This is a genomic window from Shewanella zhuhaiensis, from assembly GCF_022484835.1.
GTDB classification, from domain to species: Bacteria; Pseudomonadota; Gammaproteobacteria; order Enterobacterales; family Shewanellaceae; genus Shewanella; species Shewanella khirikhana.
In genome coordinates this window covers 1-57,671 of record NZ_JAKUDL010000005.1, presented here as the reverse complement: position 1 = coordinate 57,671, position 57,671 = coordinate 1, and the positions used below count along the sequence as shown (strand labels likewise).

General features: G+C 54.6%; 45 protein-coding genes and 1 other RNA gene (1 of these 46 running past the window's edge). 25 read left to right on the top strand and 21 right to left on the bottom strand.

All coding sequences use genetic code 11. The features are described 5' to 3' along the window. From katG to MJ923_RS14210, 4 genes are all read left to right on the top strand, one after another. A protein-coding gene (gene katG, locus MJ923_RS14225; RefSeq protein ID WP_240591670.1) for a catalase/peroxidase HPI crosses the window boundary here: on the top strand, window positions 1-787 show its end. Its footprint begins 1,460 nt before the window's first position; the window shows 787 of its 2,247 coding nt (coding positions 1,461-2,247); its start codon lies off the left edge, out of view; it ends in the stop codon at window positions 785-787. Window positions 788-1,121: 334 nt separating this feature from the next. Continuing rightward, window positions 1,122-1,652: a YbhB/YbcL family Raf kinase inhibitor-like protein gene (locus tag MJ923_RS14220; protein ID WP_240591669.1), complete on the top strand. Its 531-nt coding sequence runs from the start codon at window positions 1,122-1,124 to the stop codon at window positions 1,650-1,652. A gap of 12 nt (window positions 1,653-1,664) precedes the next feature. Then, on the top strand, window positions 1,665-2,435 hold the full coding sequence (locus MJ923_RS14215; RefSeq protein WP_240591668.1) for a helix-turn-helix domain-containing protein: 771 nt from the start codon (window positions 1,665-1,667) through the stop codon (window positions 2,433-2,435). Window positions 2,436-2,615: 180 nt separating this feature from the next. Next, window positions 2,616-2,864 carry a DUF3297 family protein gene (locus tag MJ923_RS14210; RefSeq protein WP_240591667.1) on the top strand — a complete coding sequence of 83 codons (249 nt, stop codon included), beginning with the start codon at window positions 2,616-2,618 and terminating at the stop codon, window positions 2,862-2,864. 104 nt (window positions 2,865-2,968) lie between these two features. Here MJ923_RS14210 and MJ923_RS14205 read toward each other — a convergent pair whose 3' ends face one another. The 11 genes from MJ923_RS14205 to smpB all read right to left on the bottom strand — a co-directional run bounded on the left by MJ923_RS14205 (window position 2,969) and on the right by smpB (window position 15,803). Further along, window positions 2,969-3,595, bottom strand: coding sequence for a hypothetical protein (locus MJ923_RS14205; protein ID WP_240591666.1), 627 nt, complete (start codon window positions 3,593-3,595; stop codon window positions 2,969-2,971). A 472-nt stretch (window positions 3,596-4,067) separates the two neighbouring features. Further along, complete coding sequence (locus tag MJ923_RS14200; RefSeq protein WP_240591665.1) at window positions 4,068-5,879, bottom strand: IucA/IucC family protein; 1,812 nt, start codon at window positions 5,877-5,879, stop codon at window positions 4,068-4,070. Window positions 5,880-5,881: 2 nt separating this feature from the next. After that, complete coding sequence (locus MJ923_RS14195; protein ID WP_240591664.1) at window positions 5,882-6,409, bottom strand: GNAT family N-acetyltransferase; 528 nt, start codon at window positions 6,407-6,409, stop codon at window positions 5,882-5,884. 64 nt (window positions 6,410-6,473) lie between these two features. After that, window positions 6,474-7,664 carry an MFS transporter gene (locus MJ923_RS14190; RefSeq protein ID WP_240591663.1) on the bottom strand — a complete coding sequence of 397 codons (1,191 nt, stop codon included), beginning with the start codon at window positions 7,662-7,664 and terminating at the stop codon, window positions 6,474-6,476. Beyond that, on the bottom strand, window positions 7,655-9,001 hold the full coding sequence (locus MJ923_RS14185; protein WP_240591662.1) for a lysine N(6)-hydroxylase/L-ornithine N(5)-oxygenase family protein: 1,347 nt from the start codon (window positions 8,999-9,001) through the stop codon (window positions 7,655-7,657). Before MJ923_RS14185 ends, MJ923_RS14190 begins: the two co-directional genes overlap by 10 nt. A gap of 353 nt (window positions 9,002-9,354) precedes the next feature. Then, window positions 9,355-9,516 (bottom strand): (2Fe-2S)-binding protein, encoded by a 162-nt coding sequence (locus MJ923_RS20895; RefSeq protein WP_420854491.1) that lies wholly within the window; start codon window positions 9,514-9,516, stop codon window positions 9,355-9,357. A gap of 638 nt (window positions 9,517-10,154) precedes the next feature. Further along, window positions 10,155-12,275 carry a TonB-dependent siderophore receptor gene (locus tag MJ923_RS14180; RefSeq protein WP_240591661.1) on the bottom strand — a complete coding sequence of 707 codons (2,121 nt, stop codon included), beginning with the start codon at window positions 12,273-12,275 and terminating at the stop codon, window positions 10,155-10,157. A gap of 510 nt (window positions 12,276-12,785) precedes the next feature. Further along, window positions 12,786-13,250: a hypothetical protein gene (locus MJ923_RS14175; protein WP_240591660.1), complete on the bottom strand. Its 465-nt coding sequence runs from the start codon at window positions 13,248-13,250 to the stop codon at window positions 12,786-12,788. Continuing rightward, window positions 13,240-14,376, bottom strand: coding sequence for a PepSY-associated TM helix domain-containing protein (locus tag MJ923_RS14170; protein WP_240591659.1), 1,137 nt, complete (start codon window positions 14,374-14,376; stop codon window positions 13,240-13,242). Before MJ923_RS14170 ends, MJ923_RS14175 begins: the two co-directional genes overlap by 11 nt. Window positions 14,377-14,869: 493 nt before the next feature. Beyond that, window positions 14,870-15,225: a transfer-messenger RNA gene (gene ssrA, locus MJ923_RS14165) on the bottom strand. Window positions 15,226-15,320: 95 nt separating this feature from the next. Then, window positions 15,321-15,803: an SsrA-binding protein SmpB gene (smpB, locus tag MJ923_RS14160; protein ID WP_011760500.1), complete on the bottom strand. Its 483-nt coding sequence runs from the start codon at window positions 15,801-15,803 to the stop codon at window positions 15,321-15,323. A gap of 181 nt (window positions 15,804-15,984) precedes the next feature. Between smpB and MJ923_RS14155 the strand changes: the two genes are divergently transcribed. Next, window positions 15,985-16,419, top strand: a complete 435-nt coding sequence (locus tag MJ923_RS14155) for an SRPBCC family protein (RefSeq protein ID WP_240591658.1) — start codon at window positions 15,985-15,987, stop codon at window positions 16,417-16,419. After that, a complete protein-coding gene (locus MJ923_RS14150; RefSeq protein ID WP_240591657.1) occupies window positions 16,409-16,741 on the top strand; it encodes an RnfH family protein in 333 nt (110 codons plus the stop codon). The genes MJ923_RS14155 and MJ923_RS14150 overlap by 11 nt, the downstream gene beginning before the upstream one ends. 72 nt (window positions 16,742-16,813) lie before the next feature. Here MJ923_RS14150 and MJ923_RS14145 read toward each other — a convergent pair whose 3' ends face one another. Beyond that, complete coding sequence (locus MJ923_RS14145) at window positions 16,814-17,302, bottom strand: outer membrane protein assembly factor BamE (RefSeq protein WP_240591656.1); 489 nt, start codon at window positions 17,300-17,302, stop codon at window positions 16,814-16,816. A gap of 336 nt (window positions 17,303-17,638) precedes the next feature. Between MJ923_RS14145 and MJ923_RS14140 the strand changes: the two genes are divergently transcribed. The 6 genes from MJ923_RS14140 (at window position 17,639) to MJ923_RS14115 (ending at window position 26,947) form a co-directional block, all read left to right on the top strand. Further along, a complete protein-coding gene (locus MJ923_RS14140) occupies window positions 17,639-18,430 on the top strand; it encodes an SAM-dependent methyltransferase (protein WP_240591655.1) in 792 nt (263 codons plus the stop codon). A gap of 160 nt (window positions 18,431-18,590) precedes the next feature. Beyond that, entirely contained in the window at window positions 18,591-18,806 is a 216-nt protein-coding gene (locus tag MJ923_RS14135) for a hypothetical protein (protein ID WP_126167548.1), read from the top strand. Window positions 18,807-18,875: 69 nt separating this feature from the next. Beyond that, the gene (locus tag MJ923_RS14130) at window positions 18,876-20,729 is read left to right on the top strand and encodes a tetratricopeptide repeat-containing diguanylate cyclase (RefSeq protein WP_240591654.1); all 1,854 of its coding nucleotides are present in this window, start codon (window positions 18,876-18,878) and stop codon (window positions 20,727-20,729) included. 1,444 nt (window positions 20,730-22,173) lie between these two features. Then, on the top strand, window positions 22,174-23,805 hold the full coding sequence (gene aceB, locus MJ923_RS14125) for a malate synthase A (RefSeq protein WP_240591653.1): 1,632 nt from the start codon (window positions 22,174-22,176) through the stop codon (window positions 23,803-23,805). Between the two features lie 78 nt (window positions 23,806-23,883). Then, the gene (gene aceA / locus MJ923_RS14120; RefSeq protein ID WP_126167545.1) at window positions 23,884-25,203 is read left to right on the top strand and encodes an isocitrate lyase; all 1,320 of its coding nucleotides are present in this window, start codon (window positions 23,884-23,886) and stop codon (window positions 25,201-25,203) included. Between the two features lie 277 nt (window positions 25,204-25,480). Continuing rightward, window positions 25,481-26,947, top strand: coding sequence for an HDOD domain-containing protein (locus tag MJ923_RS14115; RefSeq protein WP_126167544.1), 1,467 nt, complete (start codon window positions 25,481-25,483; stop codon window positions 26,945-26,947). A gap of 66 nt (window positions 26,948-27,013) precedes the next feature. Here the strand turns inward: MJ923_RS14115 and MJ923_RS14110 are convergent, their stop codons facing one another. The 6 genes from MJ923_RS14110 to MJ923_RS14085 all read right to left on the bottom strand — a co-directional run bounded on the left by MJ923_RS14110 (window position 27,014) and on the right by MJ923_RS14085 (window position 33,012). Next, a complete protein-coding gene (locus tag MJ923_RS14110; protein WP_240591652.1) occupies window positions 27,014-27,478 on the bottom strand; it encodes a nuclear transport factor 2 family protein in 465 nt (154 codons plus the stop codon). Between the two features lie 38 nt (window positions 27,479-27,516). After that, on the bottom strand, window positions 27,517-28,341 hold the full coding sequence (locus MJ923_RS14105) for a M90 family metallopeptidase (protein ID WP_240591651.1): 825 nt from the start codon (window positions 28,339-28,341) through the stop codon (window positions 27,517-27,519). Window positions 28,342-28,419: 78 nt separating this feature from the next. Then, window positions 28,420-30,174, bottom strand: coding sequence for a GGDEF domain-containing protein (locus MJ923_RS14100; RefSeq protein WP_240591650.1), 1,755 nt, complete (start codon window positions 30,172-30,174; stop codon window positions 28,420-28,422). Then, window positions 30,174-31,613: an ABC transporter substrate-binding protein gene (locus tag MJ923_RS14095; RefSeq protein ID WP_240591649.1), complete on the bottom strand. Its 1,440-nt coding sequence runs from the start codon at window positions 31,611-31,613 to the stop codon at window positions 30,174-30,176. Before MJ923_RS14095 ends, MJ923_RS14100 begins: the two co-directional genes overlap by 1 nt. Before the next feature lie 324 nt (window positions 31,614-31,937). Then, a complete protein-coding gene (locus tag MJ923_RS14090) occupies window positions 31,938-32,249 on the bottom strand; it encodes a CopG family transcriptional regulator (RefSeq protein WP_240591648.1) in 312 nt (103 codons plus the stop codon). Between the two features lie 19 nt (window positions 32,250-32,268). Beyond that, entirely contained in the window at window positions 32,269-33,012 is a 744-nt protein-coding gene (locus MJ923_RS14085; RefSeq protein ID WP_126167538.1) for an AAA family ATPase, read from the bottom strand. Window positions 33,013-33,450: 438 nt separating this feature from the next. On the opposite strand from MJ923_RS14085, the gene MJ923_RS14080 reads away from it, so the two are divergent. Continuing rightward, on the top strand, window positions 33,451-33,663 hold the full coding sequence (locus tag MJ923_RS14080) for a DUF3820 family protein (RefSeq protein ID WP_240591647.1): 213 nt from the start codon (window positions 33,451-33,453) through the stop codon (window positions 33,661-33,663). An 89-nt stretch (window positions 33,664-33,752) separates the two neighbouring features. Further along, window positions 33,753-34,757 (top strand): GNAT family N-acetyltransferase, encoded by a 1,005-nt coding sequence (locus MJ923_RS14075; RefSeq protein ID WP_240591646.1) that lies wholly within the window; start codon window positions 33,753-33,755, stop codon window positions 34,755-34,757. Here MJ923_RS14075 and MJ923_RS14070 read toward each other — a convergent pair. Continuing rightward, window positions 34,754-36,475: a bifunctional metallophosphatase/5'-nucleotidase gene (locus tag MJ923_RS14070; RefSeq protein WP_240591645.1), complete on the bottom strand. Its 1,722-nt coding sequence runs from the start codon at window positions 36,473-36,475 to the stop codon at window positions 34,754-34,756. The genes MJ923_RS14075 and MJ923_RS14070 overlap by 4 nt on opposite strands. A gap of 47 nt (window positions 36,476-36,522) precedes the next feature. Further along, complete coding sequence (locus tag MJ923_RS14065) at window positions 36,523-37,587, bottom strand: CNNM domain-containing protein (protein WP_126169490.1); 1,065 nt, start codon at window positions 37,585-37,587, stop codon at window positions 36,523-36,525. 149 nt (window positions 37,588-37,736) lie between these two features. On the opposite strand from MJ923_RS14065, the gene rlmN reads away from it, so the two are divergent. The 8 genes from rlmN (at window position 37,737) to der (ending at window position 46,682) form a co-directional block, all read left to right on the top strand. Next, entirely contained in the window at window positions 37,737-38,858 is a 1,122-nt protein-coding gene (gene rlmN / locus MJ923_RS14060) for a dual-specificity RNA methyltransferase RlmN (RefSeq protein WP_240591644.1), read from the top strand. A gap of 32 nt (window positions 38,859-38,890) precedes the next feature. Continuing rightward, window positions 38,891-39,679: a type IV pilus biogenesis/stability protein PilW gene (gene pilW, locus MJ923_RS14055; RefSeq protein WP_126167533.1), complete on the top strand. Its 789-nt coding sequence runs from the start codon at window positions 38,891-38,893 to the stop codon at window positions 39,677-39,679. Beyond that, complete coding sequence (locus MJ923_RS14050) at window positions 39,676-40,719, top strand: RodZ domain-containing protein (protein WP_240591643.1); 1,044 nt, start codon at window positions 39,676-39,678, stop codon at window positions 40,717-40,719. Before pilW ends, MJ923_RS14050 begins: the two co-directional genes overlap by 4 nt. A 26-nt stretch (window positions 40,720-40,745) precedes the next feature. Then, window positions 40,746-41,864, top strand: a complete 1,119-nt coding sequence (gene ispG, locus MJ923_RS14045; protein ID WP_240591642.1) for a flavodoxin-dependent (E)-4-hydroxy-3-methylbut-2-enyl-diphosphate synthase — start codon at window positions 40,746-40,748, stop codon at window positions 41,862-41,864. A gap of 139 nt (window positions 41,865-42,003) precedes the next feature. After that, window positions 42,004-43,278 (top strand): histidine--tRNA ligase, encoded by a 1,275-nt coding sequence (gene hisS / locus MJ923_RS14040; RefSeq protein ID WP_240591641.1) that lies wholly within the window; start codon window positions 42,004-42,006, stop codon window positions 43,276-43,278. Window positions 43,279-43,315: 37 nt separating this feature from the next. After that, on the top strand, window positions 43,316-43,936 hold the full coding sequence (locus MJ923_RS14035) for a tetratricopeptide repeat protein (protein ID WP_240591640.1): 621 nt from the start codon (window positions 43,316-43,318) through the stop codon (window positions 43,934-43,936). A gap of 11 nt (window positions 43,937-43,947) precedes the next feature. After that, the gene (bamB, locus tag MJ923_RS14030) at window positions 43,948-45,135 is read left to right on the top strand and encodes an outer membrane protein assembly factor BamB (protein WP_240591639.1); all 1,188 of its coding nucleotides are present in this window, start codon (window positions 43,948-43,950) and stop codon (window positions 45,133-45,135) included. A gap of 80 nt (window positions 45,136-45,215) precedes the next feature. Further along, the gene (gene der / locus MJ923_RS14025; protein WP_240591638.1) at window positions 45,216-46,682 is read left to right on the top strand and encodes a ribosome biogenesis GTPase Der; all 1,467 of its coding nucleotides are present in this window, start codon (window positions 45,216-45,218) and stop codon (window positions 46,680-46,682) included. Window positions 46,683-46,755: 73 nt separating this feature from the next. On the opposite strand, the gene xseA is transcribed toward der, so the two are convergent. Next, on the bottom strand, window positions 46,756-48,099 hold the full coding sequence (gene xseA, locus MJ923_RS14020; RefSeq protein ID WP_240591637.1) for an exodeoxyribonuclease VII large subunit: 1,344 nt from the start codon (window positions 48,097-48,099) through the stop codon (window positions 46,756-46,758). Window positions 48,100-48,219: 120 nt separating this feature from the next. On the opposite strand from xseA, the gene guaB reads away from it, so the two are divergent. The 3 genes from guaB to MJ923_RS14005 all read left to right on the top strand — a co-directional run. Continuing rightward, window positions 48,220-49,686 carry an IMP dehydrogenase gene (gene guaB, locus MJ923_RS14015; RefSeq protein ID WP_126167525.1) on the top strand — a complete coding sequence of 489 codons (1,467 nt, stop codon included), beginning with the start codon at window positions 48,220-48,222 and terminating at the stop codon, window positions 49,684-49,686. 96 nt (window positions 49,687-49,782) lie between these two features. Beyond that, entirely contained in the window at window positions 49,783-51,360 is a 1,578-nt protein-coding gene (gene guaA / locus MJ923_RS14010) for a glutamine-hydrolyzing GMP synthase (RefSeq protein WP_240591636.1), read from the top strand. 777 nt (window positions 51,361-52,137) lie between these two features. Beyond that, window positions 52,138-57,671: Calx-beta domain-containing protein (locus MJ923_RS14005; protein ID WP_240591635.1), on the top strand; the 5,534-nt coding region annotated here is incomplete at its 3' end.

The following is a 57,671-nucleotide window of genomic DNA, read 5'->3' as shown; positions in this document are numbered from 1 at the left end:
GGCTGCGTCGTCTTATCGTGGTACCGACATGCGCGGTGGTGCCAACGGCGCCCGTATTGCACTTAAACCTCAAAGCGACTGGGCGGCGAACGATCCCAAAGCTCTGGCGAAAGTGATTGGCAAACTTGAGAAAATCCAAAATGATTTCAACAAGAAAGCCAAGGGCGGCAAGAAGGTTTCACTGGCAGATGTGATAGTGCTTGGCGGCAGCGCGGCGGTTGAGAAAGCCGCGGCCGATGCGGGCGTGAAGGTAAATGTTGGCTTCCGCCCGGGTCGTATGGATGCTTCTCAGGCCCAGACCGATGTGAACTCCTTCGCTGTGCTTGAGCCGAAAGCCGATGGTTTCAGAAACTATTTCAGCGATGAAAGCGCCGCGTCTCCTGCTGAAGCGCTGGTGGAAAAGGCCAACTTCCTGACCTTGAGCGTGCCTGAAATGACTGTGCTGGTCGGCGGTCTGCGGGTACTGGATGCCAACAGTGCGGGCAGCAAGCACGGCGTGTTTACTCAGGCTCCCGGCAAGCTCAGCAATGACTTCTTTGTGAACCTGCTGGATATGTCCACCCGTTGGGAAAAGGGTGCCGAGCCTGGGCTGTATCAGGGCTTTGATCGCAAGTCGGGCAAACTGAAGTGGACTGCGACCCCGGTTGATCTGGTGTTTGGCTCCCACTCTGAGCTCAGAGCCGTGGCAGAGGTGTACGCCGCCGACGATGGCAAGGCCCGCTTCGTGCAGGACTTTGCCAAGGCCTGGACCAAGGTGATGGAACTTGACCGCTTCGACTTGAACTGAGCGGACGATAAGCTTATCGCGCCTTGAGCTGTTGAGTAGCTGCGGCGGTTACTTTGAGCAGCAAGCTGGCTCAGGCAGGCACCTCGCTCAGGCAGGAATCACGCTGAGGCAGGAATCTCGCTCAGGCAGAATGCCGCAGTGCGATGCAGGCCATATGGCTCAGGGCATACTGATAAGCTTTGAACACTCACGCTGAAACGGCGGCAAGACAATCTTGCTGCCGTTTTTATGTCTCGACATTTCGCTTAAATCCGTTTTATTTGATACTTAATGATCTGCTAAGGTTTGCCGTCTCCAATAGGCTATAAGCTCACGCCAACCAAGGAGTTCAACGATGAAATTATTCCCGCTTATCGGCAGCCTGTTAGTTGCCGCCAGTGTACATTCTCAGGCAATGGAGCTTTCAAGCCCGGATATCAAAGAAGGGCACTTTATGGCCAAAACGTTTGAATATCAGGGCTTTGGTTGCAGTGGTGACAACCTGTCACCCGCCCTCAGCTGGTCAGATATTCCCGAAGGCACCAAGAGCTTTGCCATTACTGTGTTCGATCCTGATGCGCCCACCGGCAGTGGTTGGTGGCATTGGGCGGTGGTGGATATTCCACTGAAAGTCACGGCCATCGCCCGTGGCCAGAAAATGGATGCCCTGGGCGCCAAAACCCTTGGCAACGATTATGGCGAGCCCCGATTTGGCGGCGCGTGTCCACCACCAGGCCATGGGATGCACAGATACCAGTTTACAGTGTGGGCCTTGCCGGTAGAGACGCTGCAACTGCCAGCGGACCCCAGCCTGGCGTTGCTTGGCTACCAGCTGGGTGCTCAGGCGCTTGGCAAGGCGACCATCACGGCAACATATTCACGCTGAGGGGAATTGGCCATGCAGCACGCGTTTCAAATCGAGTACTTTCGGGGCGCCAAACCTCAACGGCTCAGTAATGTGGTGCTGTTTTCCCCTTCGCTGCTGCTCATTGAACGTGGCTCAAAAGGGCTGTATTGGCAGGGGCAGCGGGTAGATTTGGGGGCAAAATTGCTGCTGGCTGGCCACAGTCGTCAGCAGCTGACCTTCGAAAACATGCCGCTGGCTCAGGGATTTAAGTCCCAGATGTTGCTCTTTTTCGTTCATCCTGAACCTGAGTTGTTGGCACTGAGCCGGGCGTCAGCAAGCCTGACGCCCTGGTTTGGGCAAACCAAGGGCCTTAAAGCCAGCCTGAGTTTCCTCACCAGCATGGATAAGCAGGCCTTCAGTCTTGATGCTCAGCAGCAGTTTGTATTTGGGCTTTACCAACAGCTGGCAGAGCTTGGGGTGCTGCACTGGATGTTTCCTTCGGGGGAGGTGACAGTGGCGCAGCGGGTGGCCGAGCTTGCGGCCCAGCAGCCTGCCCACAATGCTCTTTTTGCGCTTTGCTGCCAGCGACTTGGTATGAGCCGTGCCACTCTGCTTCGGCATCTTAAAGCAGACCAGCTGCGCTTTCGCGATATAGTCGCCCAAGTGCGGATGAACCATGCGATTTCGCTGATGCAGCGCGGCGAGCGGCAGCTTGAGCACTTAAGCGATGCCTGCGGTTATCAGTCGTTGCCACGTTTTCAGGCTCGCTTTGAAGGCCAATTCGGATTGTCGGTGTCTGAGTACCTGGCGACCTTGTCGTAACGGGCGGCTTTGCCATCGCGAGTCGTCCAGTCATCATTGGTTGTCACAGGCTTGATGCTGAGTACGTTTATCCTCCAGCGCATCTGGTCAAAGCAGCACTAAACAGGTAGCTGATACTATTGAGCCAAACCCGGTGATTGCCTACAATGGCACAGGTTTTATTTACCCAAGATGACGATTATGACCGATACCAAAGTACCGCCAGCCCTGCCAGACCGCCTGTCCATCAACCCACGCAGCCCGCACCATGTAGCTGAAGTGTTTGAGTTTGATGTGGGCATTCGCATCAACGGCAAAGAGCGCAATGACGTTGAAGAATACTGCATCAGCGAAGGCTGGATTAAAGTGGCTTCTCACAAGGCTCTCGACCGCCGCGGCCAGCCACTGCTGATGACCATCAAAGGCGAAGTAGAAGCTTTCTACAAGTAATCTTGCGGCTTTCGCAGACATAAAAACAGGGCAAAGCCCTGTTTTTTTTCATTCTTTAACGTGCGGCAGGACCCAATAGCCAGGAATTGATACCACGGAATTTTCTAACCGAGATACTTGGAAAGATTTTGAGCAAGGTAGTGTTTGAAACGATTATGTACAGCTACAAACCCAGGTATATCAACGGAGTCCGTGTCTTTATTGTCAAAGATCTGGTTACGGATTTTATCATGGGCAGCTCTTACGTGCGCCGCTTCAATTGATAGTGCTTGTTGAAGTTTTTTTACGTCGACATATTCGTTTGTACTCAGCATGGGGGCATGCTTGTCAATCAACTGCTGCATCTCGTATGAAGAAGAGTGAAATGCTTTGCGTTGGTTATCCCAATCCTCTGCAACATCCTTATATCCCGCTTCTGTAAATTGTAGGTAATGCGATAAGCATGTTGTCCTGTTGCGTAAATTTAGATAGCAGCTATAGAATTCAGCTAATTGATGAGAAAAGGCATTCCAGACTTTGAACTTTTCAGTGTAGATATGCTGGCGTTTGTACGTGTTAAGTCCTTCATTGGCTATATACACTGCAATCCCAGCGAATAGCATAGCAATGATATCTTTAAATAAGCCCCATATATCGATACTGAACCCACTTGAACTACCAATCATTTCGCCTACAAAATATGCAACACTGATCATGATGCCAAACGCAAAGTAAGATAAAAATCTGCCCATGTATGCCCCCCTAAGTGATTGAATCTCCATTTTATCATACGTTAGCTTGTAACCACCCCAAGCCAATAGCGGCATCTATGCACAGCAATAGTTTACCGCTTCCACGTTAACTACAGACCACGGAGAGCACTACCACACGGCGCCCTCGCAACGAAAACCGCATTTTTCCTCCCCAGCCTGCGCGGTTTGAATTTTTAGTTTTGAAGTTATGCAGTTTTCCTAGCTGAACAGGTTGTATCATCTTGAAAAATTGGATTATTCTTCATAGTTAATATTTGTCTCAATAGCGAAACCGCGAAGGTGTGACTTTACTGGACTAGCTTATCGGTTTTTTAAGATCTTGACTGGGGGCGGGTGGCCCTTTGTTTATAGAGGCAAATAAAAAGACGTCCGAAGACGTCTTTTGCGCTTTGATGGGGTGTTTACGGGAACGGTTAGGAAGCCGAATAAGAGTGGGGAAGGTCAGCCGACCCTAAAGACAATCTTCAGCGCGTTTCCATTTGGCGAGTGGATTCGCGATGGTTCCGGCCATTTGCAGGCCACTGGCGGGATCTTCAAGATTGAGCATATGCTGGTTATTGGCCATCTGCAGGCGATTCAGACAGGAATGCTCGAATTCATCGGCGAAGAGATCATAGCGGGCAAACTGAGGTGCCAGCTCGGGATGCTGCTGCTGATACCTGTGGCTGCAACGGGCGACTGCCTGCCAGAAGTCCTGGCTTGTCATGCCACAATGGCTGTGAAGTACCGCCGCAACATGGCGGAAAAAGCCATCGAATACATCCACAAACAAGCACAGGGTTTTCATATGATCCGGAATATGGGTTGACACCCGCTGCATAATTTTCGGCAGTTCAACTTCAGGATTCAGTATGCCCACCTCCTCGGCGATATCCTTCATTAATACCCGTGCCGGACGATATCCATCGAGCACCATAATGAGATTTTCACCATGGGGCATGAAAATCATGTCGTGACGATAAAAACAATGCAGGATCGGGGCAAAAAACGCCTCCAGATAGCCGTCAATCCATTCTCGGGCGCTGACTCCTGAACGCTCAATCAAGGCAGCCAGCAGGCTGTTACCCTCATTGTCCAAATGCACCAGAGCTGTCATGGTCATCAGCCGCTCACCCCGAGTGAGTTTGTCCAGTGGGCACTCACGCCAAAGAGCAGAAAACATCTTCTTAAAGCCGTTGTTCTCCTTGATGGCACTTTCATAATAGGGCTGACGATAACCAAGGGCTGCCACTTCTTTCAGTATGGTAAAGCCCCGGGCCTGCAACTCGCTATCGCCATGAACCAAATCCGCCACCCAATCGTTAATGGCTGGGGTGGCTTCCATATAATAGGGCGACAAACCGCGCATAAAGCCCATGTTGAGGATTGAAAGGGCTGTTTTTACGTAGCGTTTTTGCGGTGAGCTGATATTGAACATGGTGCGAATGGATTGCTGGGCCAGATATTCATCCTCACTGCTGCCCAAAAGCACCATTTTACGGGTGGCGATTTCAGCGGCAAATGCCATGCTCAGCTTGTTCTGCCACTGCCAGGGATGGGCTGGCATAAACCAATAGTCGGCTTCATCGAGCCCGAGTTCGGTTAACCTTACTCTGAACTGCCCATAGAGGGCTTCACCCAGCTCCTCCTGAATAAGCTGCTGATATTCCAGCTCTCTGGATATCGACAGTGCAGCCCTGCTCTTATGCACGGCAAGCCACACCAGCGCGAAAGGCGAGGCCACTTCCGGAGCATAATTGAGGTAATCGTCGGCCCCAAAGCCGATGCGGCCGTTGTTGGCGACAAAGCAGGGGTGCCCCTCTGTCATGGCGCCCTCAAGGGTTTGGAAGTCGGCATCGGCAAGTTGCAATGCCGAGGGGGCTTCGCGGTCGTGCTTAAAGGCGCTGCCATAGAGAGTACTGCTGATCTCATCCAGATATATCGGCAAAACCGAATCCTTAAGCTTAAGCGCCGTCTTGAACTCCAACATAAAACCAAGGGCATCCAAAGGCAGTTGCTCACCAGCTTGTTCTTTTACAATGGAGTCCGCATCGATTTGCCAGTGTTCGAGCTCCAACACCTGCGCCTTAAAGCGGTAGCAAATTTCACCGTTATCGCTGAGCACCCGATACTCGCCGTCCCCCAGGGGCTCTGGTGTCAGCAGCCTTTCATGGGAAAATTCTGCCAGCGCCTTTCGTACCAGCAAACGGTTGACCTTTTGCCAGACTTCTGGGCTTAGATGGTCGCACTGGCTGATGGCTGGCAAGGTTTTTGAAATCGTCATTGTTACTTCTCCAGGGTAAAAAATGTACTGCGGTCGCAAAATGCCAACGCCGCAGTTTTGTATGAAAGAGATACAGTGCCGTGATAGACAAAGCCTGCGTCACGGTTAATGGGATGGATTTTTTGATTGTTTACATCGGGTTCCACCACGATGCGTTTATTGGCGGGGGCAGTGAATAAAAACGCCTGAATACACTTCATCACCGCACGGGTAAAGCCACTCAGAGGCGCCCCCTGTGCAGGCCCCACAAGGAAGTGCATTCCCACATCGCCCTCCTGCACCTGATATTGGCTGCCAAGCTCATCATGAGCGGGATCGTAGGTTTCCAGCAGGAAGCTGGGCCGCCCCTCAAATAACCCCATGAAAGGCGCACTGTGGCGTGAATCCAGTTGCTGCTGATAGGTGTCCTGCACCTGCTGCAAAGTGCATGTCTGCATGCCCCAAAAGCTGGCTCTGGGTGCTGTAAGCCACTGATGTAACTGGGCAACATCCTGATCCAGGGACAAGGGGCGAATACTGAAGCTTCCCATTCCCGGGGCTTGATGCTTGAAATGCCTCTTTGCTCCGGTCGGGACAAATGAATGTGACAACACATCAGGAAGTGGCATCTATGGCTCTCCTTTGTTGATTGTCGACAAACAAGGGATAACAAATCAGGGTTAGCAGCAAACCGCCTGCGGCCACTATAAAGGGGAACGCCAATCCTTTAATCGCGACGAAAACCCCTGCACCGTAGTAAGAAAGAAGCACTCCAACATTCTGAAAAATATTAATTTTCGCGTAGTCAGCGGCATAGGCTTCCGGGGCGCTTGATGCAAATAGCAAGGCATCGAGCTTGACCGTTAGCTGAAATGAAGCCCAGCCAAACATCAGCCTGCCCATGATGACCCAGGATGGCTCACCACTTGCCTGCAACAGGAGGCCTCCAATCGCCAGCGGCAGGCAAAAATACACATGGCTGCCCCATTCCCCGTAAAGGCGGTTGGTTACCAGTGCCACCAGTGCCACAAAGGCAGGAATGGCGTAGATAAACGAAGCCAATTGCAGGTTGTCGCCGGTCTCAAGTTGCTGCCAATACTCCACAAAAAAGGGCACCACCTGATATTCGCTGAAATAAAACAGCAGCATCAAAACGCCCAATCCATAGATGCGCCTGCTGCCGGTGCTAACCCTTGATATGGGCTCTGGTTGCTCACTTTGGGCCTCATGATGGCTTACTGTGGCCGCCGCCCCCTTATCCAGGCCAGCCCACAGCAGGTAGGCACACACCAGTATTTGCAGCAGATCCCCAATAGCCATCAGCAAAAAGGCATATTTAAGCGGCCAATACACCAGCGCCATGCCGCCGAGCAAGGCGCCGGCGATATGGCCAAAGTGCACCACAATAGAAAGCACACCTATGGTGTGGGCATGCTCGGCCTCGGTTACCCGCTCCATCAAGAAGGGATAAACCAGTAAGTAGCTGGCCTTGAACACAATCATCACCAGGGACAACAGCCAGAACAGCCAAAGTTGCTGAGCCCACACGGTGGCCACACAAAAGGTCATGGCACCCAGTTGAGTCCAGATAAGCAATTGCAGGGTGCCTTGTCGGCGCGCCAGTTTGGCCCACAGTGGCAGTGCCAGCATAGCCACCAGACATATTGCCGCCGTATAGCTGCCAACATGCTCAGGGCTGTCGATGCCGAAGCGCTCGGCAAAGTACTGGGGATAAAAAGGCAGCAGCATGCTGTCGGCCACCACGGCTACCGCTGTAATGCCAATCAGGTAGAACTTCAGGCCCATAACTTCTCCTGCACCGCAGCAGGGAATGGCTGCAGTTGAGAATGGGACACAGAGGGGGCGCACTCCGGCGAAGGTCCAAAGGTCTGGAAGGCGATTTTCTCCTCTACCGGATAGGGCGCATAACCAAGAATTTCCCGTAAAATAATGGAGTTGCGGTAACAGGCCATGGTCAGATCCGGCGCAGCCAGACCGTGGGTATGCAGCTCGGCATTCTGCACATAGATATGTTGGTCTTTATCAATGCTGTAGTTGCGGGCAACCGCGAGTCGGCCCGCAGCGTCCCGCAATAATCTGTGCTGCAGTGGCTTAAGGAACCCGGGTTCCTGATAGCCATAGCCGCTGGCAATCACAAGTCCCTGAGTTAACTGCTGCCAACTCTCGCCACTCTCATTGTGCTTGAGCGACAGTCGGTAACCTTGTCCCTGAGTACTGACCGCGACCAGACTGGTGTTGGTCACTAATTGTGACGGCACTTCACCTTCCAGCCCCTGACGGTATAACTCATCATAGATATGGTTGATCTGACTTCGGTTTATCCCCTTGTATAGACACCTTTGCTGTTGCAGCAGCTTGTCACGCTCCGCCATTGGCAGGGCATGAAAATAGTCCACATAATCCGGGGAGGTCATTTCCAGGGTCAGTTTGGTGTATTCCAGCGGGAAAAAGCGCTCGCTGCGGGTGATCCAATCCACCCGGTTACCGCTGTCTGCAGCATGTTTCAGCAGGTCGAAATAGATTTCAGCCGCACTCTGACCACTGCCAATCAGGGTGACATGCTTCATGGCTCTGAGCCTGTCTCTGTGCTGTAAATACTGGCTGCTGTGCAGTACAGACACATCTTTGCAGCATGCTGGCAGCACCGGCTGGGTACCCGTTCCCAATACCAGTTTACGGCACAGGTAATCACGCTCTTTACCGCAGGCGCTGACAGTGGCAACTCGGTAGAGTCGCTGCTCCTCCAGGTAAGTCACTTCACTCACTCGCTCATTAAACCTTAGATTACTCAATTGGTTAGCCACCCACTGGCAGTAGAGGTTGTATTCCTTTCGCAGCAGGAAGAAATCTTCCTTGATGTAAAAGGCATACAGGCGGCCCATGGCTTTGGCATAGCTCAAAAAACTGTATGGACTGGTGGGATCGGCCAGGGTGACCAGGTCGGCGATAAAAGAAGTTTGCATGGTGGCACCTTCCAACATCATGCCGGGGTGCCAGTCAAAACCTGCTGCCTGATCGATAAACAGGCTGTCGACCCCTTCCAGGGGTTCGCTGAGGGCCGCAAGGCCCAGATTGAAAGGGCCGAGACCAATGCCAATCAGGTCATAGATTCGGGTACTCATAAATAGCTCCTGCTCAGGGTGAACGTAAAATTTGGCGACCTCAGGGTCGTCCTTTTGTTATGAAAGCCATTTCAAGTTAATGATAATAGTTATCATTACAAGCTAATTTACAATTGGCTTTTTCAGACCCTACTGACAAACAGGTACAGATTTTGATGCTTTAAGTTTTTGTTTTTACAGGTATTGATATTTGTGGGGCCCTGCACATCAACAGAGCCGCACAGCCGTGGACGCTGGCAGGCACACCCTGTTTTAAGCCAAGGAGAGTTGGCCGTATCGGGAAAGCTGGTGGGTAAAAAATGACAGGAACGACCCAAGGGCAAACCTGGGTCGATTTAAGCCTGTGTCAGTGACTAAGGAAGGCGCGGATTGGGCTCGGGCGAGGGCTCTTGCCCACAGCTGGGGCGTGGGGATGAAAGCAGCGGACATGAAGCGCATTTGGCTGCGCCATGCAAACGGTATTCAAGGCAACAGCTTTGGCGTCTTAACGCCAGATCACCTTCGGGGGTTGCCACCAGGCTAATCTGTCCGGGCCAATCGAGGGCGCGGAGCCATGACTGGAGTGCCTGATTGACAGTAGGCCCTGGGTCAAAATCAGGGCTGCAACCCTGCGGGGATTGATGGTACTGTCGCAGTAGTGCGGTGGCCAGATTGTCGGCAGCAAGCCGCTGCGCCAAAGAGGCGCGAATACCAAAAACCTGAGACGCCTGAGAGTAAAGCAAATAAATACTCTCTTTCAGCCAGCCAACAAGCGCAGCATCCGGGCCCACAGGCCCAGACCTTTGCAAACAAGATATCGGGATCCTGGGCAGCTTAACGGGTTGGCTCAAACCAAACCCCCACTCCTGAGGCGGCGCTGCAAACCAGAGCCCCTGCAAATCATCAATGCCTCGAAAATCCCGGGCAAGAACCAGTGTCAGATAAATGGGCTGCCAGCAGAGCAAGTCCCAACTGCGGGCCAGCCAGAAGGCGGCCGGCGCAGCGGGATACGTTTGCTTGACCCAAAGGTGCAGGGCTTCAATGGCCTGCCGATTGTCGGCATCGGGATACACAGCCCCGCAAGGCGGTGTATCCCGGCCATTAAGAGTGGAATGAAACTGCAGGGCCGCAGCATATATACCCGGCCTTAAATCCAGTGGCGCAGGGGCTGTGCTCAGAGGTCAACCTCAAGACCCAGCTCGATACTGCGCTCGGCACCCATCCAGCAGTTGTTTTCGCCACTGCATGCGCCCACATAGCGCTCGTCGGCAAGGTTGCTGACTGTGAGCCCCAAACGGTAGCTGTCGCCCAGACGCCAGGAGGCGGCGACATCCACCAGGGTATAGCCGGGCACTGTGCCGGTATTATGGTCATCCAGCATACTGTCACCCACATGGCGAACGCCTGCGCTCAGATCCAGACTATCTGTGACATAAAAAGTGGCCCACAGCGACGCCTGCTTGTCGGCGACCCACTCGGGTGTCATACCGACCAGAGAAGGATCCAGCTGATTTTCTGTAAACTCAACATCCTGCTGGTTGTAGCTGCCGTCCAGCGACATAAAGTCACCAATACGGGTACGGAATGCAAACTCAAAGCCACGGGAGTTCAGCTCGCCAGCCTGGGTGTATTGCATCCAATCGGGGGTATTAACCACCAGATCCTGCTGGGTGATATCGAACAGTGCCAGGGTCATCTGGGTGTTGCCATCATCGCTGGCGTACTTAAGGCCGGTTTCCCACTGGCTGGCGGTGGTGGGTTTGAATACCTCGCCGCTGATGCTGTCCAGACCTGTGGTTGGCTCATAGGACTCGGCATAACTCACATAGGGTGAAATACCATTGTTGAAGCGGTAGATAGCGGCAATTCGGCCGGTCAGCTCATTTTGATCTGTCTTGGCTTCTTCATAGCCGCCTTCGCCCAAATACAGCTTGGTGGCAGCATCTGTGCTGTCATAGCTGTCGTGACGCAGGTTGGCCAGTATGGTCAGCGAGCCCCAGCTGATTTCGTCCTGCACATAAAAACCGAGCTGACGCTGCTTGATATCATGGCGTTCGGTATAGGTACTTACAGGCAACAATGCCGGGTTCATCAGATGGTGATCCGGTGCGCCCAAATCAATGGCAGGGGTATCGGCTCCCAGAGTGTCGCCATAGTCAATATCGGAATCCTGATATTGATAGTCGATACCAAACAACAGCTTATGCTCCAGCGCACCTGTGCTGACTGTCCAGGCCAGCTGGTTGTCCACTGCCAGGCCCTCGATGGCTTCATCGGTGAAATAGGCATTGCGTGCCAGCAGGCGATCGCCATCGGTCAGCCCGGTATTATAGGTATTGCGCTGCAATCCCTCGCCCTTGGTATAGCGCAGGTTCTGCAGGAAGCTGAGGTTGTCGGAAAACTCGTGGTTGAATTTATAACCCGCCAGCAGCATATCTCTGTCCATCTTGCCCCAGCTGCGGTCGCCGGCGTAGGCATCGGCATCCAGCTTGCCGTAACTGGCATCAACCAGGGTGCCCACAGAGGGCAGCGGCGTGGATGGGATCATCGAAGGATCTTGCTGATAATACAGATTCAGATTCAAGCTGGTGCGCTCGGCCAGACGCCAGGTGACCGACGGCGCCACAAACCAGCGCTGTTCTTCGGTGGTTTCCATCTGGCCATCGCGCTGACGGCCGAGGGCAACAATACGGTAGTCGACATTGTCGGAAGCCACGCCATTATGGTCTACGCCAAGTTCCAGTAGCTGGTTGGTGCCCACCCGGGTACGCAGTTGTGTCTGTTGGCTGCCAAGCGGCTGTTTGGCCACCTGGTTCACCATACCGCCCGGAGGTGCTGAGCCATACAGCACCGAAGTGGGGCCTTTAAGCACTTCAATGCTGTCGGTGGCAAAGGCGTCTACCTGGGGCACCAGGTTCCACAGACCGTTATATTGCAATGGCAGGCCATCGTAATAGTTACGATAGCTCTGGAAACCACGAATGGTGTATTGATCAAAAATGGTGGTGGTAGGACGGCTTTCCGGTGTAACACCGGCCACATAGCGCAGCGCCTCGTTGACGCTGTCGGCCTGGCGCAGTTTCAGCAAATCAGCGTCATAGACTTCATAACTCATGGGTGACTCAATAGGACTTAAGCGGGATTTACTGCCCGTGGTTCTGTATCCCTGTGAGTAAATCACCAGCCGCTCAATATCAGCCTGAGCTGTATCCGGAGTTTGCTCCGCGTAAACGGTACCCGAGGTGAAAAGGGCCAGCGATATTGCCGACCAAAGTAAACTCTGTGTTCCTTTCATTGCAGCTCCAATGTTTTATCTCCCAATAAACGAGAGCGGTAAAAACTGGCTGCATACTAAATGATAACGCTTATCATTTAAATAATTTGGAATGTAAAGATTGGAACAAGTCCTGAAATGGACCGGGAGGCGCCAGGTTCAAAGCGATCAACCGGATTTATCGCCGGATGCTGGCATTCCAGATACTCCAATCTTTTGGAGCCAAGCTTGGGAAGGTGCGAACAAGTTATCGCACAGCTCTGGCGATGACAGCGACGACAGTTCAAGGCATTCAACTGAAGGCATGGCTGGGCGCCCCCGCCGTCATGGTGAAGTTGAATAACGCCGACATGATGTTGCTGTCAAAGCCTCGTAGGGCGTGGCTTACAGCAGTATCTGCCGCGTTACCTGCTTTTGAAATCAAAGAGGTGCGAAGGACTAAGGCCATTCACTGCGATCTGTACCTTGCATCTATCCGTTGTAAACTCACGCAGAGCAAGCTGGGGGCTTATGCGCACCTTCCCTGGGGCTTTATTCAAGCAAAGTATCTGGCAGAGACCAACTGGTCGAGAAAACCTGGTTATGCCATGTTTGCACTGAAATCCAGACTCTATCTTCTTTGGTTAATGTTTTCGGTGACAATGCGTGAACGTGAAGTCCATGTCTGCTGCCGTGCAAAATGCCGAGCTCATGCTGCTGGAATTCGGCAAGTGTCAGCGGTTGCGGCCCAATGTTGACAAATGCCTGACGGATATCCCGAACATCGCCTTTGCTGAGTGTAAAGAAAAAATCCTTCACATAATCGCCGTGATGTACGTAGGGTCTATCCAAATCCAATGGCATGGGGATGAGGGTAAATTCGCCTGCTTGGCGGGCATCCCAGGAGGGCGGAAAAGATGGCGTCAATGATTGATACAGAAACCAGCCTGGCAGAACCAGCAGCAGACCATTTAGTTTGTATTTATACCTGTGCCATAGGGAGCGTTTAGTTTGCATAAATTGCCTCCGTTGACTCTGGTTTTCTGACTGATTTAACGACACGGCTTCCCCACATCATAAAGCCGGTAATTGACATGCCGCAGATCAACAACCCGAAAACAAACCAGATAATTTTGGTCCAGATCCCGCCAAAGGTGCCAAAATGCAGTGGGTCCGCAATGTGGCTCAGAGTTTGAAGGGGAGTCATAGTTTCAGGGGATTGTTTATGGCTGACGTCGCCTGTCCAGGGGTTAATGCTCACACTGTAGGAATAGCCATCAAAAAAGAGTTCACCCCCGCCGCCACTTAAGTGGTACATGTCCCGCGTATGTTCCGGCAATGCAACATATTTTGGCTGAAATTGAGGGAAGTGCTGATAAGCAAGCTGCATGGCGTCAGCCAGATTGATGGCGGGGGATTGCTTCTGCGAAGGAAGCTTGGCAGCGGCAACCAAGGGGGCATGGGGCTCAATTTCAACTTCTGCATGCCATAGCACCGCTTGGATGAGATACCACAGACCTGTGAGGCTCATAATCATAAGGAACCAGATAGACCATACCCCTGCCAAGCGATGAAAGTCGCCCAATATGGTCTTCTTACCTTGATGAAACCGCAGTTTCGGCTGGGTAAAGCTGCGCCAGAAATTTTTGTATATCACCAGGCCGGTGATCAGCGCTCCCAGCATCACAATAGCCATGGCAGAGACTATGTAGTAGCCAATGCTGTAGTTGGCATGCCAGGGAAACAGCAGCCATCCGTGTAAGCTGCGCATGAAATCAATGAAAGAGAGTCCAAGATTAAGCTCTTGAATTTCGCCGGTATATTGATTGACGTATGCAATGGCCTGGGGCTTGTCGTGATCGGTAAAAACGACCGCCGTGACCAGATATGGTTCGAACACCAGCACATTTGTCACATCGGCTGTGGGGTATGCATAGTTAACTGCGTCTACCAGTTCGGCTATCGGCTTTGCCGGGAGATTATCCGGATTTGATGCCCGCGCCTCAGGGTTGGTCAGCCAGGTCAATTCATGACTTACCACGGCAATGGTTCCCGTTATGCATACAAAGGTGAATACCAACCAGACTGGCAACGAAAACCAACCATGCAACTGGAACCAGAATCTATTACTCACCTTCGCCATCCGACGTGCCTATGTTAGCCTCAAAGCTCGTCATGTTAGTGGTAATGGTAATCGTTATCAAATAAGTGGGCGGAATTTACATTGGCATTTGCTAATGGTGCAGGGGGCGCAGCGTAACTCGGCATCTGTATGCGAAAAGGTGCTTTAGTTGAACACCAATAAGCGCCTCTGCAATCGATTTGCCTGAGTCAGCGACTGTATGACTTCCACGACAGAGCAACTTCCGCGATAGAGCAACTTGCAGAGTATGGCAATGACGTGGCTACACTTGCCTTTAATTTAATCGTTTGATTTCTTTTAGATTAATTTGGCTGAATGATTTTGCGCTTGGCTGCCCAGGCACTATAAACACTTTGGGCTGGAAGACCAACTGGTGTACCAGGGGCCAAGGATGTGGTGAGATGCTCTGAGGTTTTTAGACACTAAGTCATTGATTTACATGAATTTAAAGCAATAAAAAAGACGTCCGAAGACGTCTTTTTTATTTTAGGTTTGGTGGAGGCGGCGGGACTTGAACCCGCGTCCGAAAAACCTACGCTCAAGGCGCTACATGCTTAGTCTCTCTTTTATTTAACCGCTCGAACTCCGAAAGACAGGATTTCTAACGGTGAGCCTGGAACTGTTTCGCGGTTCACCCCCAGACAAGGTTCCCTCGCTAGCACTATGTAAGGTGACCATCAAATCCACTGCCCATGTGCGAGACCTGTGGTAGATGGCTGGCGCTAATTAAGCAGCCAGAGCGTAGTTATCGTCGTTTGCAACTATAACTTTGCGGCTTTTTACGAGGCCAACCGCCCCTCGGCATGCTCCCGGAGTTTCGCGAATCCCGTCGAATCCAGAATCGCCCCCAAGAAACTTGATTGTACTCCCATGCTGCCCTGAATTCCAAGGCATAATTTGGCAGCGACAACCAACTGCCTGTTTTCCGTTCGAAAACAGGCAGCTTATTTGTTCTTCATCACCCGGGCTTTTTCAATGTCCCAATCGCGCTGCTTGATGTCATCGCGCTTGTCGTGGGCTTTTTTACCTTTACCCAGACCAATCTCTACCTTTACCCAGGCGCCTTTGCGCCAGTACATGGAGATGGGCACGATGGCATAGCCCTGACGCTCTACCAAACCGGCCAGCCGGTCGAGCTCGCGGCGGTTAAGCAGCAGCTTGCGCGGGCGGGTAGGGTCGCATACCACGTGAGTGGAGGCGGCGTGCAGTGGGGTGATATGGCAGTGGTGCAGGAAGGCTTCACCGTTTTTCAGCATCACGTAGCTTTCAGAGATGTTGATTTTTCCGGCGCGGATAGACTTCACTTCCCATCCCATCAGGGATAGGCCTGCCTCGAATTTTTCATCGAATTTGTATTCGAAGGTCGCGCGCTTATTGCGGGCGATCGTGGCCGGCTGGGCGGCCTTTTTGGAGTTTTTCTTTACCATAGGCGGGCTATTATAACGTGGGGTGGCCAATTTGGAATTGACCGCTCAAGAATATTTAGCTGTTTTGCCAAGCAGATGTTTTTGTTGGTGAGTTTTTGTACTGGGTGACGGCTGCCATCTTTTGGATAAGCCGTGTTACAATCCGGCCCCAACAGTATTTCCAAACGATGATTTCAAGCGAATGCCCAAGGTGTCCCGAAGCGTGCTGGTGCGATTCAGTGCCCAGCAAATGTACGATCTGGTCAATGATGTCGAGTCCTACAAGGAGTTCCTGCCCGGCTGTGTGGGCGGCAAGGTGATTTCTTTTGATGGCCAAACCATGGTGGCTTCGGTGGATGTGAGCAAAGCAGGCATTGCCCGCACCTTTACCACCCGTAATCAGGTGGTACCGGGTAAGCATATTGCGCTGGTGCTGGAAAATGGTCCCTTTAAACACCTGCAGGGCGAATGGCGCTTTACTGAGCTTGCAGAGGATGCCTGCAAGGTGGATTTTGAACTGGATTTTGAGTTCTCAAGTGGTCTGGCTGATTTCGCGTTTGGCAAAGTATTCAAAGAGTTGGTTTCATCCATGGTGACGGCGTTTACCAGTCGGGCGAAGGTGGTGTATGGCCAGTGATACTGAAAAATTTGGCGTAGATGTGATTTACGCCTTGCCGGAGCGGCAAAAAATTGTGCATGTGATGATTGCGCCTGGCACCAGCTTTATCGAGGCGGTGCGCCAGAGCAATATTGCCAGTTTCTTTCCTGATCTCGAGCTCGACAAGGTCAAGCTTGGCAGTTTCAGCCGTTTGGTGAAGCACGATGATGAAGTGCTTCCCGGTAACCGTATCGAGATTTACCGGCCGCTGATTGCCGATCCTAAGGATGTTCGCCGCCTGCGGGCTGAAAAAGCCAAAGAAGAAGGGCGCGCCAATAAGATAACCGGCGCCAAGCTGTAACCGGCTAGCCGTACCAAAACAAAAAAGCGCCCATGGGCGCTTTTTTGTTGGCTGTCGTCTTCGGGCAAGCGCTTAGAACTTGCGGATAGCCTTGGGATCGTTTTGGCCTTCTTCAACCAGTGGCTTGCTGTCGCCGCGCTGCTCGGGTACCAGCGGCTGGTCGTCACCGGCGGTAACGGTTGGCAACTTGCTTTGCTCAAGCGGTGTATTGAACTCAGCTGACAGCTCGTAATCGCCGCTCACTTTAGCGAGACGATTGTTTTCAAAATGCAGCACCAGCTCTTTGTGGATGATGCTGGCATCGCGACCACTCTTGAAGTGGTACACATAATACCAAGTGTCATCGGCGAAGCTGTCTCTGAGTACCGGACGGCCCAGCACGTATTCCGCCTGCTCCTTGGTCATCTCAACACGCAGCTTTTCTACCTGTTGAGGCTCCATGTAGTTGCCCTGCGGGATGTCAGGCTTGTACACCAGCCAATCGAAAACACTGCAGCCAGACAGAGATAATGAGAGGGCTGCGGCCCCCAGCAGGGTGAGACTATGCTTCTTAATCAACATCGTGTGTGCTTATTCCTTAAAAACTGCGGCTCATCATACCCAAGGGCAGGCCAGACTGACAAGGGCAGCAGCCCAAAAGGCGTCAGCTGCAGCATTTTGACCACGCCTTCTGCGCAAGGTTCAGCGGTTTTTCTCTACCTTGGTTTACTATGATGTCAATCAAAGGTATGAAAGCCAGAACTCTGCTGAGAGGGCACATCAGCGCAGCTTGATGAATTTCAACAATATCAGTCGGATAAACTTTACAGAATGGCGTGTCAAAATTGCTCCAACATATTGCATTGCTGCCAGAAAGTTATAAGAATGTGACTTTTAGACGAGTTGTCGGAGCAGTAATTGGCTAGCTTGGTGTGTGTAGGAACAGGCATTGGTCTGGCGGGGCAAATCAGCGTGAGGGCCAAAAGCCATATAGAACATGCAGATATCGTTTTCAGCCTGATGCCCGATGGCTTTGCTCAGCGCTACCTTGAAGGGCTCAATGCCAATGTGGTCAATCTGCAGCAGTTTTATGCCCAGGGCGATGAAATAAAGAGTCGTCGCCTGACGTACGAGCAGATGACCCAAGCCATGGTTGAAGCTGCCCAGAGTGGCAAGAGAGTGGTAGGGGCCTTTTATGGTCACCCCGGCGTCTTTGCCTGTGTGCCCCATATGGCGATCCGCCGCTGCAAGGAGGCGGGTATCGAGGCCTGGATGGAGCCTGGTATTTCGGCCGAAGATTGTTTGTGGGCGGATTTGGGCATAGACCCGGCGCAGAGTGGTCATCAGAGCTTTGAAGCCAGCCAGTTTATGTTTTTTCGCCATCAGCCAGACCCCTGTTGTCACTTACTGCTGTGGCAAATTGCTCTGGCGGGGGAAAACACCCTGACCCGGTTTCACACCAGCCGCGACCGACTGCAGGTATTGGTGAAACAGCTCAGCCAGTGGTATCCACTTGAACACGAGATTATTTTGTATGAAGCGGCATTTTTGCCTGTTCATCAGCCACGGATTAGCAGGCTGGCGCTGAAAGACTTGCCGGACGCTGAGATGAACCCGGCCACTACCTTATTGGTGCCACCGGCACGAAAGCTTGAGCATAACCTCGAAGTGCTGGCCATGCTGGGGCTGACTCCTGCAGATCTGGCGTAAGTTGGCAGCATGGCCAACTAAGTATTCGCGATGCAGCAATCGCAATAAGGGTACAAAACCGAGATAGCCAATACATTCAGATACAGCGGCAAAAGCCGAGGGGCCAAGAAGCCAAGAGAAAAGACCCAACAACAACCCATAACAATGAGTGGAGAATAGGATGACAACACTGAACGAGTTTTTAAAGCAATTGGGCGAAGATGCCGCGCTGCTGGAAGCCTACAAAAAAGACCCTGAAGGGGTGATGCGTGCCAATGGCCTCAGTGAAGATGAAATTCAGGCGGTGATGACGGGTGATAAAAGCAAACTCAGGTCTCTCGGTGGGGATGAAGAGTACCAGACGTTTGTGGTCGTTAACCACGGCAATGATGCCTGACATTTGATGCGCTACGTTCTGATTAGCAGCCTTTTAGCCTTATCCCTGTCTTGGGGTGAGGCTTTTGGCATGACAGTAGATGAGTCTTTAGCTCAAATCGAAGAGTCACTCAGAACCTCGCCTGAAACTGCAATCAAGGAACTGAGGCTGTTAGATAAAGGAAATTTGTCGGAACAGCAGCAGTTAAAGTACGCGACCTTAGTCGGTATCTATCATATTTTTACTGCCGACTATCAGACCGCTCAAAAATCCCTGGAGGAAGTCTTACCCCAAATCACCAGTACACCGGAAAGAGTGAAAGTTCTGGGTTACCTGGCAACGGTAAGGCTAATTCTCAAGCAATTCCCCGAATCGATGCAGGCTATTAGTGACATGCTGTCACAGATTAGCTCCATCAACGACAAAGACATTCAGCGCAACGCTTATATCCGCCTGGCCAGTCTCTACTATCAAATGAGTTTGTTTGAGCAAGTAGGCGTTTACGCTGAGAAAGCGCTGAACCTGGCGCCTGATGATGCCGTCACCGACATCTGTTATTCCTACCTGTATATCGCAGCCTCGCTGATGGAAGCGGGAAAAATAACCAGAGCGGTTAGCGCCTTTGATGAGACTCGCGATTACTGTGAGACCAACAAACTTCCTCTTATCGCTACCATGGCCACCAAAGGGTTGGGCTGGACCTATCTGCGTGATAATCAGGTCAAAAAAGCAATAGCTCCCCTTCAGCAGGCCCTCGATAAATATAAAGAATTTGGTTTCGAGCTTGAAATTGCCAGCACCCAGAGCTTACTGGCGCAAGCTTATCTGGAAGCCGGTGAATGGAATAACGCCGGGGCAGCTGCTGATGAGGCGATTGATAACGCTGCTGCAGATGACTCGTCGCTCCGGGGGGCCTGGAAGGTGCTTGCGGCTGTGCATGCCCGTCGTGGCGACTTTAGAGGTGCCTTTGAAGCACAACAAAAAGAAGCGGAATATTCCACCCGTCTGATTGATGAAACCAAGGCGCGGGAGATGGCCTATCAGGCGGCTAAGTTCAACTTTGAAGAGCAGCGGCGGGAAATTTCCTTGCTGAACAGTGAACGGGACGGTTATCTGGTGCGTCAGGAAACCATTTCCCGTGAGCATTCGGGCTCGCTGATGGCGTCCACAGTGCTGCTGGGGATGTGCCTGTTTTTATCGCTGTTTCTTGCAGCGGGTTTGTCACAGCGGAATCGCTTTATGCGGCTCGCGCAGCGGGATGGATTAACCGGTGCCTTCAACCGCGCTACCGGGCAGGAGAAAGGTGAGAATGCCCTGGTGCGCTGCATGGCTCGAGGCGAAGATGCGGCTATGATCCTGATGGATCTGGATAAGTTTAAGTCCATCAACGATGAATGCGGTCATGCCACCGGCGATTGGGCCCTGAAAAAGGTGGTCGAAGTCATTCGCCCAGAGCTTAAGGGCGAGCACATCCTGTGCCGTTTTGGCGGTGAGGAATTTATGATAGTGCTGCCGGGCTGCAGCGGGCAGGAAGCTGCCGAGATTGCCGAAGCCTGCCGTCGCGCGATCGCCAACGTCGACACCCATTACTCTGGTAACCGCTTTATTCTGAACGCGAGTTTTGGGGTGACCAGCCTGGATGAGCGGGATTTAAGTCTCGACCCCATGTTGCGACGGGCCGATAAGTCTCTTTATTGCGCCAAACACCTGGGGCGCAACATGGTAGTGTGGGATCAGGAGCGTTATCCGCCGGTTAGTGCAGGCGCTGAGGCGAGCCTTACAGCTGACGAGCCAAAGGTTCAAAGCGCTTCTGACTGCGCTGGTCCCGCTCAGGGAAGTATTCCGCAAACCGGCCCAGTTACTGCCGAGGCGAATAGCGCCAGTGCCACCAATGGCACAACAGTGGCGACTTCTGGCGACAAACCCACTGCCGTTGCCAACTAAGTCTGTGGCTCAAGCAGCAGGCAATTGCCAGCACTCATATTGGCCCCCTTAGCTGACAAGAATCGCTTGCAAGAATTACTGACAAGCATAGCTGCCACCAATCGCAGATTCGGACCTTTCCCCGCGCCTGACGTCTTTCCCGTTTACCGCTACAAGCCTTATCCCAATCCGCCTGTTACTCGATAGCGCCGCTTTGTCGTGATTTGCTCATTGGGTAGGGATTTCCCACACCTTAGCTCCATCGGTGCTGTTGCTTGTCGGCTCGTGTCAGATCTTCCCTGAGCGCACTAACAGATGCTGTCATGGCTATGCCGTTTTGAGTGGTGCTGTTGATCTGCAAACTTACCCAGAACGCTATTACTGAACGCGCTCAACAGCCGCTGCTGAAGTGGCCCTTGTCTCCTATGGAATGTACCTGTGCCAGCGGTAGCGCCCCTTACTTGCTGAAGGACTCATGCCCTGACGTGATCGGCCCTCTACACCATTTCGTCCTGGCGGCTCGACACTGGATTTCTATAAAACAGCTCAAACTGCGAGCTCAAAGCAACTGCTTAAGCTTAGAGCTCAATGGGTCAGCGCCACCTGACAAGTGGACCGAATAACTTAGCGTGTCAGTCCGACTAATTCAGATTGTTGTTCAGATGGTTGTTCAGATGGTTGTTCAGATGGTTGTTCAGATGGTTGTTCAGATGGTTGTTCAGATGGTTGTTCAGATGGTTGCGGTGCTTCGATGTGCAGCCGAATGTTGAAAAGGCCACTAATTGAGTGCAAGGCAAGGCCCGATTGAATGTTATCGTCGGTAATTCGCTATTTTTTGCAAAAAAATTTAAAAATTTTGAATTTTTTTCGCCCTGAACCAATTGTTACTTGCTTGTTGATCTGGCGACGAAAGGGCTGTGGCGGATCACTGTCAAACCTCTCTTGATTACCTTTACGTAAACGTAATATTAAAACGCTTGTTTGAATCTGGTGTTTTCTGTGTTTGGGCTAAAGTTTTGAAATTAATGCAAATTAAACCTTTACGCGCCCTGCGGTTCAAAACAAAAAGCCGTGCTTAGACCAAAGTCAAATTACACAACTCATGTTCACAAATAATTACTGTTGGGAATTTAATTACGTAATTAATTACTTTGTCGGCTTATTGGTTATTTGGTAAGACAAATTTCTGTGGCTAGCGATAGTTACAATTTAAATGAGGAATTAATTTACTTAATAACAAATGCTTGTGTGTTATTTTCGTTCTTGGTCTTACCAATTTCATAAGCTGTTTCAGGCTGTTTTTTAGACGTTTCGCTAAGTTTTGGACTGTTGCATTTACAAATGTTTGTCGCTAGTTTTTGGTCTGAAACGAACATTTGGCGGTTTTTTGAAGCCGTGTAATGGATGGGCAGGACAAGCTCCTTCCTGATGCGACGACAAACTGCGACAGCCGGGGACAACGACAATGACAGAGCAAATTTTGGATAACGCACAGATAACAAAAGGACTGGAAATTACCGGTCATCCGGTTCAGGGCCAGGACGAGATATTCACCGAGGGTGCGCTGGCATTACTCGACAGCCTGTGCCGCCAGTTTGCTGCAGATGTGGATGGTTTGCTGGAAAAACGCCAGCAGCGCCAGGTCCGTATAGACAAAGGCGAGCTGCCAGACTTCTTACCCGAAACCCGTGCCATTCGCGATGGTAAGTGGTCTATCCGTGGTATTCCAGAAGACTTGCAAGACCGCCGGGTTGAAATCACCGGCCCTGTGGATCGCAAGATGATCATCAATGCGCTCAACGCCAACGTGAAAGTATTTATGGCCGACTTTGAAGACTCACTGGCTCCCAGCTGGGAAAAAGTGGTCACCGGTCAGATTAACCTGCGTGATGCAGTGCGGGGCACCATTGAGTACACGGCGCCTGAAACCGGTAAGCAGTATCGTCTCAACGATAACCCTGCGGTGTTGATTGCCCGGGTGCGCGGCCTGCACCTGAAAGAAAAGCATGTACAGTTCAATGGCGCCGCAGTGCCAGGTGCGTTGGTGGATTTTGCCCTCTATTTCTACCACAACTACCGTCAGTTGCTGGCCAAGGGCAGCGGTCCTTACTTCTACGTGCCCAAGCTTGAGAGCCATCTCGAAGCGCGTTGGTGGGCCAAGGTGTTTGCCTTTACTGAAGAGCGATTCTGCCTGCAGCCCGGCACCATCAAGTGCACCTGCCTGATTGAGACCCTGCCTGCGGTGTTCGAAATGGATGAAATCCTCTATGAACTGCGCTCGAACATTGTCGCGCTCAATTGTGGCCGCTGGGACTATATCTTCAGCTATATCAAAACGTTGAAAAATCATCCTGACAGAGTGCTGCCAGACCGTCAGCAGGTGACCATGGATAAGCCATTCCTCAGTGCCTACTCGCGATTGCTGGTTAAAACCTGCCACAAGCGCGGTGCACTGGCCATGGGCGGCATGGCGGCCTTTATCCCCGCCAAGGACGCCGAAGCCAATCGTCTGGTGCTGGAACGGGTGTGCCGCGATAAGGAGCTCGAAGCCCGCAACGGTCATGACGGCACCTGGGTGGCGCATCCGGGGCTGGCAGACACTGCCATGTCGATATTCAACCAGTACATTGGTGATGACCATTGCAACCAGCTGCACATTACCCGTGATGTGGATGCGCCCATCCTGGCGAGTGAGCTGTTACACCCCTGCGAAGGTGAGCGCACCGAGCATGGTATGCGCCTCAATATCCGTATCGCACTGCAATACATAGAGGCGTGGATCAGCGGCAACGGCTGCGTGCCCATCTACGGCCTGATGGAAGATGCTGCCACGGCGGAAATATCCCGTGCCTCCATCTGGCAGTGGATCCGCCACGGCAAGAGCCTGTCCAACGGCAAGCCGGTAACCAAGGCACTGTTCCGCGAGATGTTGGTTGAGGAGCTGGCCAATGTCAAAGAAGAAGTGGGCAGTGAGCGCTTTACCCATGGCAAGTTCACCCAGGCCGCCGTGTTGCTGGAAGAAATCACCACCAGCGACGAAATGGTGGAGTTTCTCACTCTGCCTGGCTACGAGCTGCTGACCAAACAAGAACACTGATTATTCACTGAAAACACTGAACATCTTACCCGTCACCCGAGTGGCGGGCAGACCCTAACACCCCAAAGGAGAGTCACCATGAGCAAGTACATCAGCCGCCAGGAACAAATCGACGCACTGAAAAAAGACTGGGCCGAAAACCCACGTTGGAAAGGCGTTCGCCGCCCATATACCGCCGAGGAAGTGGTGTCACTGCGTGGATCATTCGTGCCTGAAAACACCGTGGCTCAGCGCGGTGCTGAAAAGCTGTGGGAACTGGTGAACGGCGGTGCCAAGAAAGGCTATGTAAACTCACTGGGCGCCCTGACCGGTGGTCAGGCGGTGCAGCAGGCCAAAGCCGGTATCGAAGCCATTTATCTGTCTGGCTGGCAGGTTGCTGCCGACGCCAACCTGGCTGGCACCATGTATCCAGACCAATCACTGTACCCAGCCAACTCAGTGCCTGCTGTTGTGGGTCGTATCAACAACTCGTTCCGCCGCGCCGACCAGATCCAATGGAGTAACGGTGTGGGTCCGGAAGATGACAAGTTTGTTGATTACTTTCTGCCAATCGTGGCCGATGCCGAAGCCGGCTTTGGCGGCGTGCTCAACGCCTACGAACTGATGAAGGGCATGATTGAAGCGGGCGCTGCCGGTGTGCACTTTGAAGATCAGCTGGCCTCAGTGAAGAAGTGTGGCCACATGGGCGGTAAGGTACTGGTTCCAACTCAGGAAGCGGTACAGAAGCTGGTTGCAGCCCGTCTGGCGGCCGACGTGTCTGCCGTGCCTACCCTGGTGATTGCCCGTACCGACGCCAATGCGGCCGATTTGCTGACCTCTGACTGCGACCCATACGATGGCGACTTCATCACCGGCGAGCGCACCAGCGAAGGCTTCTATCGTGTCCGTGCCGGTCTGGATCAGGCCATTGCCCGTGGTCTGGCATATGCGCCATACGCCGACCTTATCTGGTGTGAAACTGCCAAGCCAGATCTGGAAGAAGCCCGCCGTTTCGCCGAGGCCATCCATGCCAAGTACCCCGATCAGCTGCTGGCTTACAACTGCTCACCTTCTTTCAACTGGAAGAAGAACCTGGACGACGCCACCATCGCCAAGTTCCAACAAGAGCTGTCTGACATGGGCTACAAGTACCAGTTCATCACCCTGGCCGGTATCCACAATATGTGGTTCAACATGTTCGACCTGGCGTACGACTACGCTCGCGGCGAAGGCATGAAGCACTATGTTGAGAAGGTACAGGAAGCCGAGTTTGCCGCAGCCAGCAAGGGTTACACCTTCGTGGCGCACCAGCAGGAAGTGGGCACCGGCTACTTCGACAAGATGACCAATATTATTCAGGGCGGTGAGTCTTCTGTGACCGCGCTGACCGGCTCCACCGAGGAGGATCAGTTCCACTGATTTTTTGTTGTCCCACAGCCTTGCTGTGTTTTACTCCGCGCGGTGTTCCTACGCGCCGCGCGGAGCTTTTCCAGTGAAGAGACTTCCCACCCTTTTACTGTTGTTTCAAACCACGTTGCTTGTGTTTTCGCGGCCTTCCATGGGCCGCCTTTTTTTGCCTGTGAGGCGGCGCGCGGCGTAATTTTGACCTGATGTGCAAAAGTTGACGCACTTGTATCGCCTAAGGGGCAAATCCCTGTCTATAATCGAAAAACAGTGTATTTAATGTGATTTTATCTTGAAGAGCATTGCCAACGAACCCAAAGGGGTAGATTACTGGACCAAGCGGATCAGCGAGCAGGAAATGCCAGCGCTGTGCTCAACGGTCAAAACCCTGGAAAAATTGGCCAAGGACGATGTGTCCTCCATGGCCATACTCGGGCGCAGTGTAATGCACGACAATGCGCTCACTTCCCGTATTTTGCGGGTTGCCAACAGTGCCACCTACAACAAGGGCATCAGCCAGGTCACCACAGTCAGCCGCGCCGCAGTGGTGCTGGGCTTTGATACCATCCGTAATATCTGCATTACCGCCAAACTGCTCTCAAGCCTGCTGGAAAACAAAAATCTCACCCCAGGTGTGTACCAAAGGCTTTTGAAACTGATGGCGCGCTCGTTTCAGGCCGCCATGCTTGCCAGAATGATGCTGGCAGGCCACGACGAAGAAATGCAGGAAGAAGCCTTTATTGCCGCGCTCCTGTATCACCTGGGTGAGAGTGCCTTTTGGAGTATGGGCGGACCACTGGCCAATGAGCTGGATAGGGCGCTGGAGGGCGTTGAAGATCCTGTGACACTGCTTGGCCTGGTCAGAGAGCATTTGGGCACCAGCTTTGGTCAGCTCACTCAGGGGATTGCCCGTAACTGGGGCCTTGGCGAAGTGCTGATGAAGTCGCTTAATAACCCCGATGAACGCACTCCGGAGATCCGCGCGATTTTTGTGGCCAACAAGTTGTCGCAGGAGTTGTCTGAAACCTATCCGGACCATGCCGAGCTTGAGAAACGGGTACGCCAGGCGGCCGAAATGATGGGGCTTAAGCCAGAAGAGTTCAAACACAGAGCCATCCAGTGCGCCAACGCTACCCACAAGCTGGCCGAAGCCTATGGCGCCAAGGTGTTGGTGGATTACCTGCCCAAGCCTGAGCGGCTGCTTGAGTCGCAGGAAAGTCTCAGTGCCGGTCGTTGGCGCGAGGCTGATGTGGGTATTCAGCTCAAAAAACTCAAAGAGCTAACCGGTTTTGCCGTCAGCAAGGCCGATATCAATCAGGTGATGCAGACTACTCTTGAGGGCATTTTACATGGGGTAGGGGTAGACTCCTGCGCCGTGCTGTTGCTGTCGCCAAGCCGCAAGATGTTGCAGCCACGGATTGTGCTGGGTGAAAACAGCGAAACCATCAAGCGCGAGTTCGTGGTGGATATTACCGAGCCCGATCATCTGTTCCGCCAGGCAGTGGATTTAAAGCAGCCGATGTGGATAGACTCGCCCGACTCACCCCGCTGGCGTCTGAACATCGATGAGCAGCTCAGAAAGCGGCTTGCCAAGCACGGTTTTATGTTGGCGCCCATGATAGTGGACAGCAAGGTGATTGGTATCTTCTACGCCGACCGGGGGATTTCCGGCCGCAGTTTTGGTGAAGAAGAATTCGATAACTTCACCCATTTCACCCAACTGGCCAATGTGTGTTTTTCGGTGTCCGTTAGGCACTGATGCTCTTTCCGCAACTAAAAAAGCACCTTCTCAGGTGCTTTTTTAGTTGGAATTTTCGTTGAGCACTCAGCGGCCTGGCTGGCTTTTCTCAAATGCCATAATGGTTTGAGTAACCTCTTTTGCCACCTCATTGGGTACCGGGAAGCTTAAATGGTATTGCAGTACCTGCCAGCCTTTAGCGGTTTTCACCATGGCACCTGTGCCTCTGGATGTGCCGTACTTGTCGTTGTATAGGATTTCATCGAACAGCAGAGTATCGCCGTGTTCGATAAAGTGGCGTGATTTGGGCTGATAGTCCCACCCCTTGGTGGGCGTGGCGTAGCGGCGAAACTCGTCCATATTCCAGCGCTCTTCGACGGCGGTGCCAATAAACACAGCATTGTCGGTATAGATGGCGAAATACGCGGGCCAGTCGGCTTTGGCGGCATGGCTGTGTAAGGCATCCAGTACGGCACCTGCCTCAGACTCGTCAGTCGCCATGGCGAAGGGGGAAAGCAGTAGGGCTGCGATAAGAAGCGATTTGTTTATCATGATGTTATCTATTAGGGCTTCGGATTTTTGCCACCATATCATTGCCATCCGGCGGGATCCAGCCGGTAGTATGTGGCCAGTTCGCGGTACAGTGCCGGGTGCAGCGCGGCAAAATCCCTGGCCTTGGTAAAGAAAACTTCGGTGATCACCGCGAAAAACTCCGCAGGCTCGGTGGCGCCATAGTAGTCGAACAGGCTCTGCTCGCCCCATTCAGCGGCGCGGCAGAGGGCGTCGTATTCCTTTTGCATCACCTCGGACCAACGGCGGTAGCGCTCGCGGCTTGGCAGTGGCGGCGCGCCATCGGCGCGGCCATCTTCCTGATCCAGCTGATGGGCAAATTCATGCATCACCACGTTAAAACCATCGAACGGATGGGCGCAGTCTTCTTCGATATCTTTCCACGACAGCAGTACCTGCCCCTGACTCCAGGACTCGCCTGACAGCAGCGCATGGCGCTCCCACACCACACCGGCAGCATCCTTTTCGGTGCGGTCCACGTAGAAGGCATTGGGATAGATAAGAATTTGCCGTAGACCCGGGTAAAAGTCGGTGTCGCGATTGAGCAGCAGCAAACAGGCCTGGGCGGCCACAGTGACTCTCACCTCGTCGGTGATTTCGAAGCCATTGCAGCCGATAAACTGCTTTTCGCCCAGGAAAATCAGTATCTTTCTGCGAAGCTCCTGCTGCAGATGATCCGGCAGTCTGCCGTAGGCAAACACTCTGCGTTTCAGCATGGCACGCCAAGGCGCGGGGAAGGTGGTGTCGGCAAGTTGCTGCCGGCGATATTGGGCGCGCCTTGGGCCTGATGCTATCCAAAGGATGGCGCCAAGGCCCATTAAGGTCACAATAATCAGCGCTGTCATGGCATTCCTGTGGTGTTTTTTTCAGGAATGGGGTCAGTCGGCCGGGAAATCAAGGGCAGGGGGGCGGGCGATAATGACTCAGCTTGCCGGTGAGTCCGTGGCTTCCGACAGGGCATTTGGCGCCATGACCAGGATTTCCGAGCAGTTTTTGCCGCGATTCTTGGCCCGGTACAGGGCCTTGTCGCCCATGGCTACAAGCTCAGCGGCGCTGCTGTGCACATCGGCAGGCAACAGGGCGCCGCCAATGCTCAGGGTGACTATACCCTGCATACTGTGGCTGTGAGGGATGGCCAGCGCCTCGACCCCGGCACGGATGTTTTCGGCCATATCCACCAGATTGCCCCAGTCTGAGCCCGGCAGCAGCAACACAAATTCTTCACCGCCATATCGGGCAAAGGCTTCTCCCCGGCCCGGCAGCAGCTTGCGAACTTGCTTTACCACGTCCTTGAGGCAGGCGTCCCCCGCCAGATGACCGTAGCAGTCGTTGTACTGCTTGAAGAAGTCCAAATCGAACAGCAGCAGCCCAAGATTGCTGTGGCCGAGGGGATGGGTTGCCATGGCGGCGGCCAGCTGCAAATCGAAGTAGCGCCGGTTATGGATACCGGTGAGACCATCGATTTCGGAGATGGCCTTCACCTGTGCGGCGTAGCTTTTCAGGGTCTCGAGCGAACTCATCATTTGCTGCAATTCGAGGTTATCGGCCTTGGGCAGTTCGGTATCGAGTTTCTCGTTGACGATATCGTTCATGGCGTTGCGGGTGGCGATTACCGGCTTGATGATGCCCTTGGCAATAAAATGCCAGTTGGTCAGCCAGATAAAGCCGCAGTAAAGAATGCCGGCCACCACTATCAGCACCAGGAATGCCACCGCATCGCGCTTCAATTCCACCCCGGCGGCCTGGATATTGGCGTCTTTGCGTCTGAATTCGTCCTGGAAAAAGTCGGCGCTGGCACGGGCGCGCAGAGCATGTTCTTCGAGATGGGTATAGGCCACACTGTAGCGGCGTTGCAGGTTGCGGGCGAGTTCGAACAGGTTATCACTGCCCACCATTTCGTGGCGCAGTTGCGACAGCCAGTTTGCTGCCTTGTCTTTATCGGTCAGGGTTAGCGCCAGCGACTCCATCTCGAGTAGCTGACGCAATCCCTGTCGCTGTAATGTATTGATTTCATTACTGCTCAAATGTTCTGTGGTGCGCTGCAGGGTGGAGAACAGCCGCTCGCCCAAATACAAGAATTCGGCGCTCTGACGGTGAATGTCGAGGGCCTGGCTTAACCGTGGCAGTGCCCGCTGGTCGAGTGCCGCCTTGGCGCTGCTGTCCTGCTGATCCAGTATTGCCCGGTACTCGCGGGTGAAACCCGATTGCACACCCGCCAGATTGTGGGTGATGTTGGCCATCTGCGCCCGGGCCTGCAACACTTCCTTGGTAAGAGCATCGAGTCGTGGCAACTTGGCTAGCATCACTTCCTGAGCCATGGCTTCCTGATTCAGACCTGTGCGCAGCGCATCGTCCGGGTGATGCTCAATCAGCTCGCGGGTGCCTTTTTGCAGTAACAGCCACTGGGCCTGCAAATCACCCAGCAGGGTATGGCGCTGGCTTTCTTCGGTGACGTTTTGCAGCCTGGCGATGGTGGTTTGCAGCTGCTCGGCCTGACGGATTTGGGTCATGGCAAGCCGCACTTCTTCCAGATCGCCCGCCACCATGGCATCCACCTGTTGCTTGAGCGACTGCGACAGGGACACCGCAATAAACCCTATACCCACCGTCATCAAAAAAATGAGGTAGAACACCATGGTCAGCTTGCGCTTGAGGCTTTGCAGTGGTCGCATCGTCATCATCGCTCCAGCGCCGCTTTTTCGCCGAAGCTGTTTTGCAGCCGCAGGATAGTCTGATTCAGCTCACCGAAATACTGTCCGGCGCGGGCGGGATTGCGGCTCACGGCAAAGCAACTTTTGGCCAGTTCGGGGTAAATCTGTCCCATGGCTGAACTGGTGAAATGACCAAGCTTATGTACGCCATCCCCCCAGCCAAGGTTAGCCTGATGGCTCGCCAGAAAAGCGCCGCCGATGGCTTTCAGTTCGGGCTTTTGAAAGTCAGTATGGGTTGCCACGTCCATGCGACAGGGATTGCCGCCGCCCATGGCGTAGTGATATTGGGCCTGATACGAGCCCATGTATTTCAGCAGCCAATATGAGGCCTCGGGGTTGCGGCTATCGTAGCTGACCGCAAAAGCATAGGCTCCCACGTAAGGACGGCCGCCCGGCACCTGCGCCACATCCAGCACGGCGCCCTCAATCCGCTGCTCGACCGCAGCAGACTTGTACCAGAGGTTGTTGTAGGCAAAGGGCCACATAGCGGTGCGGCCATTGGCCAGGGCGTCGGCGGCTTCATTGAAGGCGAAGTTATCATCTGCCGGTACCGCGAAGTGTTTCAGATCCTGATACAGGGCGGCGACTTTGATTTTCTTTTCAAGATTTCTTGATACATCAAAGTGATGCACTTCGCCATTGCTTTCATAAACAGGTGCAAACCAGTTGTCACCTTCACTCCATAGCATGGCGGAGAACTCATCATTGATATGCGGTCTGTCGCCGGACATCAGTGCAACGCCGTAAAAGGGGTAGTCGAGGCGCTTTCCCGCCAGGCTGTCTCCGGCCTTGCGGGTAAAAAAGGCAGCGATGTCTCTGAGCTGTGCCAGAGTGCTCGGCGGTGCCAGTGGGTAGCCGAAGCGTTTGCTAAAGGCGCGCTGCTCGTCCGGGTGCTCGAACAGATCGCGGCGGTAATGATTGCCCATCACATAGTTGTTATAGGGAATCGCATGCACTTCGCCATGGTATGACAGGATACTGAGCAGCGCCGGATAGTAGGGCTCCAGATAGTGGCTCATGGCCTGAGTGCCGCCGGGATCGTACAGATTGGCCAGCTCCTCAAGTGGCACTGTATAGCCATTGGCGGCCCACTCTTTTGCCCAGCCCGCTTCCATGGTCAGTAGATCGTAATTGCCTTTGGCGGTTTGCAGCGAGTCTTGCTGCAGCGCAAACATATCATCCAAAGGGGTGCTGACAACCCGCACCTGCACACCGGTTTGACGGGTAAATGCCGGCAACATTTGCTCGCGCAAATAGTCGGTCCAGAAGCCGGTTTCGGCCACCAGAGTGATGGGGGTTTTATCTTTGATGGGAGGGATCTGATCCAGGGAGAAGTCGGCCCATAATGGGCTGCACACCAGGCTCAGCAGCAATCCCATGCCGCCAATCTTAGTGAAAAGTGCCATCTGTTAACTGGTCCTACAGAAACTTCCGAATGTTTCGTTCGGTAAGACGATGGGAGGCATAATACTTTCACCTTCCCTGTTTTTTTAGCGAATTATGTACTCTTGAGGCAGCAAATACCAGACGTAGGCTGAGAGCTGGATAAAAAAACTGGCAGCTCAAGGACAAAAAGGTCTTTCCATGCTGCCAGAAACGAGGGTGGGAGATTGATTAACGCAGTTTGGGGGAACCGCACAGTGCTTATTTTCGGGTGAAACACTGTGCGGCTCAGGCATCAGGAAGAGGCAAACCCTTGGTTCTTTATCGGCCGCCGGTGTACCGCTTCCTTAATCTATTTTCAGTTGTTGCTCTATCAACTGCCGCTCTTCCGGGCTCAGTTGGTAGTGATATTCGATTAAATAGCGCATCAGTTTGGACTTGGCGATGTCGCAATCGGTCGCCATTTCTGCCAGATGTGCAATTGCCGATTCGCTCAAGGTAAAGGTGGCCTTGCGAAACGGCGGTGTACGGCGGGGCTCTGCCAGTTGATTGGCAACGCCGCGATGACGCAGTTCTTCCAGTGAAATCACCGCACCCCGTTGCTGTGGCAGACCCATGGCGTAGCGATTGGCGCCATCGATGAAGTCATCGATGGACATCGCCAGCTGCATCTGCGCGTTAGACCGCGTAGAGTTTTTCTTGAGATCTGCCAGACCCATATTGACCTCTCATCTTGCCTATCTGAGCTTGTTGCAACTGATTGCGCACTTCGGCGGCATCGCGAGCCTGCAGCAGTTCACAGGCAATGGCACGGATTTCATCGGCCGCTTTGCCTTTTGGCTCGATTTCAATCACCGACAGACCGGACTCTTCACTGTCATCATAGATGTTGCGCGAGTAGGTAATGGCATCCAGCACATTGATATCGTAGGTGCGGCAGACTTCTTTCGCTTCTATGATGCGGCTGCCCTGGCTTGGCAGGGTGGGGCACTGGGTGATAACGAAGGTGGCGCGCATCTTGGGGTTGATCATCATACAGGTGGCAACCACGTCGTCCATGTGGCTCACTGTCTTGAGGTCGCGGCGCTTGGGGCGCAGGGGCATCAGGATGTGAGAGGCAACCGACATGGTCGCACGCAGTGCCAGGTTGTCCTGACCGCCACAGTCCACAATCACGTAGTCGTAGTGTTGCTCCAGGCTCAGCAAGTCATTGCGGATTTTGCCGTAAAGCTGGACACAGTTGATGGCCGGCAACTTGGGGTTGTTGTTACGGGCCTGGATCCAATCTGAGGTGGTACGCTGCGGGTCACAATCCACCATGATGACGGAGCCACCACATTCTTTGGTGAGGAACACCGCGATGTTTTGGGCGAGGCAACTTTTGCCACTGCCACCTTTTTCGCCGCCGACCAGAATAATCATCGTTTTACCCCTTTATTTCGCCTGTGGGCTTAGACTTATCGCGACAGAATCGCTATCGCACACTCTACGGTAAGGCCAATCTAAGTCCTGAGGGTTGGTGGGTCAATTACCTGATTTTTGACGCTTTTTTAAAAATGACGCGGCGACGTAACTCTGACGCTTTTGGTGTGTTAGTCAAAAAAACGGCATAAGCACTGGGCTGCTAATAACAATTTGGTAAAAACCTTTACAAACAAACTGTTAATTGTATTTCTTTGGTTGCGAACCCTGGACCTTTGGGTGTCGATTGGTCGCTTTGGGCTAATGCTAAGGTATGTATATTCTATAATTTAACTAAATGTCTAATTGTTAATAGCTAAATGTTCTATCAGGTGGTGGCAACAACTTGGCTTGCATTGGTAGGCTTAGGCCCCCAAAAGGTGCTTGATGGTGTAAGTCATGGATCCCAAGCTGTTGAAAGTTGCTATAAATCGAAAAATGCCCTTCGGAAAATATGCCGGGCGACGTTTGCTTGAACTGCCTGAGCCCTATTTGGTGTGGTTTAAGTCCAATGGCTTTCCAGAAGGGCGATTGGGGGAGGAATTGGCGCTGGTGTATGAGGTCAAGCTCAACGGCCTGGAAGCCATGTTAAGGCCACTGTTGGATGACTGACCTGGCGGTGCACTGCCGGCCTCAATTGGCTTTCCGGTGGTAACCTTTGCCCCTAATCTCTTCCCACATTCATTTGGTATTCAATCGCCATGACTGACTTCGCCGCTGCTTCGGCCACAGTAACTTCATTGCCAATATCGGGTGTGGGCCGCCGCACAGTAGCGCTTGAGACCGCTCTCCTGAAACAGCTCTCCGCCCTGTATCACAGCGCTGTCGCTGCACTTGCCGGTGTCCACTACCGTGATGCTCAGTGCCGAGCCTGGAGCGCCTGCGCGCGAGACTGGCGCTACTGGCGCGCCCGTTTGGCCAGCAGCTATGTTTGCTGGGCAAGTGTTGATGGCAAGCCTGTGGGCTTTATTGCCTGTGAGCTTCGCTTCAAGGAGCGCGGTTACATCAGTCACTTATATGTTGCGCCGCAATACCAGGGGCAGGGCATTGCCACTGAGCTGGTTCGGCAATTAATCAATGCAGCGCCCGCGCTTGGGATTGCCCGCCTCAGCACCGACGCCTCCCGGGTATCCAAAGCGGTATTCGAGCGCTGCGGCTTTACGTTGCATGGCCGTAGCTATCAGCAAAAGTCTGCCGAGGTGTTTGAAGGCTTTCAGTTATCGTTCAAGCCTGCTTTTTATGTGGATGCCACGAAGGCCAGCGATGTGCCCGATATTGCGCGGCTGTTTCACCACGCTGTGCAGGGGGCAGGCGAGTTTTACAGTGAGGCTGAGCGCAAGGCCTGGTCGCCTGCCATTCGAAGTGATGCGGTGTGGAGCGCGCGCCTGGCACCGACCCAGGTGTGGGTTGCCCGCAGTGACGATGGGCTGGTTGGCTTTATCAATCTTTTGCCAAAACAGCCGGGCGAAGCTGAAATTGACTGCCTGTTTACCGCCCCGGGGCTGGCCCGCACCGGTGTTGGCAGCGCACTGTATCGGGCGCTTGAGCAAAAGGCGCGGGCGAGCAGAGTCAAACTGCTGACCGTCGAAGCATCCTATTTCGCCAGGCCCTTCTTCTTAAAGCAGGGATTTAATGAAATTCGCCGTAACGAGCATCCCCGTCACGGCGAAATCTTGGTGAACTTCAGTATGGACAAGCCGCTTTAGCGCAGGTGACTGATGTAGGACAGTTGCGGCAGCATCTCCTCGGCAAATCCACCGTGACGTTCAATAAAGCGGATAAAGGCGCCCGGCAGGGTGAGATCGGGCACCGGCTCCTGCCAGTGGCACAGTGACAGCGCCTGATAGCCCTCTTTCCCCGATGCGGTGTAGGCCGTCGATACCCCCACGTACACCTTGCCTGCTTCCACCGGCACCCACAGGCCACCCTGAGACAGGGTCAGCGACAGGATCCGCTCGCCCTGAGGCCGTCTGCCATCGTAGTGGTATTTAAGCCCGAAGGTGTAAGGGAAACTCCCTGCGCCGGTACCGATAACACTGTTGTTGGTGGCGCTGTTAATCGCCGACTCCAAGGCTTCAATCAGGTATTGACCTTCGATGGCGTACTTCACCAGCGGCAATTCAAATGGCAGCAGGCGGCCGAGCACGTCGGCCAGGGTCATCTTTCCCTGACTCATGGACTGACGCACGCCGCCGGCGTTGTGCAGCGCAAACTGCACGGCACCATCGAGAATGCGGGTTTCTTCGTACATGGCCCGGCTGACCCAAGGGGCCACCTCGCTGCCGTGGGGCAGGGATTTGCTCGGCAGCCGGGTATGGATAAGTTCCCGCGGCACCATAGCCAGCACCTGATGATCCAGGGCGGTAATGGCCGGACGGAACTCTTTATCGATTATCGACTGAATGCCGGGCTCGGCCTCACACCAGAGGATCCCCGGATGCGCCTTCAATTGATTGAGCGCCTCGGCTCTAAGCTCTGCGCTCAGATTGTCCACCAGTGGGTGTTCATCGAGCATCAAATAGTTGCCGCCATCCAGTGCGGTCACCCGTCCCTGCGCATCGAAGCTAATCTCGGCAAGACCTATGGTTTCGGCGTATTTACCGGCGTGGAGAATAGGCGTGTTATTAATCCGCTCGCCCCAGGGCACGCAGGGCAAACCCAGATTGGCGAAATCTCCCATCAGGGTATGGCTGTGGCCACCCACAATCAGGCTGATGCCATCCACCGCAGCGGCCAGTTTGCGATCGCCATCCAGCCCCAGATGGCTGAGCACCAGAATATGATGGATCCCATCGGCTTTCAGCGCGTTAACTGTCGCGCGGCAGGTGTCGATGGCGTCCCTGAACTGGGTGTCGGGATCGGGCCTGGCAATCACCTGCATCTGGTCGAGGGTGATGCCGACAATTGCCATTTGTTTATCGCCAAGTGGCTTTTTCAGCTCCTGGGCGCAGCCGCGCTGGCTATCGTAGTACAGCAGATTGTTCAGGGTTGCCAGCGCAAAGCCCTTGGTAGGGTCTTCTGCGGATAAATCCATGTTGCCCGCCAGCATCGGAAAATCGATGGCTTCGATAAAGCGGTGCAGCGGTGCGTTACCGCTGTCTATTTCATGGTTGCCCAGCACTATGGCATCGGGTTTTAGCAGGTTGAGCAATCTGGCGTTGGCTTTGCCGCGGAATTCATTGAAATAGAGAGTGCCCTGGAAGGTGTCGCCGCCATGGAGGAACAAAAAGGACGTATCTGCTGCCTCGGCCTCGGCGCGGGCATTGGCAAGCACAGTCGCAAGACGGCCGTAGCCGCCGCTGTGGGCGGCAACCTTGATGGGCTCGCCAGCGCCACTGACTTTAAGCGTCAGCGACACAGGGTCAAAATTACTGTGGCAATCGTTGATATGTGCCAGTCGCAGTGTGTAGGGAGAAGTCCGCAAAGAAAAACCTTATAAAAAATTTGCCCGGCTTCAGGCCGGGCAGGGGATTATTGCTGTTCGTTGTCCTGGTCGTCCGACAGGCGTATGCCCTTGTCCTTCATTCGACGTTTCCACAACTGTCTTGCCAGGCGCTGCATGTCGATAGCCGGATCGTTCAAATCGACAATCTCGAGTCCCAGCATGGACTCGATAATATCTTCCTGGGTCACCAAACCCTGGGCTGAGCCGTATTCATCAACCACCACCGCAATTTGGGTGTTACGTTTGATCATCAGCTCCAGCAGCGGTAATACCTTGGCGGTTTCGGGCACCGCCAGCAGGCTGCGCTTGATGCTGGCGAGATTGGCATCGGGCGCATCGTGGGCGCCAAGCAGAATGTCAGTACGGTTTACAAAACCCTGGATATCGTCGGTATCGACGCCATACACCGGCAGGCGGCTGAAGGGCTTGGCGATATACTTTTCGACAAACTCCTTCTGGGTCATGCTCATGGGCACAGAAAACATCACGGTGCGCGGCGTCATGATGGCGGTGACCGGCATTTCTTTTACCGACAGAATTTGGGTAAGGATCCGCGACTCCTGGGCATCCAGTTCGCCGGACTCATGGCCCATGCGCGCCATGGCGCTCATTTCCTGACGTATGTATTGGCCTTCTTCGCCTTTACCCAGCAGCTTGGTGACTTGCTGCGACATCCAAATCAGCGGTCGGGTGGCTCGCTCCATCCACAGCAGCGCCAGACTTACCGAAGGCGCCAGACTGCGCCAGTAGTTGGCACCAATGGTTTTGGGGATGATTTCAGAGAAAAACAGAATGATGAAGGTCAGTACCGCTGAGAACACGCCCAACATTTCATCGCCAAATACATAGGCGGCCTGGGCGCCGGCAACGGCTGCACCCACGGTATGGGAAATGGTGTTCAGGGTGAGAATCGCCACCAGGGGCGCTTCAACGTTATCTTTTTGAGCCCGCAGGCGCTTGGCCGCGGCGGCGTTATCCTGTTCGAGAGAGGCAATATAACTTGGGGTGACGGATAACAGAACGGCTTCAAATACGCTGCACAGAAAGGACACGCCAACGGCAACGATTATGATAATAATGAGGGTGACCATATAAGGTACAAACAACTCCATCGCATAGGCCAATATTGACCGGCGGCAATGGTAACACAGACTTCGTCTGGCTGCTGGCGAAATTGTCGCTGCATCGGTATAATTCGCGACCCCCCGGGTGGGAATAACTGGTTTTTGAGGTTTGTCTGATGAGTGAAAAGAAGATCAATTTGCTGGACCTGGATTTACAGGGACTGAAAGCGCTGCTGACTGAAATGGGGGAAAAACCCTTTCGGGCTCAGCAGATCATGCAATGGATCTATCATTTTGGTGTCAGCGACTTCAGCGAGATGACCAACATCAACAAGGTGCTGCGCGGCAAGCTTGAGGCGCGTTGTGAAATCGTTGCGCCTGAAATTACCAGTTACCAAAAATCCGCCGATGGCACCATTAAGTTTGCCATTAACGTGGGTCAGGGCCAGGAAGTGGAAACCGTCTACATCCCTGAAGATGACCGCGCGACCCTGTGCGTGTCCTCCCAGGTGGGTTGTGCGCTTGAGTGTACCTTCTGCTCTACGGCGCAGCAGGGCTTTAACCGTAACCTGACCGTGGGTGAAATCGTTGGTCAAATCTGGCGTGTGTCCCATTTCCTGGGCTTCCAGAAAGAAACCGGCGAGCGCCCGATTTCCAACGTGGTGATGATGGGCATGGGTGAGCCTCTGCTCAACATGGCCAACGTGGTGCCCGCCATGAATATCATGCTGGACGATTATGGCTTTGGCCTGTCCAAGCGCCGGGTAACCCTGTCGACGTCCGGTGTGGTGCCGGCGCTGGATAAGCTTGGCGACATGATTGATGTGGCGCTGGCGGTGAGTATTCATGCGCCAAACGATGAACTGCGCGATGTATTGGTGCCCATCAACAAAAAGTATCCGCTGCAGCAGTTTTTGGCCTCTATCCGTGGCTATCTGGAAAAATCCAACGCCAACCGTGGCCGCGTGACTGTCGAGTACGTGATGCTCGACCACATCAACGACAGCACAGATCAGGCCCATGAGCTGGCGCAGGTGATGAAGGATACTCCCTGTAAAATCAACCTGATCCCATTCAACCCCTATCCGGGTTCACCCTATGGCCGCTCGTCGAACTCCCGTATCGACCGTTTTGCCAAGGTGTTGATGGAATACGATCTGACCGTGATTGTGCGTAAAACCCGTGGCGACGATATCGATGCCGCCTGTGGTCAGCTGGCCGGTGATATCCGCGATCGCACCAAGCGTTTGACAAAAAAACGCATGCAAGAAAGTCAGATTTCAGTCACAATGAAATAACTCATTGTTTGCACAGATTAATAGGTTTGCACATGAAGCAAGGATTGCCCTTCTTATCTCTGATCCTGGTTTTGTCGGCGGGCGTGACAGGTTGCGTCACCGAACAAACCTATTCGGGCACCGACATTCCGGTGTCCGAGCGCAAGTTTGATAAGGTGGGCGCCGCAAAAGAGCGGACTCAGCTTGGGCTGATGTATCTGCAGCGCGGCAACATGGAGCAGGCCAAGTTCAACCTCGACAAAGCCATGAGCTACGCCCCTGAGCTTGAAGAGGTGCATGTGGCCATGGCCTACTTCTATCAAACCGTGGGTGATGTGCCCCGCACCGAAGAGGCTTACCGCCGCGCAGTTCGCTCGAGCGATGCCAGCGGCGACTCCATGAACAACTTCGGCGTGTTTCTGTGCCAGCAAAAACGTTTTGACGAAGCCGAAGAGATGTTCCTCAAGGCCATAGAGCAGCCCAATTACACCCGCACCGCGTCGAGCTATGAAAACCTGGGCATTTGCAGCCGTGATGCGGGCCGCATAGAAAAAGCGCGACACTACTTTGATATGGCGCTAAAGTATGACCCACGGCGCGCTTCCTCCCTGTTGGAACTGACAGAAATTGCCCTGGACAGCCAGGATTACCTGGCGGCCAAACAAACGCTTGAACGTTTGCATACCGTGGTTCCCCAGTCGGCCCAGAGCCTGGCTTTGGGAGTGGAAATCGAGCGCCAACTGAATAATACCGACGCCAGCAGCCGTTATGGCATTTTGCTGCTGGCCAAATTTCCTGCTTCACCAGAAGCCAAAGCATATCGGGCCAGTTTGAATCAATGAGCGAAGAATTGAACGCTTCTTCAACGGAACCCCAGGAGGCTCCCGAGCAGAGTCTGGGTGTTATCCTCAAGGCCGCCCGCGAAGCGCGGGGCATGTCCGTCGCCGATGTTGCGACGGCTTTGCATTTACGGCCCTCCATCGTAAAAGACATCGAAGCTGACGATTTCAGCAATATCTCCTCAACCACCTATGTTCGCGGTTACGTGAAAAACTTTGCCCGCATTGTTGAGGCCGATAAGCAGCAGGTTGAAGCCTGCCTCGCCCGCCAGGCGCCCGGCGTCAGTCAGCCAACCATGCAAAGCTTTTCCCGCAAAACTGTACGTCAGGCCCGTGACAGCCGCTACCAGATGGTGACCTGGCTGGTCATAATTATTCTGCTGGCGCTGATGGTGTTTTGGTGGCTGCAAACCAGCAAGTTTTTCAACAGTGCCGGGGTGGATTTCTCCAAACCTACTGCCGAAGAAGTTGCGGCTTCCAGCGCTGAAACTGCGTCCATGGGACAAATACCCATTGAAGAGCGCCGTTTGTCTTCTGCAGAGCAGTCGGTAAATGATTCGCTTGCAAATGATCAGCCTGCAAGTGATCTGCTCGCAAATGAATCGGGTGCACAGGAGCTTGCAGCCCAGGTGCAAGCTGGCGAACCTGCTGCCGCTGAACAGGCTCAGGTTCAGACTCAGACTCAGACATCAACCCAGGCACCGAGTGACTCTGGCGCCCAGACAAATCCGGCCACTGACGCGGCTTCCGTGGATGCACAGAATACCCAAGCCGGGCAGAGCACGCCCGCAGCAGGTCAGGCGTCGGTTGAGCTGGCCCTCAGCGCCGACTGTTGGATCCAGGTAAAAGATGCCTCCGGCAAGGTGCTGCTGGCTGACCTTCGCAAGGCCGGACAGGCCGTAAGCCTCAGTGGCAAGGCGCCATTTAAGCTGATCCTTGGTGCACCCCAGGCTGTGACTGTGACCTTCAACGGTGAGGCCGTGGGCCTCGATGAGTTTCCTGCTGGCAAGGTGGCCCGCTTCACCCTGCCCAAAAACGGTTAAACGCAAGGCATAAGAAGTATTTGACCATGTACAACGAGACCCCCATTAAACGTCGCCCATCCACCCGGATTTACGTGGGTAATGTGCCCATTGGTGATGGTGCGCCTATCGCCGTCCAGTCCATGACCAACACCCGTACCACGGATGTCGAGGCCACGGTGGCGCAAATTCGCGCGCTGGAGAAAGTGGGCGCCGACATAGTGCGGGTGTCCGTGCCCACCATGGATGCGGCCGAAGCCTTCAAGCTGATTAAGCAGCAGGTACAGGTGCCGCTGGTGGCCGATATCCACTTCGATTACCGTATCGCCCTCAAGGTGGCCGAATATGGCGTGGACTGTCTGCGCATTAACCCCGGCAACATCGGTAACGAAGAGCGCATTCGCGCCGTGGTCGACTGCGCCCGCGACAAAAATATTCCCATCCGCATCGGTGTTAACGGCGGCAGTCTTGAAAAAGACCTGATGGACAAATACAAGGAACCCACGCCCCAGGCGCTGCTGGAATCGGCCATGCGTCACGTGGATATCCTCGATCGCCTCAACTTCGACCAGTTCAAGGTGAGCGTGAAGGCCTCTGATGTATTCCTCGCGGTTGAGTCTTACCGTTTGCTTGCCAAGCAAATTCAGCAGCCGCTGCACCTTGGGATTACCGAGGCCGGTGGCGCCCGTGCCGGTGCGGTTAAATCCGCAGTAGGCCTTGGGATGCTGCTCGCCGAAGGCATTGGCGATACTCTGCGGATTTCGCTGGCGGCCGATCCGGTGGAAGAAATCAAAGTCGGTTTTGATATTCTCAAGTCCCTGCGCATTCGCTCCCGTGGTATCAACTTTATCGCCTGTCCGTCTTGCTCCCGTCAGGAGTTCGACGTGATTGGCACCGTGAATGAACTTGAGCGTCGTCTCGAAGATGTAACCACCGCCATGGATGTGTCCATCATCGGCTGTGTGGTGAATGGTCCCGGCGAAGCCCTGGTATCTCATCTGGGTCTGGCCGGAGGTCATAAGAAGAGTGGCGTGTACGAAGATGGCGTGCGTCAGAAAGAGCGTTTTGACAACGACAACCTGGTGGATGCCCTTGAAACCAAAATCCGTGCCCGTGCTGCGTTGATGGAAAGTCGGATCCCGGTCAAAGACGCGGGCAGCGACTGAGGTCGCGGTTTTACCTTTGGGCGCCAACCCCCTATAATGCGGAACGCTTTTTTGTCGCCAAGACGGCAAAAAGGCTCTGGTGGCTTTAAGCCAACAGATTGAATTATTGATATTTAAGCTATCCAACGAGTCGATTACAGTGGCAAAACAGATCCAAGCGATTCGCGGAATGAATGACATTCTGCCAACCCAGTCTCCCGTGTGGCAAAAACTCGAAGGCGTTCTGCGTGAGAGCGTTGCAGCCTTTGGTTACAGCGAAATCCGCACCCCCATCGTGGAAAGCACCGATCTTTTCAAGCGCTCCATCGGCGAAGTTACCGACATCGTTGAGAAAGAAATGTATACCTTCGAGGACAGAAACGGCGACAGCCTGACCCTGCGCCCCGAAGGCACCGCTTCGACGGTTCGCGCCGGTAACGAGCACGGTTTGCTATACAACCAGGAACAGCGTCTGTGGTACACAGGCCCGATGTTCCGCCACGAGCGCCCCCAGAAAGGCCGCTATCGCCAGTTTCACCAGTTTGGGGTGGAAGTCTATGGTATCGGCAGCGCCGACATCGATGCCGAAGTGCTGATGTTGTCCAACATGCTGTGGCAAAAACTGGGGCTGACCGAGCATGTGACTCTGGAAATCAACACTCTGGGTGACAGTGCCGAGCGCGCCACTTACCGCGACGCCCTGATAGCCTTCCTCGAGCAGCACAAAGACAAGCTCGATGAAGACAGCCAACGCCGAATGTACAGCAACCCACTGCGGGTGCTGGACACCAAGAATCCTGAGATCCAGACCCTGCTGGCCGATGCGCCCAAGCTGATGGATTACCTGGGTGATGAAACCAAAGCACATTTTTCCACTTTGTGTGAACTCTTGGACGCCGTTGGCATCCAATACCGGGTTAATCCCCGTTTGGTTCGCGGGCTGGATTATTACAACCGGACTGTGTTTGAATGGGTCACCGAGAGCCTGGGTGCCCAGGGCACAGTGCTTGCTGGCGGTCGTTACGACGGTTTGGTCGGCCAACTTGGCGGTAAAGATACCCCGGCGGTGGGCTTCGCCATGGGCCTTGAGCGCATTGTGCTCTTGCTCGAAACCCTGGAGCTCGCCAACGACGTTCCAGCGGCCGTGGATGTGTATGTCACCGCCATGGGTGACAGCTGTGTACCAGCGGCCTTTGCCATCGCCAATGAGCTGCGTCAGGCCATGCCAGGGGTTCGCATCATGAACCACTGCGGTGGCGGTAACTTCAAGAAACAGATTAAGCGGGCCGACAAGAGCGGCGCGGCGGTAGCCCTGATTATCGGCGAGAATGAACTGGCCGAGGGCAAGGTGGCCATCAAGCCACTTCGCAACGATAACGAACAACAGCTGGTGGCCCGTGAGGCCCTGGCAGAAGCAATCAACGCATTGATTTAAGTCCCTCGACGGGGATGGATTACAAGGGGACGTGCGCGTGGAAATTTATAGCACAGAAGAACAACAGGTAGAGGCCATCAAGAGCTTCTGGAAAGAATACGGTACCTCCATCGTGGTGGGTGCAGTGGTTGGCCTGGGTGGCCTGTACGGCTGGAACACCTATTCCGATATGAAAGTGGCCAAGGCCGAAGCCGCCTCTGTGGCTTATCAGCAGCTGAGCGTTAACCTTGCTGATGAAGCGGCGCTGCTCAAAGCGGCTGAGAGCTTCAAAGCTGATCACAGCCAGGCAGGTTACGAGCTGCTTATCGAGCTGATGGTCGCCAAAAGCGCCGTTGAAGCCAAAGACTACGCCAAGGCCGAAGAGTCACTGAAAAAGGTGATTGCGGCCAAGGATGCTGGTTCACTGGGCAGCGTAGCTGCATTGCGTCTGGCGCGTATTCAGGCTGAGCAAGGTCAGGAAGCGGTTGCGCTTTCTACCCTGGAAGCCGTGAACGACCCTGCGTTTGATGCCCAGCGTGACGAAATCAAGGGTGACATCCTGGCTCGTCAGGGTGAAACCGATAAAGCCAAGGCTGCCTATCAGGCCGCAATGGACAAGGGCGGCGTGTCCGTCAGCCCACTGCTGAAAATGAAGCTGGATAACCTGAACCAGGCATAAGGAATTCGCCGATGAAGTCTTGGTGTAAAAACCTGCTGGCCGCTGGCCTGAGTTTGGCCGTGCTGTCTGCCTGTTCTTCCAACGATGTGGAAGAAGAGCCGGTCAGTGAACTGAAAGAGCTCAATGCGAGCGTATTCCCGGAAGTCAACTGGAGCACCAGTGTGGGTGATGGAGTAGGCGACTACTATTCGCGCCTGCGTCCTGCGGTGGAATACGGCAAGATTTTTGTTGCAGACCGTGATGGTCTGGTGGTGGCGTTCGAAGAAGAAACCGGTAACAAGGTTTGGGAAGCGGATTTCAGCAACCTGTTTAAAGACCGCTTGCTCGGTAAAAACAAAGGTGCCCGGCTGGCGGCTGGTATCACAGTAGCCCGCAACAAGGTGTTTGTAGGTGGCGAAAGTGGCCTGCTGGCGGCGCTTGATGCCGAAACCGGCGAAGTAGTCTGGAGTGCTCAGGCCTCCGGCGAACTGCTGTCTGCCCCTGCGGTTGGTGACAACACTGTGGTGGTAAACGCGAGCTCGGGTTCACTGGATGCGTTTGATGTAGACACTGGCGAGAAGCGCTGGAGCTATGAAAACGCGCTGCCTAACCTGACCCTGCGCGGCACAGGTTCGGCGGCATTCCAGGCCGGTGGTTTCTTTGTGGGTACCGCCGATGGCAAAGTAGCCGTGGTGATCAAAGACAACGGTCAGGCCGCGTGGGAACAAGCCATTTACACCCCCAAGGGTGGTAACGAATTCAGCCGCATGGCCGACGTGGATATGACGCCGCTGCCAGTAGGTGAAAACCTGTATGCAGTCAGCTACAACGGCAACCTGGTGGCGATGGAAATGCGCTCAGGCCGTATTTTGTGGTCACGCAAGTACTCCAGCTTCAACGAGCTGGCGGCCAGTGGCGTGCAGCTGTATCTGGTGGGCGACAGCAGCCGTATTTACGCGGTAGACCGTCGCAACGGCCTGGAGCTGTGGAGTAATTCCGAGCTGGCCAATCGCGAGCTGACTTCGCCAGCCGTGGTAGGTAACTACCTGGTAGTAGGTGATTTCGAAGGCTATCTGCACTTTATCGACCGTAACGACGGCAGCATTGCCGGTCGTATCGAAATCGACAGCGATGGCCTTTACAGCCAGCCGCTGGTTATCGATGGTAAGATATACGTACAGGGCCGCAGCGGCAAAGTGGCCCGCATCGTACTTCCTTAAGTCAAGGTTCAACCTTGCCAAGCCCCTGGAAGTACGTTCCGGGGGCTTTTTATTGAAAAGATTGTAATAGAGGCAAACACATGATCCCTGTAGTGGCCCTGGTGGGTCGCCCCAATGTGGGCAAATCGACCCTGTTCAACCGACTCACGAGAACCCGGGACGCCTTGGTAGCGGACTATCCCGGGTTGACCCGTGACCGCAAATACGGCCGTGCTTACCTGTCCGGCTACGAATTTATTGTGGTGGACACCGGCGGTATCGATGGCACCGAAGAAGGCATCGAGACCAAGATGGCCGAGCAGTCACTGGCAGCTATCGAAGAAGCCGATGTAGTGCTGTTTATGACCGACGCCCGCGCCGGTTTGACCGCCGCAGACCTCGCCATTGCCCAGCACCTTCGCAGCCGCGAAAAGATCACCTTTGTGGTGGCCAACAAGGTGGATGGTATCGATGGTGATTCTGCCTGCGCAGAGTTCTGGCAGCTGGGTCTGGGTGAGGTATACCAGATGGCGGCGGCGCAGGGCCGTGGCGTTACTGGCATGGTGGAATATGCGCTGGCGCCTTTTGCCGAGGCCATGGGCATCACCCGCGACGGCGAGGAAGAAGAAAGCCCTGCCGAGCGTTTCTACACCGAAGAAGAAGCCGAAGCCGAACAGCAGCGTTTGATGGAGCAGCCCATCAAGCTTGCCATTATCGGTAAGCCCAACGTGGGCAAGTCGACCCTGACCAACCGTATTTTGGGTGAAGAGCGGGTGGTAGTGTACGACCAGCCCGGCACCACCCGCGACTCTGTGTACATTCCCATGGAGCGCGATGGCCGTAACTACGTACTTATCGACACCGCCGGTGTGCGTCGCCGCGCCCGTGTGCATGAAGTTATCGAGAAGTTCTCGGTGATTAAGACCCTCAAAGCGGTTGAAGATGCCAACGTGGTGCTGCTGGTGATTGATGCCCATGAAGGCATTGCCGAGCAGGATCTGGGTCTGCTGGGCTTTGTGCTCAACGCCGGCCGCGCACTGGTGATAGCGGTGAACAAGTGGGATGGCCTGGATCAGAACGTGAAAGACCGCGTAAAAACCGAGCTTGACCGTCGCCTTGGCTTTATCGATTTTGCCCGTATTCACTTTATTTCGGCACTGCACGGCACAGGTGTTGGCCACCTGTTCGAGTCTATCGAAGAGGCTTACGAGAGTGCGACCCGCCGCGTGGGTACCGCCATGCTGACCCGTATCATGCAGATGGCACAGGACGATCACCAGCCACCTATGGTGAATGGTCGCCGGGTGAAGCTCAAGTACGCCCACGCCGGTGGTTACAATCCGCCAATTGTGGTGGTACACGGCAACCAGGTGAGCAAGCTGCCTGACTCTTACAAGCGCTACATGATGAACTACTACCGCCGCTCGCTCAAAGTGGTGGGTACGCCTATCCAACTGCGTTTCCACGAAGGGGATAACCCGTTCGAAGGCAAGAAGGAAAAGCTGACCATGAGCCAGGAGCGTCGCCGTAAGCGGATGATGAGCCATATCAAGGCCAAGAAATCCTGATAGCAGCCATCCAGCAAAAAGCCGGGCATTGCCCGGCTTTTTTGTGTCCAATTTTTGCGGTGAAAGCCTCAGATTAGTCGGTAAACACCTGGATCACTTCGGCGCTGAAGCGCCCCGATTTAAGCTGGGTTTCTACTTGGTCGCCCGGGCTTAAGTGGGCAGACGATTGCAGCACCTTGCCATCGCTGTCCTTGGTAATGGCGTAGCCCCGTGACAGGGTGGACAGCGGCGATACCGCTTCGAGCTGATGAGCAACCCGGCCAAGGCGGCTGTGGGCGTCTTGAAGGGTGTCTTTCAGCGCGGCGTGCAGCCTTGCATCGAGATAGCCAAGGCGCTGGGCTTCAAGACGCAGCTTTTGTGCCGGAGACTGGCGCTCAAGCCTTGCTTTCAGTCTCTCGAGCAACATGGCTTGGCGGGCAAGGCGTTTGTCCATGGCGGCGCCAAGGCGCAGCTCCAGTTCATCAAGGCGCTGAATTTGCTGCCCCAGCGCCCGTTTGGGATCCTGCCTGTCGAGCCTTGCCTGTAAGGCGGCAAGCCTGGCCTGGCTGCCAAGCAGATAATGGCGCCAGCTTTGCTGCAGACGCGAGAAGGTGGCCGCAAGCTTGTGGCTTTTATGGCTCTGATCGCCTGAAAGCAGCTCGGCGCCCGCCGAGGGGGTGGGGGCGCGCAGATCAGCCACATAATCGGCGATGCTGGTGTCCACCTCGTGACCCACGGCGCTCACTATGGTCAGGGCGCTGTTGTAGATGGCATGGGCCAGGGCTTCGCTGTTAAAGCACCACATATCCTCAAGGCTGCCGCCGCCGCGGGTAAGCAAGAGGACATCCACCTCCAGCCGGGCATTGGCAAGCTCTATGGCACGAATAATTTCCCTGTCAGCATCTTTGCCCTGCACGGCGGTGGGATAAATCACCACCTCGATGCCTGGGTCTCGCCGCTTCAATACATGCAGTACATCGCGTATCGCGGCGCCGGTGGCAGAGGTGATAACCCCAATGCGGCGAATGGATTCAGGCAGCGGCCGCTTGGTTTCCAGCGCAAACAGGCCTTCGGCGGCGAGTTTCATCTTCAGCGCTTCAAACTGCGCTGCCAGCATGCCGTCGCCCGCCGGGAACATGGCATCAATCAGCAGCTGATAGTCGCCCCTGGGTTCATACACGCTGATACTGCCGCGAACCAACACCTGTTGGCCATTGACAGGGCGAAAGGTGACTGTGCTGTTGCGGCCTTTGAACATGGCGGCGCGGATTTGCGAGTGGCTGTCTTTTAAGGTCAGATACCAGTGGCCAGAGGAGGGCGAGGAGAAATTGGAGATTTCGCCGCTGAGCCAAATCCGGCCCAATTGCCCTTCCAATAACTGCCGTACTTCACCGTTGAGGCGAGAGACGGTATAAACATCATTTTTAGGGACTTGCATTGAAATTTCCGGGCAAATGGTAATTTTTCACAATTTTGCATTTACCGCCCCCCACTTGCAAGGTATAATGCCGCCGCAATATTTCACCTCTACTTATCCTACCCAAGGGGAGATGTTGCAATGCTACGTTTAATCAAAGAAGCGCTGACTTTTGACGATGTGTTACTGGTCCCAGCGCACTCTACAGTCCTCCCTAATACCGCAATCCTCAAGACTCGACTGACTCAAAAAATCGAGCTCAACATTCCTTTGGTGTCTGCCGCCATGGATACCGTGACTGAAGCGCGCTTGGCAATCGCCATGGCTCAGGAAGGTGGTTTGGGCTTTATTCATAAAAACATGAGCATCGAGGCCCAGGCTGAAGAAGTCCGTAAGGTTAAAATCTACGAAGCCGGTGTGGTACAGGACCCTGTGACAGTGACTCCGGGCACCACTCTGGCTGAGCTGCGTAAGCTCACCGAGCGTAACGGCTTTGCCGGTTACCCCGTGGTGAACGAAGCCAACGAACTGGTAGGCATCATTACTGGCCGTGACGTACGCTTTGTGACCGACTGGTCCAAAACCGTACAGGAAGTGATGACGCCAAAAGATCGTCTGGTGACAGTGCCTGAAGGCACCAAGCTTGAAGACGTGCAAAAGCTGATGCACACCAACCGTATCGAAAAGGTACTGGTGGTTGATGACAGCTTCTGCCTCAAAGGTCTTATCACAGTAAAAGACTTCGAAAAGGCTGAGCGTAAGCCAAACGCCTGTAAAGACGAACTCGGTCGTCTGCGTGTAGGCGCTGCCGTGGGCGCAGGTCCTGGCAACGAAGAGCGTGTTGATGCCCTGGTGAAAGCCGGCGTTGACGTACTGCTTATCGATTCCTCGCACGGTCACTCCGAAGGCGTGCTGCAGCGCATTCGCGACACCCGTAACAAGTACCCTGAACTGCAAATCATCGGTGGCAACGTGGCCACGGCCGAAGGCGCCCTGGCGCTGGTTGAAGCCGGTGTAAACGCGGTGAAAGTGGGTATTGGTCCAGGCTCCATCTGTACCACCCGTATCGTAACCGGTGTGGGCGTACCACAAATCACAGCGGTGTCTGACGCTGCTGAAGCCGTGAAGCACCTGGGGGTACCTGTGATTGCCGACGGCGGTATCCGCTTCTCCGGCGACCTCGCCAAAGCGCTGGCAGCCGGTGCTTCGTGCATCATGGCAGGCTCTATGTTTGCCGGTACCGACGAAGCTCCGGGTGAAACCGAGCTGTATCAGGGCCGTGCTTATAAGTCTTATCGTGGCATGGGTTCACTTGGCGCCATGAGCCAGGGTTCATCTGACCGTTACTTCCAGAGCGACAACGCCGCCGACAAGCTGGTACCTGAGGGTATCGAAGGTCGCGTGCCTTACAAGGGCAAGCTCAAGGAAATCATTCACCAGCACATGGGCGGCCTGCGCTCCTGTATGGGCCTAACCGGTTGCGCTACCATCAAAGAACTGAACGAAAAAGCCCAGTTCGTGAAGGTGACCTCCGCCGGTATGGGCGAGTCCCACGTGCACGATGTGACCATTACCAAAGAAGCCCCTAACTATCGTACCGGTGGCTGATTGAAAAGGGCGGCCCCGGGTCGCCCTTGCTGTACCTGATGTCCGGGCCTTTGGGCGCCGGAACAAGATAAATGCCAAATGAGATAAAGGTTTTCCATGAGCAACATTCATGAGCACAAGATACTTATTCTGGATTTCGGCTCTCAGTACACTCAGCTGATCGCCCGCCGTATTCGTGAAATTGGTGTGTATTGCGAACTCTGGGCCTGGGACGTGACCGAAGCGCAGATCCGCGAATTTGCCCCTAACGGTATCGTTCTGGCCGGTGGTCCTGAGTCGGTAACCGAAGAAAACTCTCCCCGCGCCCCCGAGTACGTGTTTAACGCCGGTGTGCCTGTGCTGGGTATTTGCTACGGCATGCAGACCATGAGCGAGCAACTGGGTGGTAAGGTTATCCAGGGTGTTGGCGAGCGTGAGTTCGGCTATGCCCAGGTTGAAGTGCTGAGCGACAGTGCGCTCTTGCGTCACATCGAAGACGGCATTTCCGATGCCGGTAAGCCGCTTTTGGACGTGTGGATGAGCCACGGTGACAAGGTATCTGCCATCCCCGAAGGCTTTGTAGCCGTCGCCAAGACCGAAACCTGTCCGTTTGCTGTGATGGCCAACGAAGAGAAAAAGTTCTACGGCGTACAGTTCCACCCCGAAGTGACCCACACCCGTCAGGGCAAGCGCATGCTGGAACACTTTGTGATGGACATCTGTGGTTGTGACAACAAGTGGCAGCCTGCCTCCATCATCGAAGACGCGGTAGAGCGCATCAAGGCTCAGGTGGGCGACGATGAAGTGATCCTCGGCCTCTCTGGCGGTGTGGATTCATCTGTGACTGCCATGCTGCTGCACCGCGCCATCGGCAAGCGTCTGACCTGCGTATTCGTTGACAATGGCCTGCTGCGCCTCAACGAAGCCAAGCAGGTAATGGAAATGTTCGGCGACCACTTTGGTCTCAACATTGTCCACGTGGATGCTGAAAATCGCTTCCTCGAAGCGCTCAAGGGTGAAAACGACCCTGAAGCCAAGCGTAAGATCATTGGCCGCGTATTCGTGGAAATCTTCGACGAAGAAGCCTCCAAGTGCGTAAACGCCAAGTGGCTGGCCCAGGGCACCATCTACCCTGACGTGATTGAATCTGCAGGCAGTGCCACCGGTAAAGCCCATGTTATCAAGTCGCACCACAATGTGGGCGGTCTGCCGGATGACATGGAGCTGGGCTTGGTAGAACCGCTGCGTGAACTCTTTAAAGACGAAGTGCGTAAGATTGGTCTGGAACTCGGCCTGCCATACGACATGCTCTATCGCCACCCATTCCCAGGCCCAGGCCTTGGGGTGCGTGTACTGGGCGAAGTGAAGAAAGAATACTGCGATTTGCTACGCCGCGCCGACGCCATCTTCATCGAAGAGCTGCACCGCGCCGATCTGTACAACAAGGTCAGCCAGGCGTTCACCGTGTTCCTGCCGGTTCGCAGTGTTGGCGTAATGGGCGATGGCCGTAAGTACGACTGGGTTGTGTCGCTGCGCGCCGTGGAAACCATCGACTTTATGACTGCACACTGGGCACACCTGCCATACGATTTCCTTGGCCGCGTATCCAACCGCATCATCAACGAAGTCGACGGTATCTCCCGCGTGGTATACGACATCTCCGGCAAGCCACCCGCCACCATCGAGTGGGAATAATTGCTGAGTAAAAGCGGCTGAGTTAATCACCGCCAATAAAAAGGCCGCCAATGGGCGGCTTTTTTATTACCTGTGCAGCGCCCTTGTTGGTTATTAACTCCAATGAGGTCAAAATGCTGCTTTTTATTTGCACTTTTTAGTCTGGCTGACCGCTTCGAATTACCACGCTACAACTTCCGCCTTATTTGCTCAGCAGACCAGTGTGGATTGATTGGGTTTTCAGAATATCCCACTGGCTTTTCTTTTTTATACCAACAAAATCGCTGTATTCGATATTGGACGCTGCATTCTCCATGCATCCATCGATGCCAAGCACGCAAATGGCCAAGGTTTCTGGTGTGTTTGCACCACTCCCGCAAATTGACATCGTCTCCGAATGCCAGCAGGGCAGAGCTTTGGGCGCAGTGCTTACTTTCCTGGCGTGGCACTGGCTTACAAATTAACACAGTTATCCGGTTCCCCTTCGTTACCGCACATGTGGCTCTCTTTTACCTGCGAGCTGTTTTTAACGCTGTTTGCAAACAAAAAGTTACCGAATGGCGTTCATTATTTTTGCAAATATTTCGGGTATTTAGTGGGCTCGTCAATAAATTGACACAATATGGCTCTACTGTTAGATTTCGCGTATAAGTGGATTAAAATCCTTAGAAATCAATATTTACAGTATAAAGTTCTGTTTGTTGCCCTAGAGTAAGAGTCGCTTTGCTTTTCAAAGAAGGTAACGGAAGAACCTCTGGTCGAACACAAGGTGGGGGTAGTGTTATGGGTTTATTTGTCATGCAAAAGAAAGGCTTACTGAAGTTTGTCGACGGGCAGATAAAGATGGATGCTGATGGGGCTGCCAAGGCCGTATCAGTCGGGGATACCATTCCAGAAGGGGCTGTGCTGCTGATTGCAGACAACACCCGTTTCGAGATGGTGTTAAACGATGGCTCCCTGTTGGTCGGCGCGGATGCCGAGTCCCAGGGGGTGATGACGCTTATTGAAGAAGAGGCGGTAGACCCGAATACCCTCAGTGAAATCAATAGCCTGCAGGAGCAAATTCGCGCAGGTGACGATCCGACCGAAGACTTGCCCGATACCGCTGCCGGTAATGCACCGGCCAATCAGGGTGATTCTGGCTATGTGAGTCTGGCCCGTACCGGCAGTGAAACGCTGGCCGCCGCGGGTTTTGATACCACAGGCGAAGCGCCAGCCGCTGTTGCTGCTGTGGTCGAGCCACAATTGCCCGGCGATTACGCGACTGCTGCCCTGAATGACGAAGTCACCGTTGAAGAAGGCGCGGTTGCCAGTGGTAATGTGCTTTCCAACGATGTGGACATCGACTCCAGCCTGAGCGTGGTTACCTTTGAAGTAGACGGTAGCACCTATACCGCGGGCACCTCTGTGGTGCTGGCTGGCGGCGTGCTGGTTATCAATGCCGACGGCAGTTTCATCTTTACCCCCGATGATGACTGGAACGGCACAGTTCCGGTTATCACATACACCACCAACACAGGCGCGACCGCGACGCTGACCATTAATGTAACGCCGGTGGATGACCCTACCACAGCGGTGAATGATGTGGTGACTGTGGCCGAGGATACCGTTGCCACAGGCAATGTGCTGGATAACGACTCCGACATCGATTCCGAGCTCAGTGTGGTGAGCTTCGAGGTTGAAGGCAATAACTACGGCGCCGGCAGCAGTGTTGAACTGACCGGCGGTGTGCTGGTGATCAATGCCGACGGCAGCTACAGCTTTACCCCCAATGCCGACTGGAATGGTACAGTTCCCGTTATCACTTACACCACCAACACAGGCGCTACCGCAACCCTGACCATCAACGTTACCCCGGTAGAAGATGGTGCGCCCATAGTGGTGATTAACACCGATGCCAACAACGATGGTTTTATCAGCAATGAAGAGCTGGGCGGCGCGGCTACGGTCAATGTCACCATTGATATTACCCCAACCGGCGCCATCGCCGGTGACACCCTGACGGTGAACGGAGTCGATATTGTCCTGACCCAGGAAGATATTGATAACGGCTTTGTGAACATGGACTTGCCATCACCGGGTGAGGGCGAAACCATTACTGTGGTGGCCACAGTGACCGATCAGGCTGGCAATGAATCACCTCAGGGCAGCGATGCTGCCGTGCTGGATACCACGCCCCCCGTGATAACAGTGGATGCGCCGGATAACAGCAACGACACCACCCCGACCATTACAGGTACCACAGATGCCGAACCTGGCAGTACAGTTACCATCATCATTACCGACAGCGAAGGTGGCAGCCAAACCCTGACCACCACGGTGAATGAAGACGGCACCTATGCGGTGGATGTGACAGAGCCTCTGCCAGAAGGCGGCTATACCGCCGATGCCAGTGTGACCGACCCGGCTGGCAACACAGCCACCGACAGCGACGATGGCAGCGTGGATATCACCCCACCGGTGATCACCGTGGATGCGCCCGATAACACCAACGACACCACGCCTGTGATCACGGGTACCACAGATGCCACCCCCGGCAGCACAGTCACCATTGTTATTACCGACAGTGAAGGCGGCACCCAAACCCTGACTACCACAGTCAACGAAGACGGTACCTACGAGGTTGAAGTGACCGATCCGCTGCCTGGTGGTAATTACACCGCCGATGCCAGCGTGACCGATGCTGCCGGTAATACCGCCACCGATACCGATGACGGCAGCGTGGATGCCACTGCGCCCACCATTATCGTAGAAGCGCCCGACAACACCACCGATGACACACCCACCATCACAGGTACCACGGACGCCGACCCGGGCAGCACAGTGACCATTGTCATTACCGACAGCGAAGGCGGCACCCAAACCCTGACCACCACGGTCAATGAAGACGGCACTTATTCTGTCGATGTGGCCGAGCCGCTGCCAGAGGGCGGTTACACTGCCGATGCCAGCGTCACCGACACCGCCGGTAACACAGGCACCGACAGCGACGATGGTGATGTGGTTTACCCTGAAGTCAGCATCAGTGCCAATCAAACTGACGTGAGCGAAGGCGACAGCGCTAGCTTTACCGTGAGCCTGGATCAGGCTGCCACCGAAGATGTTACCGTCAGCTTCAGCTATTCCGGTACCGCCGCCGATGGCAGCGATTTTACCGGTGTGGTCAGCGTGGTGATCCCCGCCGGTCAAACCAGCGTGACAGTGGATATCGCCACCATCGACGATACCATCTACGAAGGCAGCGAAGACTTCACCATCAGCATCAGCGGCGTAAGTGGCGGCAACGCTACCATTGGCGCGAACAGCAGCGCCAGCACCAACATTGTTGACGATGGCACAGGCCCTGGTCCTAACCCCAACGACGATCGTCCCACCTTGAGTGTGACCGATGCCGGTGAAGTGAGTGAGGGCAGCAATGCCATCTTCACCGTGGGCCTGTCCAATCCCACCGAAGCGCCACTGACCATTAATCTGGGGCTGAACCTCGGCACCGCGGAAGAGACCGACCTTGGTGCCATGACCGTCACTTATGTGGATGGCAATGGCCAAACCCAGACCTTGACTGTGGCCGCCAATGGCGATGTGACCATCCCCGCGGGCGTCACCAGCCTGACCGTGACCGTGGCCACCACCCAGGACAGCGTCTATGAAGGCGATGAAACCTTCAGCCTGCAGGTGACTGAAGCCGGTGGTATTACCACCAATGGCGCGACCGGCGTGACTGGCGCTGCCACCATCGTTGATGATGGCTCCGTGACCCCGCCTGGCGGCGGCACGGCCGATGATGACCGTCCAACCCTGTCGGTCACCGATGCCGGTGAAGTGAGTGAGGGCAGCAATGCAGTGTTCACCGTGGGCCTGTCTAACCCCACCGAAGCACCACTGACCATTAACCTCGGTCTCAACCTCGGCAGCGCCGAAGCGTCTGATATTGGCACCATGACCGTTACCTATGTGGACGGCAATGGCCAAACCCAGACCTTGACCGTGGCCGCCAATGGCGATGTGACTGTTCCCGCGGGCGTGACCAGCCTGACCGTGACTGTCGCCACCACCCAGGACAGCGTCTATGAAGGCGATGAAACCTTCAGCCTGCAGGTGACTGAAGCCGGCGGCATTACCACCAATGGCGCGACCGGTGTGACTGGTGATGCCACCATCGTTGATGATGGCTCGGTGACCCCTCCTGGCGGCGGCACGGCGGATGATGACCGTCCAACCCTGAGTGTGACTGATGCCGGTGAAGTGTCGGAAGGCAGCAACGCGGTGTTCACCGTGGGCCTGTCCAATCCGACCGAAGCACCACTGACCATTAACCTCGGGCTGAACCTCGGCACCGCCGAAGCGACCGACCTTGGTGCCATGACCGTCACTTATGTGGACGGCAATGGTCAGACTCAGACTCTGGCGGTAGATGGCAGCGGTAACGTCACCATCCCGGCCGGCGTGACCAGCCTGACCGTGACTGTTGCCACCACCCAGGACAGCGTCTATGAAGGCGATGAAACCTTCAGCCTGCAAGTGACTGAAGCCGGCGGCATTACCACCAATGGCGCAGCCGGCGTGACTGGCGCTGCCACCATCGTTGATGATGGCTCGGTAACGCCTCCTGGCGGCACGGCCGATGACGACCGTCCAACCCTGTCGGTCACTGATGCCGGTGAAGTGAGTGAAGGCAGTGATGCCATCTTCACCGTGGGCCTGTCCAATCCGACTGAAGCACCACTGACCATTAATCTGGGGCTGAACCTCGGCACCGCGGAAGCGACCGACCTTGGTGCCATGACCGTCACTTACGTGGACGGCAATGGCCAGACCCAGACCTTGACCGTGGCCGCCAATGGCGATGTGACTGTTCCCGCAGGCGTGACCAGCCTGACCGTGACCGTGGCCACTACCCAGGACAGCGTCTATGAAGGCGATGAAACCTTCAGCCTGCAGGTGACTGAAGCCGGTGGTATCACCACCAATGGCGCGACCGGCGTCACTGGCGCTGCCACCATCGTCGATGATGGCTCGGTAACGCCTCCTGGCGGCGGCACGGCCGATGATGACCGTCCAACCCTGAGTGTGACCGATGCCGGTGAAGTGAGTGAGGGCAGTGATGCCATCTTCACCGTGGGCCTCTCCAATCCGACCGAAGCGCCACTGACCATTAACCTGGGGCTGAACCTCGGCACCGCGGAAGCGACTGACCTTGGCGCCATGACCGTCACTTACGTGGATGGCAATGGCCAGACCCAGACCTTAACCGTGGCCGCCAATGGCGATGTGACTGTTCCCGCGGGTGTGACCAGCCTGACCGTGACTGTCGCCACCACCCAGGACAGCGTCTACGAAGGCGATGAAACCTTCAGTCTGCAGGTGACTGAAGCCGGTGGTATCACCACCAATGGCGCGACCGGTGTCACTGGCGCTGCCACCATCGTTGATGATGGCTCCGTGACCCCGCCTGGCGGCGGCACGGCCGATGATGACCGTCCAACCTTGAGTGTGACCGATGCCGGTGAGGTGTCGGAAGGCAGCAATGCGGTGTTCACCGTGGGCCTGTCTAACCCCACTGAAGCACCACTGACCATTAATCTGGGGCTGAACCTCGGCACCGCGGAAGAGACCGACCTTGGTGCCATGACCGTCACTTATGTGGATGGCAATGGCCAAACCCAGACCTTGACTGTGGCCGCCAATGGCGATGTGACCATCCCCGCGGGCGTCACCAGCCTGACCGTGACCGTGGCCACCACCCAGGACAGCGTCTATGAAGGCGATGAAACCTTCAGCCTGCAGGTGACTGAAGCCGGTGGTATTACCACCAATGGCGCGACCGGCGTGACTGGCGCTGCCACCATCGTTGATGATGGCTCCGTGACCCCGCCTGGCGGCGGCACGGCCGATGATGACCGTCCAACCCTGTCGGTCACCGATGCCGGTGAAGTGAGTGAGGGCAGCAATGCAGTGTTCACCGTGGGCCTGTCTAACCCCACCGAAGCACCACTGACCATTAATCTGGGGCTGAACCTCGGCACCGCCGAAGAGACCGACCTTGGTGCCATGACCGTCACTTACGTGGACGGCAACGGCCAGACCCAGACTCTGGCGGTAGATGGCAGCGGTAACGTCACCATCCCGGCCGGCGTCACCAGCCTGACCGTGACCGTGGCCACCACCCAGGACAGCGTCTATGAAGGCGATGAAACCTTCAGCCTGCAGGTGACTGAAGCCGGTGGTATTACCACCAATGGCGCGACCGGCGTGACTGGCGCTGCCACCATCGTTGATGATGGCTCCGTGACCCCGCCTGGCGGCGGCACGGCCGATGATGACCGTCCAAC

Coding starts and splice junctions, on each gene's coding strand:
- MJ923_RS14220 (WP_240591669.1), top strand. CDS start 1,122: ATGAAATTATTCCCGCTTATCGGCAGCCTGTTAGTTGCCGCCAGTGTA.
- MJ923_RS14215 (WP_240591668.1), top strand. CDS start 1,665: ATGCAGCACGCGTTTCAAATCGAGTACTTTCGGGGCGCCAAACCTCAA.
- MJ923_RS14210 (WP_240591667.1), top strand. CDS start 2,616: ATGACCGATACCAAAGTACCGCCAGCCCTGCCAGACCGCCTGTCCATC.
- MJ923_RS14205 (WP_240591666.1), bottom strand. CDS start 3,595: ATGGGCAGATTTTTATCTTACTTTGCGTTTGGCATCATGATCAGTGTT.
- MJ923_RS14200 (WP_240591665.1), bottom strand. CDS start 5,879: ATGACGATTTCAAAAACCTTGCCAGCCATCAGCCAGTGCGACCATCTA.
- MJ923_RS14195 (WP_240591664.1), bottom strand. CDS start 6,409: ATGGGAAGCTTCAGTATTCGCCCCTTGTCCCTGGATCAGGATGTTGCC.
- MJ923_RS14190 (WP_240591663.1), bottom strand. CDS start 7,664: ATGGGCCTGAAGTTCTACCTGATTGGCATTACAGCGGTAGCCGTGGTG.
- MJ923_RS14185 (WP_240591662.1), bottom strand. CDS start 9,001: ATGAGTACCCGAATCTATGACCTGATTGGCATTGGTCTCGGCCCTTTC.
- MJ923_RS14180 (WP_240591661.1), bottom strand. CDS start 12,275: ATGAAAGGAACACAGAGTTTACTTTGGTCGGCAATATCGCTGGCCCTT.
- MJ923_RS14175 (WP_240591660.1), bottom strand. CDS start 13,250: ATGCAAACTAAACGCTCCCTATGGCACAGGTATAAATACAAACTAAAT.
- MJ923_RS14170 (WP_240591659.1), bottom strand. CDS start 14,376: ATGGCGAAGGTGAGTAATAGATTCTGGTTCCAGTTGCATGGTTGGTTT.
- smpB (WP_011760500.1), bottom strand. CDS start 15,803: ATGGTAAAGAAAAACTCCAAAAAGGCCGCCCAGCCGGCCACGATCGCC.
- MJ923_RS14155 (WP_240591658.1), top strand. CDS start 15,985: ATGCCCAAGGTGTCCCGAAGCGTGCTGGTGCGATTCAGTGCCCAGCAA.
- MJ923_RS14150 (WP_240591657.1), top strand. CDS start 16,409: ATGGCCAGTGATACTGAAAAATTTGGCGTAGATGTGATTTACGCCTTG.
- MJ923_RS14145 (WP_240591656.1), bottom strand. CDS start 17,302: ATGTTGATTAAGAAGCATAGTCTCACCCTGCTGGGGGCCGCAGCCCTC.
- MJ923_RS14135 (WP_126167548.1), top strand. CDS start 18,591: ATGACAACACTGAACGAGTTTTTAAAGCAATTGGGCGAAGATGCCGCG.
- MJ923_RS14130 (WP_240591654.1), top strand. CDS start 18,876: ATGACAGTAGATGAGTCTTTAGCTCAAATCGAAGAGTCACTCAGAACC.
- aceB (WP_240591653.1), top strand. CDS start 22,174: ATGACAGAGCAAATTTTGGATAACGCACAGATAACAAAAGGACTGGAA.
- aceA (WP_126167545.1), top strand. CDS start 23,884: ATGAGCAAGTACATCAGCCGCCAGGAACAAATCGACGCACTGAAAAAA.
- MJ923_RS14110 (WP_240591652.1), bottom strand. CDS start 27,478: ATGATAAACAAATCGCTTCTTATCGCAGCCCTACTGCTTTCCCCCTTC.
- MJ923_RS14105 (WP_240591651.1), bottom strand. CDS start 28,341: ATGACAGCGCTGATTATTGTGACCTTAATGGGCCTTGGCGCCATCCTT.
- MJ923_RS14100 (WP_240591650.1), bottom strand. CDS start 30,174: ATGACGATGCGACCACTGCAAAGCCTCAAGCGCAAGCTGACCATGGTG.
- MJ923_RS14095 (WP_240591649.1), bottom strand. CDS start 31,613: ATGGCACTTTTCACTAAGATTGGCGGCATGGGATTGCTGCTGAGCCTG.
- MJ923_RS14090 (WP_240591648.1), bottom strand. CDS start 32,249: ATGTCCATCGATGACTTCATCGATGGCGCCAATCGCTACGCCATGGGT.
- MJ923_RS14085 (WP_126167538.1), bottom strand. CDS start 33,012: ATGATTATTCTGGTCGGCGGCGAAAAAGGTGGCAGTGGCAAAAGTTGC.
- MJ923_RS14080 (WP_240591647.1), top strand. CDS start 33,451: ATGGATCCCAAGCTGTTGAAAGTTGCTATAAATCGAAAAATGCCCTTC.
- MJ923_RS14075 (WP_240591646.1), top strand. CDS start 33,753: ATGACTGACTTCGCCGCTGCTTCGGCCACAGTAACTTCATTGCCAATA.
- MJ923_RS14065 (WP_126169490.1), bottom strand. CDS start 37,587: ATGGTCACCCTCATTATTATCATAATCGTTGCCGTTGGCGTGTCCTTT.
- rlmN (WP_240591644.1), top strand. CDS start 37,737: ATGAGTGAAAAGAAGATCAATTTGCTGGACCTGGATTTACAGGGACTG.
- pilW (WP_126167533.1), top strand. CDS start 38,891: ATGAAGCAAGGATTGCCCTTCTTATCTCTGATCCTGGTTTTGTCGGCG.
- MJ923_RS14050 (WP_240591643.1), top strand. CDS start 39,676: ATGAGCGAAGAATTGAACGCTTCTTCAACGGAACCCCAGGAGGCTCCC.
- ispG (WP_240591642.1), top strand. CDS start 40,746: ATGTACAACGAGACCCCCATTAAACGTCGCCCATCCACCCGGATTTAC.
- bamB (WP_240591639.1), top strand. CDS start 43,948: ATGAAGTCTTGGTGTAAAAACCTGCTGGCCGCTGGCCTGAGTTTGGCC.
- der (WP_240591638.1), top strand. CDS start 45,216: ATGATCCCTGTAGTGGCCCTGGTGGGTCGCCCCAATGTGGGCAAATCG.
- xseA (WP_240591637.1), bottom strand. CDS start 48,099: ATGCAAGTCCCTAAAAATGATGTTTATACCGTCTCTCGCCTCAACGGT.
- guaB (WP_126167525.1), top strand. CDS start 48,220: ATGCTACGTTTAATCAAAGAAGCGCTGACTTTTGACGATGTGTTACTG.
- guaA (WP_240591636.1), top strand. CDS start 49,783: ATGAGCAACATTCATGAGCACAAGATACTTATTCTGGATTTCGGCTCT.